Genomic DNA, 57671 nt, shown 5'->3' with positions numbered 1-57671 from the left:
TGGTGTATAAACACGGCCCGGACATTTGTTTCAATAAATGCCACGGGACGGTTATGGGCGTATACCTGCAGTGATGCGGCTGTGGCGGGCCCTATTCCGGGTAGAGAGCGAAGGTCTGAGTCCTCTGTTGGAAGAGCACCACCGAAGGTCGTCGTAATTCTCTGGGCGGCCCTGTGGAGAAAGAGGGCCCGCCGATTATACCCAAGCCCTTGCCAGAGCGTTACAATTTCTCCTTGTGGGGCGGCGGCAAGCTCTGCAAAGGAGGCAAAGCGGTTCCGAAAAAGATGAAATTTTTCACACACCCGGGGAACTTGCGTCTGTTGCAACATCACTTCTGAAAGAAATGCCGTAAAGGGAGAGCGTTCCACTCTCCAGGGAAGGTCGTGCCGGCCAAAGGTGTCGTAGTATGTATAAATTTTGCTTTGTAGTTCTTCTGGCGTCATGGGAGTGGCTCCAAGGGGGGATACGGATGTTCTGGGATGAGGCGCCAGCGATTATGGGGTACCCCTTTGAGGCGAATCGAGCCGTGCTGTGCGGTAGAGAATATATCTGCCCCTGTTGCATGGATGCGGCGAAGGGCTCTGGGGTGGGGATGACCATAGGGAGAGTTTTTGCCACATTGGATCAGGGCGATTCTCGGGGCTACTGCGGCAAGAAACTCATGGGTAGAAGAAGAGTTTGAACCGTGGTGCCCCACTTTAAGCACTGGTGCATACAAGGCATCAGGGGTGTGCTTGAGTAGTTCTTCTTCTACCTCCTTTTCAGCATCACCCGTGAGGAGCATGGTATGGGCTCCTATGCTGAGGCGTGCTACCACACTTCCATTGTTGAGCGATCCCCACAGGGTATCGGGGTGAAGGATTTCTATGTGTAGATTTTCACGGTGGTAGGAATCCCCTCTCCTGGCGGCAACACGGGGGATATGCGCATGTTTTGCTGCAGCTACGTAGTTTTCATAGGTCTGGGTTGTATGGGGATGGTATGCACAGAGAAGAGTATCGACGGATTTTTCTGCAAAAAGGGTTGACAAGCCACCAATGTGATCGGCATGAGGATGGGTTGCAATAACAAAATCAAGGTGGGAAACAGAGTGCCGCCGGAGATACCGTACAAGGGAGTCTCCCATGGTGGGTGGGCCAGCATCAACCAAGATGGCGTGATTGTTCGTTGTAACCAAAATAGCATCGCCCTGTCCAACGTCAATAAAGTGAACCGCGAAAAGGGGGGCATGCGGATCGCTGCTGCAGGAAAGCCACAGAGAAAAAAGAGTATCGCCCCCAAAGCAGAGAAGGGGACGGCTCGGAACTTAGCGTAAGCCTTGACTCTCTTCAAACTCTCGTCTCTGACGCATCATGGAGCGGTATGACGCTCTATTTCTATCACGGGTCTCCGCATCTCTTCTTCTGCGATTAATTATCTCATCCCGGTCCTGGTGCGCCTGCTTGGCAGGATCTACATCTGCTCCCAGATGCGTATGAAATGTCTGAAAGGGAGAGTAATACTGATTGACCGAGTCGGAAGCTCTTCGCAAAGAATCCTGCCGTGTTACGGCACGCATACGTGCCGCTTCGAGGGAATCACGGGATGGCTCACGGGCAACAGTATCAGCCTGTTCAGGCGCACGTTTTTCAGCACGTTCCGACTCGCTTCCCTGATCTGCACAGGCAACTAAGAAAAAAAACACACTTAAAATGATCGCATAATACTTCATTTGCAGTACCTCTTCCTTAAAGAGTACGGAGAAGAATCGTCACTTATTACTCCGTATTTTCAGTATAGGAGTGATCATCCTCAGAATCGTTTAGAGCCCCTTCTTTATAGGCGTCCTTATTTTCTATGCGGATTGTTTCATTATCCATGTATACTTCTATCTTGTCGTTTTCCCCGTAATAGCCCTTCAAGAACTCTTCTGCAAGGATATCTTCAATATTCCGCTGTATGGCTCGTTGAATAGGTCGAGCCCCCTGTTCACGATCAAAACCGCGATCGAGAATAAACTCTCGAACTGATTCTGTAAAGGAGACGTAGATATCGCGTTCTTCCAGCCGTTCTTCCACTTCAGCAAGTTTGTTTTCGACAATTTGTGAAAGAACTTCCCGCCCAAGGGGACGAAATACTATTGTTTCGTCAACACGGTTGAGGAATTCAGGCGTGAAGATTTTCTTCAGCTGATCCATCACCTTGGACTTCATAACCTCATACTCAGATTCATTCCCCCCAGAGGTAAATCCCAGCTGTCCCTTCGAAGCGCCGCGAGTTCCGGCGTTGGAGGTCATAATAATAATGGCGTTTTTAAAATTAATCGTTCTTCCGTATGAGTCTGTGGCAACACCATCATCAAGGATTTGCAAAAGAATGTTAAACACATCGGGGTGTGCCTTTTCAATCTCGTCAAAGAGAATCACAGAGTAGGGCTTTTTCCGAACCTTTTCCGTGAGTTGGCCCCCTTCCTCATATCCCACGTACCCCGGAGGTGCTCCAACAAGGCGTGATGCGGCAAACTTCTCCATGTATTCAGACATATCAATACGAATAAGGGCTTCTTCAGAATCGAACAACTCGAAGGCAAGCTGTTTTGCAAGCTCTGTTTTTCCCACCCCCGTGGGCCCAAGAAAGATAAAGGAGGCAATGGGGCGATTAATGTTGTGTAGTCCTGCCCGTGACCGTCGTATGGAGCGAGCCACGGCGTTCAAGGCCTCGCCTTGGCCAATAACGTGTTCTCCCAGATGTTCCTCAAGGTGCAGAAGGCGCTGTGACTCTTCTTCTTTGAGGCTGGATACGGGCACTCCCGTGATGGAGGCGATAACCTCGGCAATGACTTCCTCATCAACAGTAAAGCGGGTTTCAGCAACCTGCGATCGCCACTCTATTTTCTTTTGCTCTAACTGCTCTTTTAATTCATCCTGTCGGTCACGAAGGCGTGCAGCCTCCTCAAAATTCTGTTCCGACACAGATTTTTCTTTATCGCGAATTGTTGCATCAATATCAATCTCAATTTTTCTGATTTCCGGAGGAATTTCCATGCTGGAAAGACGCTTCCGAGCCCCCGATTCATCGATCATATCAATCGCCTTATCAGGCAGGAACCGGTCAGATATATAGCGGTCTGACATGCGTACCGCCGCGAGAATGGCCTTCTCGGTGTATGTTACCTTGTGATGCTCTTCATATTTCTTTTGGAGCCCCTTCAGTATATGGACGGTTTCTTCTGCCGAGGGAGGATCCACCATGATGGATTGAAAGCGACGATCCAAGGCGCCGTCAGACTCAATGGAGTTACGATATTCATCGAGGGTGGTTGCTCCAACACACTGTATTTCCCCCCGTGCCAAGGCCGGCTTAAAGATGTTTGATGCGTCAAGACTTCCCTCAGATCCCCCGGCTCCAACAATTGTGTGGATTTCGTCAATGAAGATAATCACATGGCTATTACGAGTCAATTCTGTTATGAGCGATTTTACCCGTTCTTCAAATTGTCCACGGTATTTGGTTCCTGCCACAATGGATGCCATATCAAGGCTAAAGACAATCTTTTCTTCCAGGGCTTCAGGAATGTCCTTGTCGATAATTTTTTGTGCCAGTCCTTCCACAATGGCAGTTTTCCCAATGCCGGGTTCACCAATGAGGAGAGGATTGTTCTTTTTTCGTCGCGAGAGTATTTGTATGATACGCTCGATCTCTTTTTTTCGCCCGATCACCGGATCAAGGCGTCCTTCCTTTGCTGCTTGATTTAAGTTTCGCCCAAACTTATCAAGGAAGGGGGTTTTGCTTTTCCGTGGGCTGCTGCTTTTAGCCCCGCCAGTACTTTGGGTATCCTTCAGTACTTCCGCAATTTCCATTTTTACCACATCATAGGTGACATTTTTTGCCGTAAGGGTTGCGGAAGCAGAAGATTCCGTATCTTTTATGAGGGCCAAGAGTAAATGCTCTGTACCGACATATTTATGAGACATGTTTCGTGCCTCAACGGCAGCATTCTCAAGGACTTTCTTTGCACGGGGGGTAAAGGGGAGCATCTGCCCGATGGTCATCATTCCGCCTGTAGATTTCAGACTTTCTTCAATATCCCGGGCGATATCAGCAATCTCCACTTTTAAGGATTTAAGGATTGCCACGGCAACGCCGTCTCCTTCCTTGATTACTCCCAGTAAAAGATGTTCCGTTCCAACATAATCATTTCCCAGACGCACAGATTCTTCCCGTGCAATCTGCATTACCTTTTTAACTCTATCTGTAAACATTCCATCCATCACAATTTCTGCTCCTCGTATACACGTCTGCCATGGTATGACAATTTTGTGTTTCTAATTATTCATGCTTCTATTGCTGAAATATATATCCTGTACGCTCCCAGTCACCATAGCCTTTCAGATACAAGAGGTATGACAGCCATTGGGAGAGGGCGGTATGGGTAAATCGAAATTGGTAATCGCTGTTGTTACAATCAAACTCAAGAATGTTTTTTCCCTGAAATACGGGGTGGAAAAGATCGGCCAAAGGAAAGGTTTGTACGCCGTCTTGGCCGGAAAACACCAGGGTGTTACCATAGAGATCAAGTTCCCCCGTATCAAGCATGATCACACGTCCCTTGTAGTCAACCTTTACCTGGGAAACGTGTGAGTCATGGATAAGGTGTCGATCCGGGGTTGACGAGATAGCTGAGAGATCTTGCTGAACCAGCTCTGTTTGTGCCTTATACCAATCATAAAAATCTCTGGGCTCTTTTGGAGCAGGAGCTTCTATCTGTAAATTTGGGGTAAATACCTTTTCCGTCCCACATGTGTCACATCGTACGGTGTTTTTATCCATCTTGAGGGTATTGCGGGAGTGGCAGTGGGGGCAATACCAGAGAACCATCTCCATACCTGCCGTGATGTCTGTACCGGAAAAGGAAACATCTGCACAGGCTTTTACATCGTTATGCTGTATGAAAGAGCATATTTCCTGACGCAATTCATCAGCGGTACGCTCCGTTACTTCCTGCGCTGAGATTACTTTTCGAAACACCGTAATCTCCCCTTTTCGTGCTGGTCCGGTGCTCCACCATGGTTTCGAAACAAAATTTCCCCGTAGTCGATAGAGAACAAGGGGGGCCTTAACTTTTTTCGTAATGCGTTCTATACCGGGATAGATTGGTTGGGTTTTTCCTGACCATGATGCCTGTCCTTCGGGAAATACCAGGAGGGTGTAGCCGGCACGAAGACTTTTCATGGCACGTTTTACCGACTGTGCGTCGGACTGGCCTTTCTTTTTACTAAAACAGCCAACGTTGCGCAGATACCATCGGGTCATGGCCGAAGCCTTAAACCCAAATTCATTCATCATGATTGCTATAGGTTCCGTGGTGTAATGGCCCACTATCCACGGATCAAAAAAATTAGCATGGTTTGAAATAACAACGTAGGGGGCTTTTGGCAAAGGGTCGGCAGACTCGTGAAGTCGCACATTAAACTTACGACGCAACACAAGCCGTACTCCCCAGCGGTTTATCTTCCAGAATAATTGTCTAAAGGTTTTCATAGGTTCTCAATTTCAAGCTATACATTAAAAAGAAACTCCATAATATCACCGTCTTGGACAGTGTACTCTTTGCCTTCCTGTCGTATTTTCCCTGCTTCTTTCAAGGCTGCTTCTGTCTTATATTGCCGTAAATCTTCCAGGGTGTACACTCGTGCCTTAATGAAGCCTTTTTGAAAATCTGTGTGAATAACTCCAGCTGCTTCAGGAGCGAGGGCCTTTGCAGGAATTGTCCACGCACGAACCTCTTTTTCCCCCGCTGTGAAGTAGGTGTGCAGCCCAAGGAGCGCATAAATTTCTCGTGCCAGTCGATGCAGCCCCGGCTCTGAAATGCCAAGGGATTGGAGAAACTCTTCCTGCTCTTCCTGTTCGAGTTCTGCCAACTCCTCTTCAATTTTTCCGCAGAGTGTAAGGCAGAGGGCCTCATCTGCATGGGCAATCTCACGGAGTTTTTGTACATGGGCGTTGTCTTCAAGGAGGGTTTCCTCATCGACATTTGCCACGTATAGCACCTGTTTTGCCGAGATGAGGTGAAGTTCCTGGAGCACGTCGCCGCGATCTTCAAGGGCTGCCCGTCTTAAGGGGGTTCCTTCTTCAAGGTGGCGTAAGGCGGCCCGGAGGGTTTCGGTTTGTTGTTTGGCCAGCTTATCACCGGATTTTACCCGTTTTTCCACGCGGGGCAGGGCTTTTTCCACGGTCTCCATATCTTTTAAGACAAGCTCCATATCAATAATTTCCACATCCCGCTGAGGATCTATGGAGCCGTCCACATGAGTAATATCTGTCGTATCAAAGCAGCGCACTACATGCACAATGGCATCAACACTTTTTATGTGGCCCAGAAATTGGTTCCCCAGTCCTTCACCCCGTGATGCCCCTTTTACCAAACCGGCAATGTCAACAAGTTCGAGGTAGGCCGGTATCACTTTTTGGGGAGCTACCAGATCTGCAATTTCGGTCAGGCGTGGATCCGGTACGGCGACAATCCCGGTGTTTGGATCAATGGTACAGAAGGGGTAGTTGGCCGCTTCTGCTTTTCCCGATGAAATAGCATTGAATATGGTGGATTTTCCGACATTGGGAAGTCCGACAATTCCGGCAGAAAGACTCATTACAACCAGCCTCTAGAAAAGTTATTGTTGTTTCCTGTATTTATTCGGGCTTACGCCCTCTTTTTCTTTAAATATCCTGTTAAAATGGCTCACATTACGATAGCCGACGCGAAAGGCTATATCGGTTACTTGTCGATCCGTTTCGCGGAGTAATCGCTTTGCCTCGTGAATACGAATCTTATTTAAATATTGCCGGAAGGTCATATCAAATTTCTTCCGTAAGACCGTTTGGATTTTTGCTTGGGTTACTCCTGTGGAGCTGCTTACATCCCGCACAAGGAGGTCTTGATTGGTGTAATTATTTGCAATAAAGGTTTCTACCTTTTGCAAATCCTCATCTTCATAGCTGCTAATTTCCAACTCTTGATAGGGTATAATGACCGGGGTTGTGCTAGAGGGGCGAAAAAAGAGTCTGCCCACCCAGGCACCGCAGATGAGAAGCAGGGCAGAAATGTGCAGGATTACCGTCAAGAGGGTATCCCGTACAAAGGTAATGCGCCGTATTTTTACCTTAGAGAACTCCTGTGAAAATTCTTCATAATGATTATTTTCAATGATAAAACTAAGGATGTTCCCATGGCTTTTATCGGGAAATCGATCTTTTGTTACCGCATTGAGGTTATACCACCACGAGGGGGTTGTAAATGAACGGAGGTCAATGGTGTAGGTTGTAAAGGTATCGGAGACGCCCAGGAGTGACTCATACACACGCCAGCTCATGGATGAGTCCATATGGGTAAAACCCTCTACATAGGAGGTGAAACCGAGAATGAGCATATCCACAGAGGCAGCAATTTCCAGTTCTACATAGTCATATGAGGAAAGGTCAAGACCATCGGGAGAAACAGCCGTGGTGTCGTAAAAATTAATCCCGATTCCTGCATAGGGGTAGGGGAGTTTGTCGCCTAAGCGAAAGGAGTAGGAAGTGAGAGAGTCTTCTACCTGCAGGTTTTTTACGACACTGTTTCCCGGTGACTCTTCACTGTTTTGGTCAACTTGAATATAGACGTGATTCTCATCACGGAGGGGGAGTACGGAGTATTCTCGGGTTCCGTACTGGTAGAACAGTGAGATACACGTAAAAATAAGGAGACTGATGAAACCGCAGGATTCCCAGCGTTTGTGTGTCATCTTTCCCGGTATACGGGAGGATGTAGATTCTCTCAGGGAATTCTTCGTCATTCCACGGTCCAATGCTGTATTTTATTCATATTTCGTATTCAAAATATAGAAAATATATATGATATCTGGTAGAAAAAACAGCATTGTACTTAAAAGAGTTGCCACAGTTACTTCCACAAATGAATATCTCAAGAACCATTTTAAGACTCTGCCCCACGGCTTTGCCCTCATGGCAGATTCTCAAAGTGCCGGGCGGGGACGGGCCGGCCGTTCCTGGATGAGTGAACCAGGGAAAGATCTCACCGCTTCTTTTCTATATCTTCTCCCCCGAAATATTTCTCAATATACGGCAAATATGACACAGATGCTCGCTCTCTCTGTGCATCGGGTGCTGGCGGGATATGGGGTGGATACAGAGATTAAATGGCCCAATGACGTTTTGTGTACGGGTAAAAAAATCTGTGGCATTCTTATTGAAGGCGTTTTTTCTCAAAATCAACAGTATTTAATCTGTGGTCTTGGGATAAATGTCGGTGGTTCGCCACGGGTGCTGGAGCGATGTACCACAACTTCTCTTGTTGCAGAAGGCGTGGATGGTGTATCCCGAGAAGCCCTTTTACGGGCTATTATGGGTGACTTTACACAGGAAGTGGAGCTCCTTGCTCAAGGAAAAGATCTTTCCTCTGTTATGAAACAGCTGAACAGGTGCTTGGCCTATGTTGGTACATATCAGTGGATTAGCCGGGGGGAAGATGTTCAAGAACGGGGGCTTATTGAAGGTCTTTCTCCTCACGGAGAGCTTCTGTATCGTACCAGTACGGGGACACAGCGTACTCTTTGTGCAGGGGAGATCCTTTTTTCCTAAAGCTCCAGGAGTATGGAAAAATCCCAGACATCACGCATGGTGCGACTTGTATTGAGCTCATAGGAAAAATCGCCGCGGATTGTTTTTTCTCGGATGGGGATATCTACCCCGATACCCATGGTCCAATGCCACGGGCTTTCCCCCGATTCCTGGATATTTCGATATGCGCCTAAACGTGTCATGACATATTGAAATATGCGTTGCTCTACCCCTCCGGACATACGCCAAGACTGATCATCATGGAGTGGCATTTGCCCCTCTGCAATAAACATTGTACCATATCGGACATCAAAAGTACCCCCTAGTTTCACAACGGGGGCCTGTGGTTCCCAATAGGTAACTCCCCCTCTGGTGGAGCTGTTGTAATTTGTCACATAGGGAACATTGTAAAAGACAAAGCCGAAGTCAATTCGGTCGGAGAGTTCCGCCATGCCCCCAATGTCAAGGCCCATACCAAAACCGCTTCCTTCTATGGCGTTGTTTCCGATTCCCCCCGTGGTTTCAAGAGAGGCAAGGTGGAGTTTTGCACCCAAGGATATGGGGCGGAGCAGGTCAAAGAGTTCGTTGAATTTGTAGGAAAAGAGTGTTCCAAAATAGATCTCACGCAGATAACTGTCCGGTGCACCGCTGTATTGCAAGGTATGCCCCCAGCCGATTTCCCGAGTTGCTTTCTGTACAAAAGCAGCGGATACATTGTGTACCGCCCCGAAGCGGGATTGATATGCCACGGCGGCTTCCGGACCAGAAATCCAAGATATTCCTGCGGGATTATAAAATGCTCCGTACGCATCTTTTGATGCAGCGACATAGCTATTCCCCAGCGCCTTTGCCCGGGCAGAGGTTGGAATATCCTTGGACAGCGCATTGAGTCCGCTGAGATCCTCCGAATCAACGAGGTCGTAGAGGTTTGTGCTGTGTCGATCGTTGGAAAGTATTCCCCAGAATGCTCCCAAAGCAGTATAGGAGGCAGAGGATATACCCATGGCAGCACGGTTATCCACGGCCTCTCCATAGTAGCGAGACGAGCGGAGAGAGAGGGGGGTGTCGTTTCGATGTGTCAATAGATGCAGGGCTTCCTCGATAACCTCTTCCAGGGACATATCCGGCTGTCCTTCGATGGCGCATTCAGCGGATATATACTCTTGGGTGACATCGATGGAAACCAGTTCTACGGCGTACCGGTCATCATTGCGATCAACCCGTCCGTATATGACCCGATTGAGACGAAACATGCGTCCCAAGGCGGCGGCACAGCGGGGATTTCGACAGTATGTTGGGAAATCACCGTCAATAACGGCATACTCGCGCCGCATTCGCGGCTCAAGAAACACGTCATATCCCGCCATCTCATGAAACACGTCACGCATAATATGCGCGGTGCTGTCACCAAAAGCGCCCTCTTCCACGTTGGTTGAGGGGGTTAATACACCGATTCGCGTGGCTGGAGCAGCATATATGTGTGCACCCAGTACGAGAATGAAAAAAATGTATGCTGTGTATTTGTAAGGGGTATTCACTCCTGCCTCCACGTCCTATTTAAAAAGGATTATTTCCTGTCGGTATCGTTTTATTTCACTGCCGTCATCCATGGTTACTACGAGAAAGTATCGTCCGTTTCTACAGAGAGAGTCTCCGCGTAAATAAAGGGTTTGTTCTTCATTTTGCGGGTTGAGGCTTTCCCGTTTGTTAATGCGAGTTCTTCCATCCCAAATGACCCGCAGGGGATCACCCGGTGAAACCCCATGGTATTCTGCCTCCCAGACCTTGTCACCAAGAACAGAAAATATTTCCATGGTGACGGTGATGCTTGATCTGGTTGAACTGTTCATGGGATGTACCGTGATGCTTGTACCTTCTATTTGTCGGTGTGCTCCCATGAGATCCCGATTTCCGTTCGGAACAAAGGGGGAAAAGGGATTGGGTAGAACGTCTACGGAAGCACTGATACTCTCTTGATTTTCATAGGCTACGGCGAAGCGCAAGGTGTCAACCCGGTTGAGTATTTTTCCCACGGGTACGGTGAGTTCTTGGGTATGAGGCGAGTATTCGATTCCCTCAGAGACAAAGTGATAACTTATGTTGTCATTGCCATCGGCATTGTCGCGCCACGGGTGAGCCCATCCCAAAGAGTCTTCGTCCCATACTGCAAGGGAGATGTTTTCACCATCCTCATCTATTTTGCTACGATATTTTTCGGGGACGCGTACCCTCAGATAGACTTCCTCTTCGGGTATGTACGTTCCATCATCTGTTTCTACGCTGTCTCGATTAAACCGATCGCCGCTACGTCGCAGGGTATATACGCCGGATGCCCGGGACACGCCCCGTTCGGGAATATCTGTTTTTATTTTGTTTCCTGAGGTAAAATGACTGATCGTTAATCGACTATTATCACCGCTGCGCAGACTCTGTGCTGGAATATCTACAAAGACGTTTCGGAAATCTGTAATGGTTTGTTTCTGCGGGCGGACGGAGTGGCGTACCAGAAGCGGTTGGTCATCATGGGTGTATGTGGCAACCTTATCCCCCGTAAGAGCGGCTGAAATATGTACGGGACCAGAGAAGTTTCGTGCCGGTGTAAAGATTCCCGAAACATCGATGGTTCCTGCTGAATCCGGAGATACTTCCCAGTTGGGGGTAATACGAACAGATTCGCCCTCTGGAGTATAGGCATGGCAGATAAACTGTGTTTGGCCACTATTTTCTATACGGTTATTACGAATCCGCGAAGCGGGGCGGACATCCAAGGAGTCAACGGCTACATCCAGTACTTCAAGGGGTATTGTCATGGTGTCTGCGACATCGGGACCGAGGGTAAGCCCCATGCCTTCACGAAAGGCTATCTCCAATGTATCTGCACCTGCACTGCGGGGGCTCATGGTAATGATTCTGTTCCCGTAGGCGTCTCGTCCCCGCCGAATACGGAATCGATCGTTTCGTGATGATATGGAGACATTCTCCGTGGAGAAATCATTGAGCGAGAGACGGGTAAAGTTATCCCCATAGAATCCGACTACGTCGAAACGAACTTCATAGCCTTGGGGAATGCGGTGATCATCCAAGGAAGGCCGTGTCTCAAAACGTGATACCACGGAAGGATTTGCCTCGATAAATGACGTGTAATATTGTTGGGGATGGCCGAAGATGGTTCCCTCACTGGTAAATACCTGAAAATAATACTCCAAGGCAACGCCGCTTTGGGGAGGGGTGAGGCGGAAGGTTGTACGAGCATTTTCTTCCGGGATCTGCTGCTTTTGGGAAAAACTGCTCCGCCCCTCAGCTCGATACCAAAGATATACCGAGTCTACGGTATGGTGTTCATATCCACGGTTGTTAAGAGAGAGGGATATGGCTCCTTCTGAGTCCACCTCCATGGTGTCTTGGGATGTATGGGTGAATGGAAGAGCTTGGGTCAGTCGAATGGTATCCTCAGTAAGGGCATCCTCAGGTGTTATGGTAAATTCGCCGTGCGTGCAGTCGATGATTGTGTCGATGGTCGTGGTGAGAGAATAGCTGTACGAATCAGGACCTATTTGTGTGAGTGTATCGCCACTTCGACGGGTTTTTGAAAAGGGTGAGTGGAATCGAAATCGTCCCGTTTCGCCCACATCAAGGGGGGTGTTTTCAGTGTCATAGATTTCCGCCCTGAGATGTAGGTCAAGTTCACCTTCCTTCATAAAAACTTTCGCATGTGCCACGGGAGTAGTGGCTGCAAGCAAACGCCCCTCTGAAACGGAGAGGGAATCAGAAGAAAGGATGGTTTCATCAAACCCGAAAACTTTAAGAGAGTCGAGGATGAACCCACCCCCTGAGGCACGAAGTGCTACGGTATCTGAGCTATCTGTATCGGGTATTGCCATGAGCAATACCATCCCTTCGGGATCTGCTTGATCTGCAGAAAGAGTCTGTGATCCCCGGGCAAGGCGAACCAAAACATCTTCTCGAGAGAGTCCATCAACAGAAACAACTTCCACAGGGAGGGTTGCGTAGGTGATCAAGGTGTCACGATACTCTGATTCTCCCGCCGTAAGTATCCCTTCCCCAGAGGGGTATCCTGTACGCTCATAGAAGAGCTCATAGGTATCATCCCCCTGAAGTGCGGGAAGACTGGCAGAAAACCGACCAAAGACATTGTCTGTTTGTACAATATCTATGGTGTCATCATCCTGTAAGATGTGTACATCCATATTGCGAATGGGGGCAAAAACCGTTTCTCCGCGACTGTTGTAGCTTTGCCCAAAGATACGCCCCTCCACAATTTCTGCTCCCGGTTTTAGGGTGAGGGTGGTTTCTCGCAGCCCCGTTACCTGTGAGAAGGTATCCCGTGCTGTGACAAAGCCGGATTTTCGTGCACGTACTATGTAGGTACCACTGTTTACCGTAAAGGAAAACTCTCCCGAACTGGGGGTAGCAGGTTCCCGCTCTATGCGTGTTCCCTCTTGGTCAAGAAGATCTACTTCTGTGCTAATTACCGGGGTACCTCGTGAGTTCACCACTGTTCCTCGAATGGTATATTCGTTAGGGTGCATACGAAGGTGGTCTTCAAGGCGTTTGCTCTCCCCTCCCGAAAGAGAAACTCGCCGTTCTCCAGAGAAACTATAGCCGGTGCGTCTGGCTGAAATATTCCAGCTGTCTTCATAGCAGCTGAGGGAGTAGTTGCCCCGTGAATCAGATTCGGTGGTTACCGTATCTCCCCGGTCTGAAATAGCTTGTACGGTTACCCCGCTTAGGTATGATCCGTCTGCATCCTCGACTTTCCCGTAGAGTGTTGCATTGGGTCGGGTGAGGTAGAGGGTGACATGGGAGGTGCTGTCTTCCACAATATCTACGGTACGAAATGGGCTGGGATCATATCCGTCCTTGTGAGCGCGCATCCGCATAGAACCCACGGGTCTGCTTCGGCCAAGCCAGCCGTCCTCATTGGTATAAAAGATCATTGTTTCCATGGATCCGCTCAGAATTTCTGTTTCTATTTCAGCCATGGCAATGGTGGCGGTGTCAAAATTACCCTGTGCTACCTCAATTACTTCCCGTGTGAGAACCACCAAGGAGCCTGCGGGCACGTCGTAGTAGAAATCTGAGTAGGGGCCCGATGTTCCACGACCTTGGTCATCCTTGGCAACCACGCTCCATGCGTAATCATCCTTAGAAAGGTTGTTGATAGCTGACATTTCCACCGTGGCAGTATCGTCAGAAAATCTGCTGGCGGAATATTCTTGATCCCACACGGGGGTCTTTCCGCTTAGGTCGCCTTCGTCCATCTGTTTATAAATATAGAGCTGATACGTATTTGCCAAGGGGTCAAGGTTGGTCCAGGAAAAGGATATTGTCTGTTCTGAAAGGGTATCAGGGCGTCCATGCTCATCTTCCATGGGTGAAATGTTTATAGGCACAGCAAGGGATTCCCCGTCAATAAAGAATTCACTCGGAAGGACCAGTGCAGCAGCTGTCATGACGGGATTATTTCCGTAGTTATTGAGCACCAGCCACGTATAGGTTTCCCCTGCGGACAGTGGTTTCGGACTGGCCGTAATGATTCCCGACGGATCGGGGGCGCCATAGGTAATCTCTGTTTCTTCTGTAACAGCCTGCCACATAATATTCAGATCATCCAGCTGTAAGTCGTCAAAATCGAGGGTGTCGCCCAGGTCCAGCTCGCCCTCAAGAACAATAACGTGATAGTAGGGCACATCGGTTCGTTCATGCCAGCGAAATCGCGGGGTTACATCGGAAAGAGTGTCGCCAATGGGGGCGATGGCCTCCGGGGGATAGCGGTGCCGGACAATAAACTGTATTTCGTTGGAGACAAAGGTGGTATCCCGTTGCCCAAAGGGCGTTTTCACGGTTGTGGGAAACCCAACGACAAGATAGTAAATACCCGCTTCGAGGTCTGACTGTTTTGACGGAACAAATTGGATACCTCGTTCGAGGACGGATTTATCATCAATTAGCACATTGTTGCGAAGCTCTCCATGGGGTGAATATTCAAACTCCTCTGGATCCAGACGAATTTCATAGTTCTCAAGGTCTCTTCCCCCCGGATCCCGGCTGAGATAGATATATCCCGAATCGGGATAGACCCGTCCATCCGCATGGATTTCTTCCTCGCCGGGGCGGGCGATGCCGGCCCATTTTATCCACACCGCGGTATCTTGCGGGAGTATTGCCAAGGGAAACTCCGTAAGGACGTATTCCGTTGATTCCCGTGGAGGAACATCATCCCCTGCCCAAAGGGAGTGAGAAAAAACAACAAAGAGAAACATAAGTATCAGCTGTATCATAAGTGAATCCTGCGGTTAAAAGTTATAGACCACGCCGGTTTTTATGGATGGTATGGGTAGGAGGTTGAGTTCTCCCATGAGTTGAAACTCCTGCCCCACCACAGCACCACCATTGAGCACGGGGATAAGCGTCCCGTCGCCGAAGGTGGGAAGCGAGGAGCGGCCTTCATCGATAATCGAACGAATAATGTATTCATCGTCATTATACGTAACATCAAAGGAAAATACCCCGAGGGTGAAATTAATTCCCCCAAAATCCCCTTTGAGATTAATCATGTGGTCTACATGGGCACTCACGCGAAAGTCAATCGTATCGTTTACAAAATCGTGGTCCCCAGAGTAGGTATCGTCAAAAAGAGAGAGGTGTACATCGTTTACCACTTTTGTGTAGGACAGACGCAGCTTTTCCGGTATAACCTCAAAGCCAAAGGTGAAGCCGTGCGGCATTTCCCACAACAGGTCGTTTGTGGTGCTGAGGCGAACATCCCGTGTGCGGCTTCGGTTAAAATCGTCACGATTGTTAAATACATAATCTGCCACTAAGTCAGGGTCTCCAAGAGAGTCGGAAAACTGAAAGGTTTCCTCATCGACAAAGAACGGTACAGAGTAGTCGGCATCTAAGTGCCCTTCTGCTTCATCGGAAAACCCGAAACGGGCAATGGTAAAGAAACGCCAAAATTGGGCCGCTAGGGTGGGGCTCCATCGGTCAAGGGAGTAGTATCCGTTGATATTATTGTTCAGTTGATAGTCGGGAGACAGGGTAATACCGCCTCCATCTTCTTCAATGGATATATTGCCGGCCACATTGATATTTACATTTCCCGTGACATCAAAGTAGGTATGGTGCCGAGTGAGATTCAGGGAGAGAAAGAGGTCTTGCGGAAGGTTTTCAACATGATACAGGTACCCGAAGGTGGTAGTCTCCCACCCGAGAGAGAAGCCCAGGGGTACTTCAAGGGATGAACGTAAGAGCATGGAAACATCCCCTTCGTCACCGCTGGCAAGGAGGGTGTCCGGGGGAGAGTATATCGATGACGGGAGCGAAAAGCGGTTGCCGTACTTAATATTAAGCATATCAATATTTGAGAACGAACAGACTCCGCCGAGCATGGGGACTTCAACCATGATGGATGTGTTGGCAAATTGGCGTACCACCACATCTGGCACAAAGAGTTCTCCGTCAGTAAAATATTTTGAAATGGGTGAGGTGAGATCTGACATCATTTCATCACTCATTTTGAGGGGAATGGGAATGTTAACACCCCAAAACCCGCGTGATCGCTCAAAGGAGTGGGCTAAGGGAGTACGAAGGAAGTCGTAATTGATTCCTATGGAAAATTCTGCGGAAACATCAGGAGTTGGAAGAAAGTCAAGTCCATCTATTTCCGTCTCATTACCATGAGAAATCAGCACTCCCGCAAAAAAGATAAACAGTAGTATGAGTTTCACAAAAACCTCACTCCGGTATATGCATAATTACCCTCATTATACGGTACCTGTTTTTTTTGTCAAATAAAATTATTAATTTTTACTAATCGCAGTAATATGTGTTATCTTATGAGAAACTGGTGTGATCGACTTTTTTTAAAGGAGCTTTTTCGCATGAAGCACGTATGGATCGTAGGGCTTTCTTTTTTTCTGTTTATTGGCTGTGGAGGTGGGCCGTCAATGTCTGATATAGACGAGGCGGCGGAGCAGATTCAGGGCTATAAAGACGCGGGTGTACCTGAGTCGCTTACGACTCCCGCTGAATCTGCCATTAATAATGCACGCAATGCTCGGCGCCAAGGGGCGCGTCAAAGTGCCCGTGAACATTATGACCGTGCCCGTGAATATATTGTGCAGGCAGAAGCAGCCATGGAAGCGGCTGCAGAAGAGATTCGTCCGGAACTTGAAGCCACGGTGACCCGGTTGAAGAATGAGGCTGAAGAGTCTTTGCAGGGGTTACACATGGCGGCGTTTGAAGATCGAGTGGCCGAGGTGGAAGATCTCCTTTCTCATGATCAGGTATATCGTGCGCAGCGACAAACCCGCATCCTTGGAGAAAAACTGGAGGATTTGCAAAAGCAGCAGCACCATGCCGACTCCATTCGTCCTAAGCTATACGGGCGCTGGGTGTATCGGGATACCATGTCAAATGTGGAGCATCCGGAAATTGATGCCGTAACCGAAAAGGTGGTTCGTTTTAATCGAAACGGTCGAGCCAGCTATCGTAACAAACGACAAGGGCAGACCAGTGAGCATGAAAGAATGTTTTATGAGTATCTTGATATGGGTAGTTTTGATGTGAAGGGTGATACAATTCATATTGCTGTAGACAATTTTGAAACAATTCAAGAACGGGTTGTTGTGAAACAGGATGGACAGTGGGTGACCCAGATAGACAAGACACCGGGGCGGGAAAAAATTACCGACGGTAGTCAAGATGTTACCATCACCTTTACCACCCTTGAATTGGATTATCGACGCCAATAGCGCGGCAATGAGTTACTCAATCTGAAAATTTGGCGATCGCTCTGTGCGGGGGTCGCCAAAATGCTCAAGAATTTTCTCTCGTCGAAAGTCTGATTTCCCATACATTTTTGTATATTGATCATAGCGCTCCATAATTTGTTGTACATACATCTTTGGCTCAATGCCTCGTGCGTAGCCGTGGCGTACTTCTTCCATATGGATGTACTGTTGCAGGGAGAGTTTCAGGATGGTTTTTTCTACATTGCCGAACCATGTATTGGGGTCATAGTCAAAGCGCTGGGCCAGTCGTTGTGCATCAAGAACATGCCCTGGCCCTGCGTTGTATGAGGCCAAGGTAAAGAGAAGTGCTTCGTCTTGAGGAAGGTGGCTCCAATGGGTTCGATAGAGATATTCCAGATATTTCACCCCCGCTAATATACTTCGTTCTGGAACTTTTAAATCAAAAATATCGAAGAGTTTTCCTGTCTCCGGGAGGACCTGCATAAGCCCTGTGGCATTAAACCGGGATACCGCATGAGGATTGAAGCCAGACTCTTGATAGGCAATAGCTGCAAGAAGCTTCCAGGGGAATCGCTCTGTTTCATGGGCTCTAAACAAGGAGTCGTATGGAGAGATTTGTCCCGTTTCAAGGAAAAAATGATCACTCCGTCGACGGCGGGAGTACTCTCGTACACTGCGATAATATTTATTATAAATAAGATTGTATGTGGGACTACCGCCAAATTTTATCTGACGCATCCACTGATCTGCTGCCTTTGTGAGGTTTGGGCTGGTGGTGCGAAATACCCAGCCGATCTGCTGTTCAAAGCTGAGGGGGGTTGCAATATCAATGTTTCGATAAAACCCCGCATTAATTCGGGCTACATGTTCCTTTGATACGGTGTAGTCAATAATGCCGTCATTGACCAATTGTATCAGTTGCTCCACCTCCATATCAGAGCTGACTCGGTGTATCTCTAAAGGAATCCCCGTTTCTTCAATAAGGTGTTTGAGCCGTTGTTCCTGCGGACTGTTGCGCGGGACTACCACGGTTTTTCCGGCAAGCTGAGGGAGGGATCGAATCATGCGTGACTCCATCTCGTGGCGACGTAATTGCCTCCATTGGAGTGGCTTACGCTGTATTAGTACTTGTCTGGTGGTGTTGTGGGGTATGGAGGTGGAAAACCGGCGTTGTATCTGCATGTTTAAAATGATGTTGTCGGCAATCACATCACCTTCCCCCTGTTCCAGAAGTGTCCAGAGAGAGTCCCGTGAAGGGGTTGTACGCATGCGTAGGTGTACGCCGAGGTGGTCTGCAAAGAGACGCAGGAGGTCGTACTCATATCCCATGGGAGAGCCGCGATAAATAAAGTAGTTGTGTGCGTTATACCGGGTGAGAGCAACCAAGGTATCCCGGGCAATAATTTCATCAAGGTCGCGTGTTGATTGGGTGAGTTCGTCCATGAGACGACTGCGGATTTCGTCTTGTACATCTGAACTGCTCGGCATATCGGCACAACCTGTGATTGCTATGGCACAGAAAAAAAGCAGAAGTAGGTTCATGGCAGAATCCCGTTTAATTTTGCAGCGCCCGTGTTCTAAGATAATGGTATATTAGGGGTTCCAATTTTTCAAGGAGTTTGCCAATCTTTGTATGGTTGCGTAAAAATGTGCCGCTGTGATCATGGTGCCGCAGCAGTTCCTGTATATCCGTAAGTTCTTTCTGTGAAAAAAGCCTGTCAAGATACCGACATCCCGTGGAATAGAAGTGTTGGGAAGCAAAAAAGTCCTGGAGGGTTGTGGTAAGATGTTCCTCTTGGGCAGGGGTGAGCTCTGTAAATTCTTGCTGAACCATGTCAATGAGAAATTGCCCTCGATCTTCTCGATAGGTGCGCTGAATTTCGTACATGAGCTCACGGGCGGTTTCGCTACATCCACCAGCCCGCACAGATGCGGGCCACAGAAACAGTGGAGTGAGCAGGAAGATATATCCACAAAGATCTTTCATGAACTCGTCCCTTTAGGGCAAATGAATTTGTCGCCGAAAGGAGTGGCCCTCTCCCAAGAGCTGGAGCACATATACCCCCGGTGCAAGCCCTTCAAGATTCAGGCGATCACCGCGCTGCGCATTCTGTAGTTTGGTGTGTTGTACGACGCGCCCTCGCGGGTCATAGAGGGAAAGGGTAAAGGAGCCGCTCTGCGCCAGATAGAGGCCGTGAGGAGTCTGTTCTATTGCCGGGGTAGCCCCCATACGGTGTGGTGAGTCTATCACGGGGGTGTCTCGTTCAATATAAACGGTGTCAACCCATTGGCTGTCTACTTCTCCCTGTACGTGTTTCTTCGTTGTTGTAATAAGGGTGTCCGTAGTACCCCCGTAATACTGAAGTTGTGCCGTAATGAGGGTGTCGGGTATTCCAGAATAGGTGCCGGCAAAGGTCCACGGAGGTGTCCCAAATTGATCTGTGAGGCTGTGACTGGGCTCCATATCGGCACCCCAGGTGCCGCCGTGTGGATCACCGGTATATTCCCAGAGAGAGTCATTGTGGTGTACCGTATCTCGGTATCCTGGGGTGATACTGCTGCTCCACGGCTCATAGTGTCCCACATCACCTCCTTTTGACTCTTCAAAAGAAGCCGTAATGGTATGAGATGCGTGGACATTGTAAAAGTACATTTCCGTGAGAGGTCCTCTCTCTTGGTCGTCGATTACCACAGAATTGACAATGTAGCCACTCTCCGGAGTGATTGTAAGGGAGGTATCCTCTCCATGGGCGAGGAGAAATTCCCCTGCCGGCGTGCTTGTGCCACCTTCTTTCGCAGTAATGGTGAAGCTGTGGAGTTCCGGCGCATCGGGATCGGGAGCAAAGCGAGCGGTAATACGTGTATCGCCAGAGATTTCTTCCAGGGTAACTTCTTCCTGTGCTCCCTGCGATTCGCCGTCGATGAGCACATCTGTAATAATGTGCCAAGGGTCAGGGGTAATGGTGAATGTTTGGCTGGTTCCTTCGCGTACAGAGACCTGTCCTGATGGCGTAATACTGCCGCCCGTTTCTGCTTTTGCCGTAACGGTGTAGGTGGTTCCTAGGGGGCCACGAATCTCTGATAGGGCTTTCCAAATGTCTCTGCGCTGCCACGCTTCATTGCGAAGCTGCATATCCCATAGGGCAACGCCCACACCGTTATCTTGTGCCCACTCTACTTGCTGGAGGGCGGAACTTCCTTGCCAACTATCGAGATGATCGGGCATTCCCAACATGAGCTTCTCAGGAGCGCCCGCCGCCATAGATTTTTGGCCGGCATAGGAGAGGTCTCCCGTTGCATTGATACCGGTTTCTTCATACCCCATGGATGTTATGCCGTCAACCAGGGGGAGCAGTTCGGGCCAATGTGATGCATCGGGGATATGATCCCATTCCCGTGATGCAAAGGTTGCTATGGTCAGATCTTTTCCCAGGGAGGAAAGGGTATCACTGAGTTTCTCCATGAAGAGAAGAAAGTTTTCCGTATCGGTGGGAGAGTCTGCGTTGGGACCTTCAAGATCTACCTCTACGCCATGAAGATTAAGACGTTTCATTTCCGTAACAATTGCATCTACAAAGGATTGACGATTTGCTGCGGATATTGAGGTGGATACAAGGCTCCAGTCCCATCCATGTTCCCCGTTGTAAATACAGAGCATGGTTTTTATACCGTACTGGTTTCCCCAATCCCGTATTACCTTCACGGAGTCATCGTTCATATAGTCCATACTGTAGTCATCGCGCGTTACATAGCTAATACCACCATTACCATCGGGAACCCAAAACTGCGGCGCAATATGTGAAAGCCCGTCGGCGGGGCCATATCCATCAAAACTTTTCTCAAGATTCTCAAAGCTGACCGGGACATTGTATGGCGGAATCCATGATATGACCGGTCGACCAGTGCCCAAGAGACATGCCGGAATAAGAAGAGTGCACAGTAGTACGCGTATCATTTACCAGGCTCCTGAATAAGATTGCATAATATAAAGGTATTCCAGAGGGCCTTGTTTTGCCATATTTTTTGCGAGTAGACAAAAAAGGAAACGGCTCCTTTTTGTAGTACTTTTTTTGTAAAGAGATCTGACAAATGATTCTTGGGAAATACTCCTTTTCTCTTATGTGCGCACAACACCTTCTTTTTGGTAGGCCTGCCACGTGGTTTTGATAAGGGTATCCACGTCGGAGTATTTTGCTGTCCATCCGAGAAGTTTTTGCGCCTGCTCTGCCGAAGCAAGTACCACCGAAGGGTCTCCCGGCCGTGGTGATACAACATCTGCCGGAATGGGTTGTCCCGTGACTTGTCGGGCAGAATGGAGCATTTCCTGTACGGTTATTCCTTCCTCGGAACCAAGGTTTACGGTGATGTCCTCTTTTTGCTGATGTAGGTAGTCTGCTGCCCGAAGATGGGCATCGGCAAGGTCGGATACATGAATATAGTCGCGGATACACGTGCCATCTCGTGTCTCGTAGGTGTCTCCGAAAACGGCCATTTTTTCCCGAATTCCCGCTGCTGTTTCCATTACGACGGGGAGAAGGTTTTCCGGCTGCTCTTCCAAGCCGTGGAGTGTCCCCGTGGGGTCATACCCTGCGGCATTGAAATAGCGCAGCGCCGCGTAGCGTATCCCCTTAAGACGGCTGAACCAGCCCAGGAGACGCTCTATTTCCAGCTTTGTGAACCCATAAAAATTCATTGGGTTTTGCGGATGGTTTTCGTCAATGGGAAGGTATGTCGGTTCGCCGTATACTGCGGCGGTTGAAGAAAAAACAATGGCGGAAACCCCCGTTCGTGCTGCGGCGTTGAGAATATTGAGGGAGCCGATTATATTATTTTCGGCATACCGTTCCGGCTCATTCATAGACTCCCCCGCCGCTTTTAGGGCGGCAAGATGAATAAGACCGTCAAACCCCTGGGAGAGGGTCTTTTCCAGAGTGGGGTAGTCGAGAATATCTGCTTCTACAAAGGCGGCTTCGGAAAAGAGGTTTTGTCGTTTTCCCGAGGAGAGATTGTCAAATACGGTAACTTCGTGCCCCGCTTGTAAGAACGCCTGCGTCACATGTGAGCCGATATATCCGGCGCCACCGATAATAAGATATTTCATTGGTTTGTCCTGTAAAGATGTTCAATAATTTCAAAATTATCCTTCTTAATCCATCCTTCATGGGTATCACTGAAGGAGATGCGATACCAGTGATTATGCTGATCTAATATACGAAAGGTACTTCCTTCATGGAGAACAAATCCTTCCGATGTCCCTTGGGGGGCAGGGCGAACAGAGGCTTTGGAAACGGTGACTACCCCCCGTTGGTGTGTGCGCAATCGATAGAGACTATACCACGTAGTGGAGCCAAAAAAGAGGGTGAGGAGAAGGGCCAGTCCAAGGCCGTAGAGGGGGGCTGTTTTATTTTTCAGCGGGATAAAAAGAATGCATATTGTACATATAAGAGCAATGAGTGCCAGCAGAATAAGGAGTTTGAGTTGGGATCGTGGAGGAAAAAAACCGTAATACATTTTGCGTAGTTCATCGAGGGCGCTGGTTTCTCTTTCATGCCTGTCCAAACGAAGGCTTCGTACATGGCGGAGGTTTTTTTCTATTCGTGTATCTCCCGGTGCGAGAATTTGAGCCCGTTCATAGGCGAGGATACTTTTGCCGATATTCCCCAGGTGAAACCAGGCATTACCCATGTTGAAATACATATTCGGCAGGGGGTATGGTTCTTTCATGAGTGCTTGGTGGTAATAGTCGATGGCGGTGCGATACTCTCCCTGTGCATAGGCGGAATTTCCCTGAGAAAAGGGATCCTGAGCTCCATGGAGGAGCGATGTAAGAAGAACCAGGATGATACCGAGGCGAAAAATCATGGGCACAACTCCCGTTCAATTTTTTTTATTTGTACGCAGAGGTCCTTGAGAGATTCCTCTGACGGTGCCTTTTGTCGTGCATATCGGTCCATTTCTATGGTATCAAGGAGAGAATAGATTGAGCGGATACCTTCGGATGATACACCGCGTTGTATAAGGGCTTTCTCCAACTCCGGACGAGACAACACCCCCGTGGAAAACCCCGCAGCAGATGCTAAATATTTTTCAGTAATTGCAGTGGGAGAGGAGCATTCTTTACCCCGTGCGCAGGCACGAAGTTGTCGTATTGTTTGGAAGTATCCGTGCTGCTTTTTCCGCGTGGGGTGTTTCCATAAGGGAAGAGCGAAAAACAGGCGCAGCAGTATCAGGAGAAACACGAGTCCCCAGAGAAGTACCAAGGGGCGAATATGTCTTCTTATGTGCTGGGGGGAGAGCAGGGTGTAGGTACCCGGGGTGGTTCTGATACTGGAGATACTCTCCTTGTTTTCACGAATCCCTCGTTGGGTACGTACGCGCTCACTGCTGCGCGAACGACCAGGAAGCACGGTGAATTCCATGGGGGCGGTTGTTTCGTGAATATACTCTTTGCGGTCTGTGTGAAACCACGTAAAGGAGAGTTCGGGAATTGTGACGGATCCTTCCTCTTCGGGGATGAGCACAAAGGTGTAATCTGCCCGGGAATAGGTGCGGCCGTTCAGGGTGTCTTGGCGCATTTCTCGTTCGGGGGCAAAGGTGGTGACGCCGGGAATATCTGGAAGTGTGTAGGAGCGCAGCACGTTTTTCGGTACTTTTCCCCGAAGGGTGACTGTGAGATCGGTACTTGCTCCAGCAGCAATACCATGTGTCACCACAGTGTCGGGGAGGGAGGCAGAAAGGCGCACCCGATTCATGGCGCCGGTAAAGTTTTCTGGTGGGCGGGGCGGGTCTTGTACGGAGAAATGTTGTGGGGTTGTTCTGCTGTGACGTCGCACATTTTGAGCGCGGTGCATAGATCCAAACAGACCGTGACGGCGGCGATCATCCGAGCGTACCATGCGGCGTTCGTAATAGGAAAACTCTAGGGCAGGAATGGAAAAATCTCCTGCAGAAAGCGGGGTGACTTCAAAGGGGATCTCCAGAGTACGATGGGGAACACCGTTTCGTATTTTTCGTTTGTCCCTGAGTGATTCCTGCAATACTATGTGGACGGTGTGGTCTTCAGGAAAGGCGTCGCGAAAGGTGTCTAACAGCGTGTGCAGATCTTGGTTTGAAAGTTGTACATCCTGCTTCTCCGGCCATGTAATGTGCACGGTGATTCCCATGGTTTCCCCGGTGTACAGGGTGTGCTTGTCGGGGCGAATTTCTACAAAAAGTTCTTCCGGGGCCTGCGAATCTTGGGGGGTATCATCAATCTGAAAGGTTATTTCATTGGAAACGTACTCTTTCTCATTGTGGGTAAAGCGCAAGGGTGGCAGGGTGATTTCCCCTGTTTCGTGAAATGTAACTTGATATAGAAGGGAGTATTGTACCGTGGTTACAGCGCGCTGTCTTCCCCCTGAAATTGCAACCTGTCGAGACGTGCCATGCCGTACATTTTCCAAGGTTGCCGTGTAGGCAGAATGTTCTTCAAAATGAGGGGGCGTATCCATGGATGAGGGGAGATTAATGTCTGCGCGAACAAGAGCAATATCACCAACAGAAAGCGAGGTTTGTTCGGTGGTAAGTTCTATGGTTCCAGCAGCCATGGAAAGGACGCATAACAGAAGAAGTAGAACGGGCTTCATGATCTACCAATCCTTTCCGTCGGGCGGTTCCTGCATGTCAAGGGTGTCACTGGGTTTGTTCATATGCATGAGGTCATCGCTATATTGATCTATAAGACGCTGAGCGTGCTCGCGACTCAGCTCTTCCTCGTCAAGGGTGTCTTCTTGGGTGGCATCGGCATCCTGCTCTGTTTCAGGATGCTCCTCTTCGTCCTTTTCATCTGCGGTGGGGTCATCATCTTCGTGCTGATCATCTTCGTCCCCCTCGTCTGAGGGGTGCTCTTCATCATCTTGGTCATCATCATCTTGGTCATCATCCCCCGGTTCTTTCTCGCCGTCACTATCACTTTCGGGAGGTTCTGGAAGATTGTGAAGTTTATACGCGGTAATTTCCATGTTATGCACAACGCGGCTACTGTCTGCACCATGATCAAGAGCCTCTGCATAGGCGTTCAATGCACCGATATACTGAGCTTTTACATCATCCAGGGAGAGCTCGTGCGTTTCTTCGGTAGGGTGCATAAGCAATTCTAAGGTGTGGTCCCCCAGTTTATCAAGGGATACGCCGCGAGAAAAATGATGTTGTCCCGCCAGTTGTTCCTGTCCAGGAAGAGAGCTAACCTTTTCTAAGAGCTCTGCTGCCGTGGCATGTTCTCCCAGTTGAGTATGGGCAAGGGCTTTATTATAGAGAATTCGGGGGTTTTCCGGATCTTTCTCCGCAGCTCGTCCGTAAATACGGGCTGCCTCAGCGTAGTTTCCTGTTTCATAGGCTTCCTGGCCGCGCTGGCTCAGGGTGTTGAGTTCCCGCACCCCGGCAAGGCAGAGAACAAACATGCTGATAACACAGAGCGTCTTATGCAATGTGACCCCTCCATTGTTTTTTCTTTCTTACGGCATGGGGCAGTAGATAGTACGAAAATAGCAGGAGTATACTTGCTCCGAGAAAGAGTTGATACTGCTCTGCAAGTCCTTCGTGATAGTGCTGCTCAAAAACGCCATCTTTCATATCTCGAATATCATCGTAAATTGCATGCAGATCCAAGTCGGTTTCAGCGTGGAAAAACTGCCCCCCCGTTTCCAGGGCGATATCTTCCAAGAGCTGGGGATTGAGGCGGGTAATAACTCTTTCGCCACGCTGGTCCCGTTTATACGAGCGTTCCCCATCCTTGCCTGGCATGGGGATGAGGGCTCCCTCCGATGAACCGACGCCTATGGTATAGATGTACACGCCTTCATCGGCGGCTCTCTGTGCTGCCGTAAGCGCGTCGCCTTGATGCTCCTCCCCATCTGAGATGAGAAGAATCATTCGGTCACGCTCATCATGGGAGAAACTTTCCACAGATTTCTCAATGGCACCGGCGATATCTGTTCCTTGAAAGGATATCCATGATGGATCTACCGCACGAATAAAGGTGCCGGCAACCCCGTAATCAGAGGTGAGCGGGAGTTGGACAACGCTTTGCCCTGCAAAAATAGTCAAGCCCACCCTTTCTCCCTTCAAAAGGGTAAGGAGCTCAGAGAGTTCATGTTGGGCCCGGCGTATCCTGTTTGGCGAGATCTCCTCTGCATACATGCTGTTGGAAATATCAAGGGCTATCATAATGTCTATGCCGCGCTGTTCCCGTCGTGTTTCTCGTTCTCCAAAGAGGGGGCGTGCTACGGCAATGACAAGAAGAATCCACGCTGTTATACACAGGCTAATACGGAGCGGTTCCAAGGGAAAGAGAACCGGTGGCGTGAGTTCTCGTACCAGGTTCTCATCTCCAAACCGTCTCAGGGCTCTGCGTCGGGCGCGGAAGGTGGCCCAAAAGAGGAGCAGAAGCAGCGGCGCCGAGATAAGAGCCCAGAGGGCGGTTGGTTCTGCAAAACGCATTATGGAAACCTCCTGAATCGGGTATGCCGTAAGAGTATCTCTAAAAAGATAAGGAGACTTCCCCAGAGAAGCCACCGGTAGAATTCTTCGCTCCAAGCGACCCACTTTTCAATCTCAACTTCCGTTGTTTCAAGCTCATCAATTGCTTTGTAGATCTCTTCAAGCTCCTGAGTACTCTCTGCAAGGAAGAATTCTCCTCCGCCGATACGGGCAATTTCCTGGAGCTCTTCAGCATCATAATCCGATTCTATCTCTCGGATAATTGTATCTTGTCCATGGATAAAGGGGTAGGGTACTCGTCCTTCTCGCCCGATGGCAATGGTATGAATACGGATTCCCTGCTCAGCCACTGCGCGGGCGGCCGTAAGGGGCTGTATATCACCACGATTATTTGCTCCATCTGTAAAGAGCAGAATTACCTTGTTTTCCGACTGTCCCGCTTGAAGATGTTTTGCAGCAGTTACCAAGGCGGTACCAATGGCAGTGCCATCCTCAATAGAGGGGCCGAAATCGAGATCTTCAATGAAGGAACTGAGGAGGTCATAATCACGGGTAAGGGGACATTTAAGATAACTGCGGCCGGCAAAAATAGTCAGGCCTATGTTATCCCCCGTGCGGTGTGTGAGAAACTCCTGTGTCTGTTCTTTGGCCACCTCAAGACGGTTTGATGGTTTAAAATCGAGGGCACGCATGGACGTGGAGAGATCTAAGGTGAGCATGATATCTATTCCGTCAGAGACGATATGCTCATGCTGATCTCCCCGTTGAGGGCGTGCCAGGGCAATAATAAGCAAGGCCATTCCCCCAAGGCGCAGGAGGATAAGAATGTGGCGGAGGTATACTGCCCAGCCCACGGGGATGCTTTCCAGGGGGGCGGAGTGAGAAAAGGTCAGGGCAGATCGGCCCCGTCGTTCTGTGTAGAAATAGCTGAGGACAAGGGGGATGAGCAGTAGCAAAAGCCAAAGGGCTTCGGGGGTGTAGAACCTCTTCACGTCTCTTCTCCATGGTCATTGGGGGAATGGGCGGCCTCTGCCACTTGCGCCTCCTTGGTTTCGATAAACCGTCGGCTTTGAGTAAAAAGATTTTCCATATCCTCATGGAGCGGTTCAAGATTGGCAAATTTTACGGGGTCTGTATCTCCGATTAGTTTTTTGAGGAACTGGCGATCTTCTCGGGAAAGATCCGTCGTTTCAATCCATCGCCGGAATTCACGGGAGGTATATTCAGCCACTCCGCATTGCCACCGGCGACCGATATAGCGTTTTATAAGAGCGGAGAGTTCAAAGCAGAATGGTTTATACTGTCTGAGGGAAAGATAGTCTTGCGCAGCAAGTCTTTGAAGAGATGCCAAGGCTTCCTCACCCGGTGGTGGGGGAGGAGGGGCGAGAGTGGGAGCGTTATTTTTCCGGTATCGCTGCCAGAGAAACAGCATGAGAAGAAAGACCGCACAGAGTACTCCTCCAAGAATCCATGGAAAGAGGTGTGGTCGTGTAAAGTCCAGGGGGGCTCCCGCATCGTAGGGACGGGCGGTGTCGGCAAGGGTGGAGAGTACCGTGAGCGTAGTTTCGCCCGTATGTGCCGTGATGTCTTCGCCACGGCGGGTATAGGAAAGGGTGAGCGACGGGATCGTACAGGTTTCTATTGTATAGGGGGTTATGACAAAGGAGATTTCCTCTGTGTTCAGGGTAATATCTCGAATTTGTACGGTTGGAGTGAGAAACCCCTCCGGATGAAGCAGGCGTGCAGATGTGGCATCCTCGGGAAGAGGAATAGATCCCGGTACGGACGCGCCGAAAGTGGTTGTATCTTGGGCAAGATGGAGGGAAACCTGTACGGTGTCAGGACGTGCCGCCAGAGATAGCGCAAAGAGGAGGGCGAAGAGGGCTTTCATGGGTGGTTACACTCCGAAAAAAAGAATGATTCCCACTTGAACAAGGCCCACCACACCGCCAAGAAGCGCACCGAAATACTCAATTGCTCGAAGTTCCCGCGCAGCAATGGCGTAAACAATCTCTTCCAGTTTGTGCATGTCAAAATCAAGAATTTTATGTTCCACAAGCTCTTTAAAATCAATCTCCTGCTCCATGCGCTCAAAGAGGGTTCCCAATAGTGCCGGTACTTTTTCCTCCAAACTATCTCGCAACATGGCCACAATGGCCTTCACCGTATCGGGAGTAATAAAGGCACCGAACATGGGGTGTTGAGCAAATTGTTTCTCAATCACCTCCTGTATACTCGCAAGTACGGTTTCAACAACATCATTATGAAAGGATTTTTTTGAAAGAACCTCTTGAATATCCCGGTGGGAAATCAGTTCTTTTTCAATGGTGTTGCCAATATGTCTTGCCAGCTCGGCTTTCCGTTTTGGCAAAAGGCCCTGAACGACAAGGCCCAGAATACGACGCTTTTTATAGGGGCGAAAGATCATCTTCACAGCAAGAAAGTTTGTAAACCACCCGATGAGGCACGAGATAAGAGGGATTGCTATCAGTACACTAAGGTTCACCATATGCTCCTTGAAAAATGAACTATAAAATAGTTTTTTGAGGAGCCCCGTGTCACATTTTCCACCCTTCTGAGGGAAGTTCTCCGTACAGGTTTTAAAAAACGTGGGCTTGCATGCCAAGGGTTAAAATAAGAAAATGGAGCCAGTTTTCTGTATACCCGTCACCAAACTGTCCCGGGTCGCTGGTTCCTTCTGCGCCCCCACCAAGATAGCGAAGGTTAAGATACACCGCTCCAGGCAACTGTTCCAAATCTCTTCCGGCTCGGAGTGAAGCATCAAGGATGGCTCCTTCTACGTCAGAGTCTGAACCATTGATATACCGTACCGGTGCATACATGCCGTCAGCTTCAAGGCCAATCCAGTAGGAGTCGTGTATGGAACGATGTAGACGAACCTTAAAAGCCGGTACGGGACCGATATCTTGCTCTTCACGGAGCAGGTCTCCCTTCCTGTCGGCAAAGGTTATTTGGGCGTTGCGTATTTGGAGAGAGAGGCCTATTTCAAAGCTGTGTGTGGGGCTGTGGCTCAGGCGGCGTAGCCAGCTAAAGCGGTAAAAGGGAAAGCTGTAGGTGAGATCAAGGGGGGTTCCCTGAGCAAACACTGCGTCATTAATCCGTATCTCTTCATTGGCGGTTGCTCGTGTTTCCAGGAGTAAGGGTTGGTAGAGAAGAATAAAGGAGTGGTTTTTTTGGGGACGGTATTCAAGGCTTAGGCGTTGAATGGGGTAGTGATTTTCCTGTCCCCCCTACTCTACATAATCAAAGAGGGTGCCCTCACGGGAAAATTGTATGGTGTGTCGTAACACCGAGAGAAAGCCTGTTTCCCACGTGGCGGTAAATTCAGCAAATGTTATGGATATACACAGAAACGGAAGAATGGCATATTTCATTTTAGTGCTCCTTGAGAGGCGAAATAGTTGGAGTGACTTCAATAGAAAGGGGTGTATGTAATATCTCTTCGAGGGAATTTTGTAAGTATGAAAGATCATCTGCGGTGGGAGGAGTGTGGTGTACCAGGCGAAAGGAGAGAGTAAGAGGAGTATTTGTTTCCACCTGTACGTTGCGAAGCATTCCTACGGAGAAGGTTTTCTTTTCCAGATTGCGTATCATACGTTGTGTAGAAACGGTGTGGTGAAAACTCATTGCCAGGGGAATAGAAAGAAGTGCCACCACTGTGAGGGAGACCGCCATACCTCGCAGTGATCTTTTTATGGGGCTGAAACCGAGAACAAGAAAGGTGAGGGCTGCTGCCAGGGTAATTCCTGCAAGGTTTGTCGTAAACAGCAGGGCTGCTCCACCGAAAATATCAAATCGTCCCCACCCAATTCCAATGCCGGTTACGGCCAAGGGAGGGATGAGTGCTACGGCAATGGCCACTCCTGCGAGGGTTTTGGCAAGATCTTCCCGGGCGTGGGCATAGGCTCCGGCGCATCCGGAGATTGCAGCGATGCCTAAATCAAGCAAGGTGGGATGCGTGCGGGAGAGTATTTCTGTTCCCGGTGTGGAGAGCGGCATGAAATAGGTAAGAAGGGTTGCTGCACCAAGGGACATGCAGACACTGCTTCCAATGGTGGTCACACTGGAAAGGGTGAGCTTTTTATCCTGTCGAAGTACTCCCATGCTCAGGGAGATGATTGGCCCCATGAGAGGGGCTAAAATCATGGCACCGATTACCACCGGAACTGAATTGGTGAAAAGCCCGAGGGTTGCCAACAAGGTGGATAAGACAATGAGTACAATGTAGGGGGTATGGAGGGTGGCATTATTTCGCAGTATTTGAAAAAGATCACGGAACTCATCCGTTGATGCCCGTCGAATCAAGGGAAGGCGGTGTGTACTAAGGGCTTGAGCCACCTCCGGTGAAGGAAGGTTTTGCACTTTGTACACATTGGTGCCTTCAGACTGTGCAAGCATGTTTCTATCAAAGCCGCTTCCCGGAATCATGCGTATGGCCTGTGCTTCTACCCGGAGGGAGAGGCTTTTTTCACGGTAACTCTCTTTGTCTAGGGTAAACTCCCGTTCTCCCTGTGGAAACGAGAGGGTTGCCTTCGTACTTTTTATTATGCCTCCAAAGGAGGGAAGCCTGTTTTTCTGTAAAAAAGAACGCAGTATTACACGACAGATATCTCCAATACTTCGTGGGGCGATGATAAATAAAAACATGCGGTCGTCATTTATGGTTGAATCTTCCAGAATCAGCCGTGAAAGAATGGTGCTTTTGCGATGTTGAGAGATTATCACACCCGTGGCAGCTGTGGTGAGTTCTTTGTCATCGGAGATGGCAATATTGACTTGAAAGGGAATGCTGTTAAAGAGACGAAAAAGGTGGCTTAGCTGGAGCTTTGTTTTCGAATTATTTGATGATGTGGGAAAGCCTCTTCCAATAATAAGGGCGTTGAAGACAGGGATATCATTACAGTAGAGTATGTCCATGGTTATTGGATCGGGGGCGTTTTGGATATGGTTAATCTCTTTTTCTAAAGAGGCATGCACGCCCAAGGAAAGTGCTGCTTCCCGTGCTTCGGGATGGGGGAGCACAGATACCACACAGTGTTGGTCTATAAGATGGGGAAGCAGTTTTTTTATATGTGCATCGGGAAGAAACAGAAGAACCCGGGATTCTTGTGGTAGCTGGATAGTTTCTTCAAAGACAAGGTACTGAAGTGAATAGGCTTCATGAAGAGAGCCTGTTTGTTCGCGGATATATTCATACTGTTCTTCTTCAGAAATAATATGCCACATGGGTACTCCTGTTTTTTTTCTAGTATAGCATTAATATATACGAAAGACATTCATTTTGTAGGAGCAGGATGTATTATTGAACTTGTTTGAGAGCGCAGAAAGTGGCCAGTATTCCTTTAAGCAGTACGGAGTAACTTCTTATGCAATTCTTCTTGCGGGTGTTCTTTTTGAGCGGTCTTTATCTTTGTCGTGTCTGCATACTTCCCGGGGCTTGATCCCCTCGATGATTTTTCTCCTGCCATGGCTGCAACAGAGCATCCTGTTCAGATGTATTATTATGCAGGGGGGATGGAAGATATGAGTGAGGCTGCGTTCTGGTTTTATGCAGGCCAGTTGCGATTTCGTATACATCGAACAGCTCAGGCAGAACAGATTTCAGAGTCTGAGGAAATACTTTTCGGGTTACTACATTCAGTTCTCGGTGGAGTAGTGAATGAATATATTGGGGGTGATCCGCAGGAGTGGGCCGACTGTATACGAGCAGTTCTTGCGTGGGATCTTGCTACCCCGAACGAATGGACTTGCAAAGAAAAATTTGCTGAAGCACATGAAACGGAGCGTGCGGGACTTGCGGAGCTACTTTCGTATATTGAAGCAAATCATGATACTATTCGTCAAGAGCGCAAAGGCCGCGGTTTGGAAAATAGATGAGCAGGTATGACGTGCCCGTCAGTGCCTATGGCACGTCATATCTGCCATACCAGATATTACTGTATCTGTAGTTCGTCGCCCCCGTCGTGTGGGTCGTCCATGTGCTGATCGTCCAGCTGTGGGGCATCCATGTGTTGGTCGTCCATGTGTGGATCACCATGAGGCTCATCCATGTGTGGATCACCGTGAGGGTCATCCATGTGCGGATCACCATGAGGGTCATCCATGTGTGGATCACCGTGAGGGTCATCCATGTGTGGATCACCGTGAGGGTCATCCATGTGCGGATCACCGTGAGGGTCATCCATGTGTGGATCACCATGAGGGTCATCCATGTGTGGATCACCATGAGGGTCATCCATGGGTGGTTCTTCTTCCCCGGTGTCTCCCGTGTATGGCTCTGTTGCTGCAGGCTCATCCATGTGTGGATCACCAATAACATCATGCTCGCGGGCGCAACCTGCCAAAAGGACAAAGGAAAAGAACGTGATACAAAAGACAAGAAACTTCATAAAGATGCTCCTTATGGAAAAAACAAAAAGGGACTCCCCCCGTGTTGCGAATATTCCCCTGTAATTATTAATAGCAACGTCAAAAAAGATACAAAGAGAGAATAAACATTCACTTTTTTATTGAACTTCTTAGTTTTTTGTATATATTGTTTGTAGTGCAAACTTGTTTGAAAAGGAGTCTTGTCTGTGAGTCAAAAGAAAGATCAGGCCCGGGAAAATCTCAGTATTATTCGTGACACCCTGGATATTTCAGAGGGTGCCCGCTATTTCCGCATTATATTACTTGCCTTTGGAACCTATTTTATGGTGTCCGCAGGCTCTATACTGGCCACAATTATTCTTTTGTTTCAGATGCATCAGGCAGATGTGGCCGTGTCAAACCTTCTCCTTGTCGGGGGTGCTGTCTTGTTTCTGCTTACGTTTTTAAAGGTGCGCTGTATACAAGCCGCAGCGGATAAAAACGGGGTTCCCCTGGGAACACTCATAGAAAACAGTATTCTCACCACACGATTTATTGCCTTTTATACCCCCCATATTATAACGGCCGTTACAGTGATAACCTATCTTATATACGCCGGTCATTCTGTGTATGTGATACCGGCCTTACTGTTTATTTTTGGGTACAGCACAAATAGTATGGGCGTGTTGTTCCATCTTTCCTGCTACACCCGCCTTGCCTATCTTTTTATTGGTGTTGCGGTGTTGGGTCTCTTTTTTCTTATGGGGCATCCATGGATATTTGCTGGTCTTGGTTTCGGGGTGGTACTTTTTGCCGGGGGAGTGGATATTGCGATGCAGCGAAAACGGGTGTTGCCATGAAACAGGGGGATTTAAAAAAGGTGGAGCGCCTCCTGTCGGCTCCGGTCAGGCTGCGTATTATGGCTTTGCTCATTGCAGCTCCCCGTCAGGATTTTCCCACGCTGCAGAAAAAACTGGATATTACCCGGGGCAATCTCAGTTCCCACGGAAAACAGTTGGATGATGCCGGATATATTCGTATTCATAAGAGCTTTAAAAATAATCGTCCCCGTACAACCTATGAAATAACCCCGCGGGGGCGCCGGGCCTTTTCGGAATATGTCTCTTTTTTAGAAAAAATAATAACAACACCAGATTCAGAGGAGTAGCGTATGTTGCGTATATTGACAGTGGTATCTATGATGATCGGTGCAGTGTATGCATCAGACACGGCGTTGGAGGAATTTGTATCCACCTTTGATGATTTGTATCGAAGCAGTTCATCCCGGGGGAGGATGCGCATGGAGATTACCACGCCCCACTGGGAGCGGGAAATGGAAATGCTCAGCTGGACCCACGGCCAGGAGAAAATGTTGATAAAGGTGATATCTCCGCGGAGGGAACGCAATATGGGCACCCTGAAGGTGGGTACGGAGCTGTGGAATTATATGCCCCGCACAGAACGTATTACAAAAATCCCGCCGTCCATGATGATGTCTGACTGGATGGGCTCTGATTTTACCAATGACGACCTGACCGGAGCCTATACCCTGAAGGATGATTATGAGGTATCACTTGTACAGGAAGACAGTGAGTATCGTTATTTTTCAGCTGTTCCCCAAAAAGATCGGGCAATTATCTGGGGAGAGCTCAGGATTCAGGTCCGACGGGAGGATAATCTTCCCGTGAAACAGGAGTTTTATGATGAACACGGCGAATTGGTACGGATAATGAACTTCAAAAATATTCAGACCTTCGGAGACAGAACAATTCCGGCAACACTGGAGCTTGTTCCTCAGGATGAAGAAAACAGAAAAACGGTGCTGCACTATCTTGATCTGGAATTTGATGTTACCCTTTCACAGGATCGTTTTTCCACAGCGGCTCTTCGGGAACCGGTACGGGAGGAATAATGGTATTGCTCAAAATAGCCTTTCGAAATATTTTCCGGCAGAAACGGCGTTCCGCCCTGACCCTTCTTACCATGACTGCGGGCTTTTTTATGGCATCCCTGGCTATTGCCTTTAATGTGGGATCGTACAATGTTATTATACGGGAATTAACGCGCAATGAAACGGGTCATGTAAAAATCGCCCACTCCACATACCGCTCCACCCCCGATATGTATTATACCATTGATAATTACCGGGATGTACTCGGCACAATGGAAGATCGGGAAGATGTGGCCTTTGCCACGGCAGAACTCTTTGGCAGCGGCCTTGCGGCAACAGATACTCGCAGTCTTCCCGTATCGGTACGGGCCGTTGATCCCCGACGTCATGATGAGGTTTTTTCCTATGGCGGCCGGGTGACTGAAGGGGAGTATATGCGGTCGCAAAAGGCGGAAGTCCTTTTGGGCAAGCACCTTGCCCGGCGTCTGCGTGTTGCCCCCGGAGATACCCTGTATCTGTTTTCCCAGACGGCCTATGGGCGGGTTGCGGAGGATATTTTTTCCGTACGGGGCATTGTTTCTCCGGATCAGCAGCGCATCAGTGAATCGCTTCTGCTGATGCCCCTTGATATTGCCCAGGAGTATTATGAATTGTGGGATCGGGTCCATGAAATATCCCTTGTGGGTACACATGAAAATGCCCGCAACCTTGCCGCAGAGGTACAAAAAAGCCTTTCTGATCCATATATAGCTGAGCCCTGGCAGGAGTTTAATCGTTCCCTCTACGAGGCGATGCAGGCAGATCAGAAAGGAGGGATTGTGGGGGTAACTGTCATATTGATCATTGTGGGATTTGGTATTCTCAATACGGTTTTAATGGCTGTTTTGGAGCGTCAGCGTGAATACGGGGTATTAAAGGCTGTGGGGACAACTCCCGGTCAGGTTTTTGGGCTCATTGTGGCGGAGATGATGATTCTTGCCATCCTTTCAATTCTTGTTGCCCTTCCCCTTTCATGGTCGGGGAGCTACTATTTTGCCACAGAGGGAATCCCCCTGAGTGACCCCTTTACCTTCGGGGGAGTTGTCTGGAGCCATATTTACGCCGATATTATACCCCTGAGCTTTACCCTTCCGGCAGTGGTTGTGGGGGTCGTAACCCTTTTTGTGAGTCTTTTTCCCGCCATGAAGGCCGCCCGGACAAATCCGGCGGATACCATGCGTATTGATTGAGGAGAGAGTATGAGTATTATATGTACAACAGCACGACGTAATCTTTTCCGAAATGCCCGCAGAACAGCAATAACAACCCTTGCAATAAGTGTGGGTATGGCAGGACTGATCTTTGCCGATGCCTTTATTACTGGGATGATTGATAATATGATCCGCAACGGAACGGCAAGTTTTACCGGTGATGCCCAGATACACTCCCGTGCCTATAAGGAAGACCCCGAGGCGCATCACACGATACCTGCCTATGAAGAGCTGGCCCGGTCTCTGCGTGAGGATGACAGGATCATCGCCTCTTCACCCCGCCTTGTTTCTCCGGGCCTTGTCAGTTCTGCCCGAAATTCAACGGGGGTTGAGGTCTGGGGGGTTCATCCGGAACGGGAAAAAAATATTACGCGAATTGCCCAGCGACTGTCACCGGAAAGCACATTTCTCCCCCAAAAAAATTCCCTTGTCCTGGGAAAAAAAACAGCACAGGATCTCAACGTATCCCTGGGGGACCATCTTATTGTGAGCGTGGCAGATTCCGAAACGGGGGAGCGGCGCCAGGAATACATGCGTCTGGACGGACTATACAGTTTTGGTTCCGATGATATGGACGGATTGGTGGCACTTATACATGCTGAAACGGCACAACATATGCTGGGTCGCTCTGAGGGGGGATATACACAGGTAGCCCTTTCCCTGAAACAGTCTCCCCGGAAGGCTGCGGAGGATACCCTTCTGGGAAAGACCTACTCTTCAGAGGAGATTCTCTTTGAGACCTGGGATAAACTCATGCCGCAGCTGTACAGCCTTATGGGTATGACACAGTGGAGTATGATGATTCTCGGGGGGATTCTCTTTGTCATTGTTGCCTTTACGGTTATCAATACCCTTTTTATGTCTATTTATGAGCGGTTTTTTGAGTTTGGTGTGTTAAAATCCCTGGGAACCACACGCCCGCAGATTATCCGCATGATTATCTATGAGGCGGGATGGCTTTCTCTCCTCAGCTGTGCAGGGGGAATACTCCTTGGCGGTGCGGCTGTTTTTGTGGTAAGTCGCACGGGAATTAACTGGAATGATATAGAGTTTGGTGGAATGACTATCTATGAGCATATTTATCCTGCGGCACGTCTCTATCAATTTGTGGTATACCCCCTTATCATATCGGCCCTTACTCTTATAATAAGTATATACCCGGCCCTGTATATCGGATATATGTCTCCGTCACAGGCCATGAAAAAAAGTATCTAAGGAGAATTTTATGAATACCGTTATTACTACAAAAAATATCACAAAAACCTATGGAAAAAAAGAGGTTGCCGTCCACGCCCTGCGTGGGGTTGATCTCACCATACAAAAGGGCGAATTTACCGCCGTTGTGGGTCCCTCCGGGTCGGGAAAAACAACACTCATGAACTGTATCACCGGTATTGACAGTCCCACCTCGGGAAAGGTCTGTATTCACGGCGTGGATGTGTCGGCCATGAGCAGCCGCGAGCTCTCCCTTTTCCGTCGTGACAATATTGGCTTTGTTTTTCAGGCGTACAACCTCATCCCCGTTCTTACCGTGGCGGAAAATGTGGAGTATATTATGCTGCTTCAGGGGGTTGACAAGGCTACCAGACAGGAACGGGTGGCGCGTATCCTGGCAGAGGTTGGCCTTGCGGGGTATGAAAAACGGGTTCCCGCAAAACTTTCGGGGGGACAACAGCAGCGTGTTGCCATTGCCCGGGCCATGGCATCACGACCGCAAATTATTATTGCCGATGAACCGACGGCAAACCTTGATTCAAAGACCGGTGCCGCCCTTCTTGATATGATGCAGTCCCTCAATGCCGAGGAGGATATGACCTTTCTTTTTTCCACCCATGATCCCCGGATTATGGAACGGGCCCGCCGTACCGTGGTTATTCGAGATGGAATGATCGACTCTGACACGGAGGAGGGGGGCTCCCGTGCTGTTGGGTAGTATTATCGTATTTGTGTGTATACAGTGGCTTGGTGCCGTGGAGGTGGATTGGCATGGCTCCCTTCGTGCATGGCCCATGGGTGTTGTCCGGGATGATCAGTCATGGTCGGTTCTTCGTACGGGGATTCGTGGCGAGGGGGAGTTCTTTTTCCCCCGGGGGATACGTGGTGGAGCTGTGTATGAGTTGGCTCCCCGATTATACAGCGAAAATACACCGTCTGACCTTCGGGGATACAATGAAATCCCCCACGAGGGGTATCGGGTTGGAGATTTTTCTGCGGTCCTTCTGCCCGATTCCCCCGGAGATGATGCTGCTTCTGTCATATATCACGATCTGGATCGTCTCTATATCAGTGTCCCCGCCGGTGCGGGGCGTCTTACCCTGGGGCGGCAGTCCCTTGGATGGGGAAGCTCCTTTTTTGTAAGTCCCACGGATATTATTGCCCCCTTCACCTTTACTGCCGTAGACAGTGAATTTCGGCGGGGTGTGGATGGCCTTGTCTTTCGTTTGCCCTGGGGGGCCATGAATGAGCTTGAAGCGGGGTATGTGGGGGGAGATTCCTTTGCATGGGAAAAGAGTGCCGCCTTCATGCGGACACGGCTTGTCCATTCCACCCTGGGGGATATTTCTCCCATATGTATTGTATTTCAGGAAAATGTCCTTGCCGGGATAGACTACGAAAAAAGCATTCTCGATGCGGGATTTTCCCTGGAGATGGCCCATGTTTTTTCAATAAATTCGGAAAAAGAGGACCATGAGGATGATGACTACTTCCGTCTCACCACGGGGCTGCTGTATCGTTTTACCCCGCGGCTGACCCTGCGCGGGGAGTATCACTATAACGGTGCCTCCCTATCGGCAGAAGACTATATCACCGCGCGTACACAGGGCCAGATATATCTGAAAAACACCCACTACGGCGGTGTGCAGAAAAGCTTTGAAATTACCCCCCTTACTTTGCTGTCTACGCATGTGCTGGCAGCAGTGGAAGATCCCTCCGTATCTGTGGGTGCCATGGTGGAAACCAGTTTGCGGCGGCGGGACAATATTGTCCTTTCAGCAGCTTTTCAGGGTGGTATCGGCGGAGATTCTGCAGAGTTTTCCTCGGCTCATCGTATGGTATACGGGGGAATCCGGTGGTATTTATGAAGGGAGAGTCTTCCGCAGAAAATAGAGAGGTGATTTGGTGTCTAGGTAGATCGTATCAAACCAAATGAATCCGAGAGACTCATACATCTTCCTATTCTGTTCTGTTGCTGTTTCAACATAGAGAGGATGGGTACGGGAGTCTTCGGTCATGGGGCTAATGAGTGAGCGAGCCCACCCGTGCCGACGGTATTGGGGGAGCACGGCGATCATGAATAGGTGTGTGTATGGTCCTTCAGGGAGTCGTTTTGCCGTTTCTGTACTGGCTGTATAGGCACGGATGAACCGTTGTGGTCCAAGGTGGAGTATGAGGCGTAGGTAGGCAGGGAGTGTCTGAACAGAGAAGAGTGAGCTTGCTTCTGTATCCCAAAGAGCAACCCCCTCTCTGCCCGGTGTGACATATATATCTCCAACGCGAAAGAGTATGTCGGCAATGCAGCGCATCAGATGGTGTATGGGAAGGGACTCTTTTTTTTCTGTCATAAGAAGCCACCGGATGTAGGGGTCATGGTAAAAACAGGTGGATAGGATGTGTACAATAAGTGAAAGATCGGCACGGGTTGCTCGTTCCATGGTGGTACTCCTGAAAATAGGATATGCAGAGAGTAGATCGATGTTATATATTGTACTGTCTGATCAGAAAAAGTACAAGGAGAATACATGGCACCCTTGCCCATAATGTCCGTATCGGGAATTCGGGGACTCTACCCGGAAGTGTTGACAGAAGAGTTTGTTTCCGCCATCGCCTATATCCAGACGATGCATGCGGGGGGGGCAAAGAGAATGATTGTCGGTCGTGATACACGTCCCTCCGGTCCGGCCATAGAAAAGGCGATCTGTCGAGGGATTCGTGCTGCTGGGGGAACCCCCGTATCCATTGGTATCGCCCCAACTCCCACCACATGCTTTGCCGTTGCCCACGGTGCAGCCGATGGGGGTGTTATTATTACGGCAAGCCATAACCCTTTGCCATATAACGGATATAAAATGGTGCACCGTCATGGCCGGCTTTTTTCGGGTGCGGAGTGTGATGCTGTCTACGAGGCCTTTGAGCAAGGAGACTATCCTTCGGCTCCCGAGTTTCTTCGCTATGATGGTTCCCCCGCAGAGAAGGTGGATGCGGTTACGCCTCATATAGACGCTATTTGTGACGCCGTTGATACAGCCGCCATAGCGGCGGCAGATCTTCATGTTGCCGTGGATGCTATAAACGGTGCTGCAGGGGTGATTTTTCCTGCTCTGCTTACTCGTCTCAACGTATCCTGGGAAGGGGTGCATACCAAGTTGGATGGCGACTTTGTGCACAATCCAGAGCCACGTCCTGAGCATTTGGGAGATTTGGCGGCACTTCTCGGGTCAAAGGACGGGTTTTGTGGCGGATTTGTCTATGACCCCGATGCAGACCGGCTTGCTCTCATGGGAGAAAAGGGAGAGGCGGTCAGTGAAGAGATGACCTTGGTTCTTGCCCTTGAAAATGTTTTGGAGCGGACCCCGGGAAACATTGCTACAAATCTTTCTACTTCCATGGTAATAGATGATGTGGCAGATGCCTATGGAGTATCGGTGTACCGCACAAAAATTGGTGAAGCGAATGTTGTTGAGGCAATCCAGAGAGAGGAGTGCCGTATTGGTGGAGAGGGAAATGGAGGCGTAATTTTTCCGGAAATCAGTACAGTGCGTGATGGCTTAGGGGCAACGGCTCTCATTCTTGAACTGTTGGCAAAACGGGCAACTACGGTAATGGGGCTTACAGGAAAATGGACGGAATACCCCTTGGTGAAAGAAAAGGTTGCTGTTTCTTCTCGCAGCGAAGCAGAGGAGCTCCTTGGTGCGGCGGAGCGATATTTTGCCCAAAAGGGTGCTAAGATAGACACACAGGATGGTGTTAAAATTACCTATCCCGATGGATGGGTCCATGTGCGAGCATCAAATACAGAACCTATTTTACGGTGTTATGCCGAAGGAAAAGATTACACACGGGCTGAGCAGTATGCGCAGGAAGTGTTGCATTTTTTGAAAAAATAGGGGAGGTCCCCTGTTTTTTAATTCCAGTCTATGATATACTACGGCTGGCATGAGCGAAGGAGCTATAATGACAAAAATTAACTTTATCGACTATCAACTAAAAAAGATGTGGAAACCCATCTGGATATTTTGCGTGATGCGAGCCAAGAGGCAGAGGAGATTTTGGGAATCACCGAACGTTTTGTTGCCAATGGGTTAGATGGTATCCAGATTACCCCGAAGGCCTCTGCGGCTGATGTGGAGAAAATAAAAGGAGAAATTACCAAAATTGTCAAGCAACGTGTGCAGTCTGTGCGACATAAGACAGAGAGATATCGCAAGATGCTGGATGAGGCTGCGGTTGTCGTGGCAAAGCTTGAAGAAAAGCGTTTTCATAACCATCGAGACCAGCTTAAGGGTGAGCTGGAACATCTTGCGAGTTTTTTCACTGCCCTTGAAGCTGCTCCTGACAAAATAAAAGCAGCGGGAAAAGCAAAACTCCTTGATATCAAAAAAAATCTCCATGAGATGGAGCGGCGTAAAATGTATAGCAAAATAAAGAAAAATATCTTTAATCTGCCGTAGGAAAGGTATATTCTTCTCCTTCTTTGTAAAGGTGTTGTAATGAATACGGGCTATAAACGACTGTTCTCTTTCTTGGCGCCCCATAAACTGCTTTTCTTCGCTGTAATTAGCACAACTCTCATTTTCGTGTTTCTCGAAGGTGTAACGCTCTGGTTTGCCAGCTCTCTTCTTGATATCATTTTTTCTGAAACCATAGAGCAGGTTCCTGCGGTTGAGTTTTCTTTTCAGAATATCAATCAGTGGCTGAAATATCATACGTGGCGTGTTCTTACCATGAATGGAGCACGAACAAATGTGGAGGCTCTCCGTACAATCTGTATCATGATCCCCGTGCTCTTTGCGATGAAAAATACCGTTCTCTATATTAAATCTATTCTTATATCTTTTCTGAATCTCAGGGTGGTTGAATCTATTCGCAACCGTTTTTACGATCATCTTCTCTCGCTTCCCATGGCCTATTTTAATAGTCGTCAAAGCGGAGCAATTGTATCTACGGTGGTACGAGATATTACGGATATTCAGGAATCCTTGAAAAAGTCAATTAATCAGCTCTTGACAGAGCCCTTGAAACTTCTGCTTTTTACAACACTTCTCTTTATCATCAACCCCCTGCTCACCTTGGTTATCTTTCTTATTTATCCGGTGGTAATGCTGGTGTTATTTAAGGGCGGTGGAGCCATTCGTCGGCGTGCCCGACGCATGTTGCGCTCCTTTTCTTCTATGGTAGAAACAACCAACGAGACAATCTTTGGCATAAAGGTCGTAAAGATGTTTCGCGGAGAGGGGTATGAATCTCAAAAATTCCATGGGGCAAATGCCCGCTATACGCGGGATGCCTTTCGAGAAAGCAGCATATCTGCCGCCTTATCTCCCTTTAATGAATTTATCTCCCTGCTCATGACAAGCATTTTACTCTGGTTTGCCGGACGGGGAATTATTGACGGTTCATCGAATTTTTCCTCCGAAGACTTTCTGCGGTTTCTTCTCATTATTTTTTCTACCTTTAGCCCCATAAAGAGTCTGACAAAAATTCATGGCTACTTGCAGAAGGGTCGCTCCGCCGCTGACCGGGTTTTTGCCGTGATGGATATCCCCTCTGAGGATGATCGTGGCTGTCAGAAGATAGACACATTGCAAAATGACATTGTCTTTGATCAGGTCTCTTTTTCCTACCCCGGCTATGATGCGCAGGTTCTTCGGGATATTTCTTTTACCGTACAAAAGGGGCAGATGGTTGCCTTAGTTGGCTCAAGCGGTTCGGGTAAATCAACAATACTCGACCTGCTTCCGCTCTATTATGCAGCCACAGAGGGCGAAATACGGATAGATGGAACCCCTGTGGAAGAATACACACTGGGATCGTTGCGGAGTTTATTTGGAACGGTCTCCCAGGATCCTCTCCTATTTAATGATACGGTGGCGCGAAATGTGGCCTATGGTGCTCCTCATATTGACAGAGATCGCCTCGTACAGGTTCTTGCAGCGGCTAATGCCACAGAGTTTATAGAGGCGTTGCCCCAGGGGGAAGAGACCCATATCGGTGAAAACGGAGTAAGCCTTTCCGGAGGGCAGCGACAACGTTTGGCCATTGCCCGCGCGTTGTACCGCGATCCGTCGGTGTTGATTCTCGATGAAGCGACATCGGCCCTCGATACCGAGTCTGAGCGTCTGGTGCAGGAGGCTATTGATCGACTGATTCAAAATAGAACCACCCTGGTCGTTGCCCATCGTCTTTCTACGGTTATCGGCGCAGATGCAATCATCGTCCTTGATGCGGGGCGGATTGTGGAATCGGGCACCCATGAGGAACTGCTTCGACGCGGAGGACGATATAAGGAACTCTACGATATTCAGTTTTCCTAAGTTAGAGTAGACGTCCCCGTTGTAGGGGCGGTATTCCCTTTTTTTGCAATACCATATCCGTGAGGTAATCACCGGTGTTCCACTGAGTTTTTTGCTCCGATGGAGCTTCTGGGGGAAGAAAACATTGCTGCATCTCCACGGAGAAATCTGAGAGGGTGACTCCCACAAGACGGAATGGGGTGATACTCATCCAGTGGGTGGTAAGGAGTTGCATGAGGGGGGTGAAAATATCGTAGGTGGTACAGGCACCATCATGGCGAATGCTTTTGCGGCATCGCCGCCCCTTCCCGGTACGATACACTAAGCTGATACTGCGTCCGCGCAGATTTTTTTTCCTTGCTCTACGAGCCACTTCCTCAGAAAATCGCAGCAGTGTTTTGCGTATTTCCTCATAGTCACCGCAATCTGTTTGGAAGGTCGTTTCTCGTCCAATACTTTGTGTTTCTTCCGTGGGGGTGACGGGACGTTCGTCAATGCCACGACAGCGCCAAAACAAATCCATGCCGGCTTTTCCCAAAAGGGATACGAGCTCCCTCTGACTACATTTCTGGAGTTCTCCCACAGTGGTGATATTTTTATCAGCCAGGATACGAGCAGTTTGCCGGCCAACCCCCCAGAGTATTTCTACGGGATGCGGTGCAAGCCACGAAACTATTTCGTGCGGGGTAAAGGGCATACGGGTAATGCCACGGGGTTTTTGTTGATTTGATCCAATTTTAGCCATGAGTTTGTTTGGCCCGATACCGATGGAGCAGGTAAGTTCCAAGGTCTCTTCCATGGCCTGTGAGATGTGGCGAGCAACCTCTTCAGGAGGCCCCAAAAGTCGTTCTGTACCGCTCATGTCTAGAAACGCTTCGTCAATGGAGAGTGGCTCACAGAGCGGGGAGTATGAGCCGAGAAGCTTCATGAGTGAAGATGATACGGCGTGGTAGGCATCTTTTCGGGGCGGAACGAAAAAGGCGTGGGGGCATTTCTGAACCGCCATGTGTATGGGCATGGCAGAGTGTACCCCGTATGCTCGTGCTTCATAACTTGCCGCGCAGACCACTCCGCGGGATCCTGGGGCTGCTCCGACAATGACGGGCGCACCGCGATAGCGTGGTGTATCGCGTTGCTCTATGGCTGCAAAGAAGGCATCCATATCAACATGGAAAATAACCCGTTCCATCTTAGATATGCCGTGTGAGGTCCTTGTTATAACGATAGAGGATAACCGTATGACCAATGATGCCGACCACTTCAGCATTGAGCCGCTGCGCTAATTGTGCAGGATCATTTTTCTTGTCGAAATCAGCGGTTTCAAGAAATTTTATTTTGATTAATTCCCGTGCGGTAAGAGCCTCTTCAACAGCAGCTGTTAGGGCTTCACTCATGCCTTCTTTACCCACGCGTCCAACGGGCTTTATACTATGAGCAAGCCCTTTCAATCTTTTGATTTCCTTCTTTTCCAGTGCCATTATTATAGCCTCCTTGAGCGGTAGTACAATATGTATATTCTATCCCAAATAGGAGAAAATATGGAAGAATATATATCCAAAGACGAGATTGAGAAAGTCCTCCACCGTATAAATGACCTGAAACGGCTTTTAGAGATTGATACGAAGTGTGATGTGGTAGCACAACTTACTACGGAGTCGCAGGATCCTGCCTTTTGGAATGATACCGAACGGGCCCAGGGAGTTCTTCAGAAAATGAAGGGCTTAAAAGATGTGGTCGAGGCATGGGAAAAGGCGGCCGCTGAGGGAGATGATATTTCAGAACTCTATGATATGACAGTAATAGAAGAGCCGGAGGCACTCTCTGAGCTTACCCCGGCATACGCGTCTTTACTCCGGGATATCCAAAATCTTGAATTTTTTCTAAAAATGAGTGGCGAGGATGATAACTCTAATGCCATACTTACCATACATAGCGGTGCTGGTGGAACAGAGTCGTGTGATTGGGCGGGAATGCTCCACCGTATGTATGAACGATGGTTTGAGAAGAAAGGGTTTTCCGTAGAGATGGTAGAGTATCAGGCGGGTGATGGTGCGGGAATAAAATCAGTTACCCTTGAGGTTCGTGGAGAGTATGCCTATGGGCATCTGAAGGCAGAAAACGGGGTGCACCGGCTGGTACGTATTTCTCCCTTTGACTCTAATGCACGGCGGCACACATCCTTTGCGTCTGTGTATTCCTATCCGGTAATAGAAGGAGATATAGACCTTGATATCAATAAGGGCGATTTACGTATTGATACGTATCGTGCCAGTGGTGCCGGCGGGCAGCATGTGAACAAAACCGATTCAGCGGTGCGTATTACCCATACGGAAACCGGCATAGTGGTGCAGTGTCAAAGTCAGCGGTCACAGATAAAAAACCGTGAGACCGCCATGAAAATGCTGAAGGCTCGTTTGCGTCATCACTATAAAGAGCTTGAAAAAGCTGAACTTCAGGATAAAATGTGCGAAAAGAAAAAAATTGAATGGGGGAGTCAGATTCGATCATACGTTATGCACCCCTACAACATGGTGAAGGATCACCGGACAAGTTATGAAACCTCTAACGTTGAAGCTGTTCTCGACGGGAGCATTGACGATTTTATAGAAAAATATCTTTTGGAATGTAGTTAGTATGGAACATGGGGAGTATCAGGCCATAATTGATGAGCTGCAGCATGAAAACGCACGACTGCAACAAGATCTTATGGCAAGTACAATTATTACACGTTTTACTGAGCTCTTATACGGCGTAACCACCATCGATGAGGTGCTTGGTATTCTCCTGTATTCTATTAGTGATGTTGTGTCCCTGGATAAAATTGCCTATTTTGCCTTAGACGCACAGCGATATGGTCTTCGCCTTGATCGATCCATGGGGTTCTCTCCCCAGGAGGAGCACGCCCTGTCTCGCGTATTTTTCTCCATAGAAGAGTGTGATTCGGACCTGCGAAAATCCCTTTTTGAAGGAACTCCGCTGCATGTAGAGCAGGTGCAGGAGGAGGATAACGTTCTGGCACGTGTTTTTCACGCCAATTCCTTCCTTGTTTTTCCCTTGTTACGGGATCTTTCTCAAAAAGATCAGCTGAAAGCCCGTCTTACCGCGTGTTCATCCCAAATGGAGCGAGAACGATGTGAGCGGCGACTTTTACAACGGGGCACTGTGCCAACTCTTGGTTTTTTCTGGCTTGATACGTCCGGTGCAGAGGGAGAACATCTCGATCAAGACATTGCCAACCTTTCTGTATATGTGCAGACCGCCAGTATTATCATAGACAATATCCTTATGATTAATCAACTGCGGGATATAAATCGGCGAAACAAGGAGGAACAGGAGCAGGCCCGTCGGGTGCAACAGGCGTTATTGCCTTCGAACGTTCCCTGTGAAGAGGGTTTTCAGGCTGCTGCTCGCTATATTCCGCAAGAGGAAATCGGGGGCGACTATTACGATATCTTTGAGGTTGCCCCAGGAGTATACGATGTGATTATCGCGGATGTTTCCGGCCATGGCACATCTTCCGCTCTTGTTATGGGTATGGTAAAGGTTCTGCTTCGTCAATATGCAGACCCGAATCTCGGCCCCGCAGAGGTCTTTCGGCGTATTAATAATGTATTGGTGTCACACGTGCCGTCAGGCAAGTTTGTTACCGCCTTCTATGGACGAATCTATGTTCACACCCGTGAAATTGTATTTACCTCCGCTGGACACTGCCCTGTGTATTTGCTTGATACACGGAGAAATACTGTGTCTGAACTTTCTTCCTGCGGAACCTTTCTGGGAATGTTCCCCGATCTCGGTATACGCGATGTATCTCTTTCCTACGCCTATGGAGAGAGTCGCCTTTTCCTCTATACGGATGGTATGAGCGAGGCTTTTAACCGCGAGAAAATCCCCTTTGGTATCGAACGCATTGTGAGTACCTTAAAAAAATATCGTCATGAAGCACCGGGCGATTCCCTTGAACATATGCTCAAGGAGATGGAGCTCTTTGTTGGTGCTGTTCCCCTTACGGATGATGTAACTCTTTGTATGATTGATCTTTAAAAAGGACCTGCCATGTCGTCTCCTGAATTTCCCAAACCACGGATTGTTGTCAGCAAGTGTCTCGGTTTTGCTGCGTGTCGCTATAATGGTGAAAACCTTCATGATAAGATTGTTTCTGCCTTGGCCCCCTATGTCGAATATCTCCCTGTATGCCCTGAGGTTGAAGCAGGATATGGGATTCCCCGTGACCCCATACGAATTGTAGAGGAGGAGGGGCGGCGATTTCTGTTTCAGCCGGCGGTTGAAAAAGATGTTACGCAGGCCATGGACAAATTTCTATCCACGTACTTTTCAGATCCTCCTGAAGCGGAGGGGTTTCTCTTAAAAAATCGGTCTCCCTCCTGTGGGTTTCAGGATGTCAAGGTCTATCAGGGGAGATCACGGGGTGCATCGACTCGTCGTGGTCCCGGTTTCTTCGGTGGGGCTGTGCTGAATACCTATGAGAACTGTGCCGTAGAAGATGAGGGAAGATTAAAAAACTTTACTATCCGTGAACATTTCTTTACTCAGATATTTGCCTATGCAGGCCTCCGAGTGGTGCAGCAGAAGAAAACTATGCGAGCTCTCTCGGATTTTCATGCGTCCCAGAAATATCTGCTCATGGCGTGCGATCAAAAGCGCCTTCGTCTGTTGGGAAAACTCGTGGCAAACCACGAAAACCGTCCCATACAGGAGGTGTTTTCTCTGTATGAGCAGTCCTTTTTGCCTGCTTTGAAAAAGATACCAACCCCTGGACAGTGGATAAATGTAATTGAACATGCCATGGGGGGATTTTCAAAAAAATTGACAGAGCAGGAGCGACACTATTTTGTTCGTACCATTGAGGAGTATCGCGATGAGCGGATTCCCCTCAGCGTGCTTCTTCATTTAGTTGAGTCGGCGGCCATTCGTTTTGAGCAAACCTATTTGCTGGAGCAGTCTTTCTTACATCCCTACCCACCGCAGCTGGTTGAAATTACGGATTCCGGTAAGGGGCGTTCACGATAAGGAGAAAACGAGACAACGGAGTTTCTTTGAGAAAGCACTCTTGTAGTAGGATAGAAGCCCCTGAGAGAGAAAAAAATAAAGAAAAATGTATATTTTTGTTTACAAAGGAAAAAAATTTATATATTGTATCCGAGTGGGAAACTCCCCCCACTCTATGTGAATGTGTGTGATGATGAGATATCAACCGACCGCAACGGTTGGTTGAGGAAGAGGCGGCTATATGCCGCCTCTTTTCGTATATGGGGCGAGTTTTGATCTTCCGAAATATCTCCTGAGCCTGTGCATAACATATTTTACCCTATGATTTGAATTCAGTCGGGGGCACTGTGGAACTCTTTATTTCTCTTCGATATCTGCGAGGCCGGAAGATGGGGTTTATTACCCTCATCACCAATATCTCCATTCTTGGAGTACTCCTTGGCACCATGGTACTTATTGTTGCCCTTTCCATATCAAATGGATTTCAAACGGAAGTACGTGATCAGATAACCGGTGCTCTTCCGCATGGACAGCTTCGTCGCTACTTTTATCGCCCCCTTGAAAATTATGACTCCCTTGCTGCCTTAGTGCAGGAGCATCCTTCTGTGGTTGCGGTATCCCCCTCCATTGAAGCAAAATCGGTTATTGAGTATACGAATCCGGTGCATGATGTTCCTCCCATACAGGATGGAGTAAAGGTTTTTGGTGTTGTGGATAGTTTAGAGTCACGTATTACCACGGTGGCACAACAGATGGTGCGGGGAGAGTGGGGCCTTGATAGTGCCTATTCGCAACGGGATCGGAAGAATCCTGCTATTATTATCGGAGAAGAATTGGCTCGCGGTTTTGGGGTGGATGTGGGCAGTGAGGTGGTTCTCATGAGTACTGCCGGCGAAGGCGACTTGACCACCATGACACCTCGAATGAGTCGGTTTACCGTGGCGGGTATTTTTAAAACAGGCATGTATGAATATGACCGCCTTTTTACCTATATCAACTTAGATGAAGCCCAACGTTTATACAATGTCGCAGGGGTTCAGTTTCTGAATTTTCGATGTGAAGATATTTTTACGGCGGCCGCTGTAGCTAAAGAGCTTAATGAGGTTGTGGGACATGAATTTAAACGAACGGATTGGGAAAGCAGGAACCAGTCTCTTTTTCAGTGGATGGAAGTGGAAAAACGGGTGATTCTTATTGTTATCTCCTTGATTATGTTGGTTGCCGCCTTTAATATTGCCTCGTCCCTTGTTATGATGGTTATGGAAAAACGCCGTGAAATCGGGATTTTGCGCAGCATTGGGGCTCGACGCAGTTCCATCGTGAAAATATTTCTTCTTCATGGAGGAATTATTGGCTTGATTGGATCTTTGGGAGGAACCATTGCAGGTATCACCCTGTGTGTGGTACAAGACACCTATCAGCTGATTGACATTCCCGGTGATGTGTATTTTATTAGCTCCCTTCCAGTGCTGCTTATGCCTCGTGATGTCATTTCCGTATTTGTTGCTGCAAATATTCTGTGCCTGCTTGCAGCTCTCTATCCGGCGTGGCGGGCCTCAAAACTTATTCCGGCAGAAGCCGTAAGGATTGATTAAATGATTGTCCTGCGAAATATTCATAAAACCTTCTCAGACACCACTGCTCCGGTACATGTATTACGGGGGATCTCTCTTTCCATAGGTGCAGGGGATATGGTGGCTGTCATGGGGGCGTCCGGTTCAGGAAAAACAACGCTTATGCAGATTATGGGTGGGCTGGATATTCCCTCATCAGGCGAGGTATCTATCGGCGGCCACCGCATTGACCTCTTGCAGGAGCATGAGATTACGCGGGTGCGAAATCGGGAAATTGGCTTTGTTTTTCAGTTTCATCATTTACTCAATGATTTTACTGCCTGTGAAAACATCTTTCTTCCGGGATTGATTGCACACACGCCGCTGAAGAAGGCACGGCGCCGTGCCAAAGAGCTTCTAAAAACTCTTGGAGTGGTTGGGCGTGATAACCACTACCCATCGGAATTGTCCGGCGGAGAGAAGCAGCGTATCGCCCTGGGTCGTGCGCTCTTCAATGAGCCAACGGTTGTTATTGCCGATGAGCCTACGGGCAATCTGGATCGAGAGAATACCGAAAAATTTCTTCACCTGCTCCGTGAGTTAAACAAAAATACCGGTCAAACCGTTGTTATCGCCACGCATGATTATGAAGTAGCCCGTGCTATGGACTATTGTCTGGTCTTGCAAAACGGCATATTGGAAAAAAAGGATGTACCCTATGAAAATGTGTGAGTCGTGCGGGGAGAACCCCGCCACAATTATGCTTACGCAAGTGGAAGGACGCGATACGCACAGTCGGCATATCTGCACGGAGTGTGCAGAGAAGATGGGTATTAACGTGCCCGACCCTTTGCGTGAAGAGCTTGATTCCTTTGAGGAGTATGAAGAGTTTGATGAGGAGCAAGAAGAATTTTCCTCTGTCGACGAGCAGGAGGTTGATGAGTTTGTCCCTCCTGAGAAACGTTGTTACCGCTGTGGAAAAAAAGAGAGCGCCTTTCAGAAAGATCTTCAAGCAGGATGCCGTAGTTGTTATGACACCTTTGATGGTGTTGTCCGTGAGAAATTACGGGCAAACCGGCGGAGTAGATATTATCACGGGAAACCCTATCACTACGCGAAAACAAAGGGGTTTCACTCTGAGATAGAGTATTTGCGCTATGAGCTTGATCGGGCCGTTAAAAAACAGAAATATGAGCTTGCCGCAGTATTGCGCGACAAAATACATAGAATGGAGACTGGTTTATAAATGAATATGGAAGCTCTTGTACGGGAAAAACCCCTCTGGTTACGCAAAACGGATGCGTCTGCCCTATTGGCAGTGCGGTTGAAATTGTCACGAAATCTTGAGAAATATCCCTTTCCTTCCCAAGCCTCTCTCATGGAGAAAAGCATGGTGTTTCAGGAAGTTACAACGGCATCGCAACGGCTCTCCCCGCAGTACGAGGTGTTGAATATTAGCTCTTTGCACGATGTTGAGAAGACTCTTCTTTTTGAACGCGACTACATCTCCCTGGCGGTGACAAAGGAGGATGGTGATCGCGGGGTGGCCTTACACCAGTCAGAGCCGATAATGACCGTGAACGGAGAAAATCATCTTGCCCTGTTTGCCGATGTGTCTCCCGCCTGTATGGCAGAGGGGTGGAAGCGGGTGAATGATGCGGATACCGTATTAGGTGAATATCTTCCCTATGCCTACACTGATAAAAATGGGTTTCTTCTCTCGCGGGTGAAAGATTGCGGTACGGGGCTCTCCGTGGAAGGAACCATGCATTTGCCAGCCCTTGTTCTCACGGATACAATTACCGATGTATTGAGCGGTATCAGTCAGTTGGGCTGTGCTGCAGAGGGGAAGTTTCGCGCGGGGTCGGATGCGTGGGGTGCTCTTTTTACAGTAACTGCAGGAGCCTATGCGGGTGACACGGAGGAAGAGATTATGGCGCAAGCGGAGGACGTCTTTGCCTCCGTGGCTGAAAAGGAGAAAGAGGCGCGGAGGATTCTTATGGAAGAAGCTCCGCTTGAATTGGAAGATAAGGTCTTTCGCTCCCTGGGATATTTAAAATATGCCCGACTTCTCTCCATTTCACAAATGCTCAATCTGACGTCCAATATTCGTCTCGGCATAGCGTGTGGCATCGTTGATTTTTGCTCTGTGGACACCATAAACAGTATTACCGCAGAGCTTATGCAGAGCAGCATTGCTCTCTCTTCAGAGATAGACAGCCCCACGTCGGATACTCTGGATCGTCTTCGTGCAGATCGGGCCCGACGTTTTCTGGAGTTGGAACATGGGCTCTCTTAGGTGGCTTGTTGTCACCTTTCTCTGTGTTACGGGGTGTGCCTATTATAGTTTTCACGGCACCTCCATTCCACCCCATATTCGACGGGTGGAAATCCCCCTTGCCGATGATGCGGCTTTGGTATACGGTCTCGATGAAGAGCTGACCGACAGCCTTCGTGCTCTCTTTGGGCGACGTGGCCTTTCTGTGGTTGGTTCTGATGGAGATGCTCATTTGCAGGCAACCATTCGTCAGTATCGAGAAGAGGCGGAAGAGTATCGCGGGGCGCGGCACGACACGGAAATTTCCTCCTACTCCATTTATGTACAGGTGGAGGTCCTGTTTATTGATGCGGTAGAGCGGGATACTCTCTTTTCAGGCATGCTTCATGAACGCGGCGTGTATGATGCGCACAGTGAGAGTGAACAAATTGGGCGGAGCAGGGCTGTAGAACTAATAAGTCAAAATATCTTAGATGCATCTTTTCCCGGATGGTAGTATGAATATCTCTTTTACGAAAATGAGCGGTTTAGGTAATACCTTTCTTCTTATTGATGATGATGACACGAAAATAAAATCCTTTGTCCCCGCCCTATGCGACCCTGACTTTGGCGTTGGTGCCGATGGAGTAATTTTTCTCCTTCCCCCTGAGGGGGCGGGAGACTTCCGCATGCGTATATATAATAGTGACGGGAGTGAAGCTGAAATGTGCGGTAACGGCATTCGCTGTTTTGCAGCCTTTGTGCAGGAAAAGCGCGGGTGGACTCAAGCGAGTATGGCCGTTGAGACTGCAGCCGGTATAAAGGAAGTCACTGCTGATCCGAAGGGGTTTCGGGTTGATATGGGGGTTCCCATTCTTACTACGGAGAATATCCCCCTTGTCTGGGAGAGTGATACCTGTGTGAACGCCCCTTTATCTCTGGGCGATCGGACATACACCATGACGGCTGTGTCCATGGGAAACCCCCATGTTGTACTACATGTTCCCCAGATAACCACGAAGATGGTACAGGAGGATGGCCCTCGTATTGAGCAGATGGATATCTTTCCCCATAAAGCCAATGTTGAGTTTATTCGATGTATTTCTCCTACTGAGGTTGAGATGCGTGTGTGGGAACGCGGTTGCGGTGAAACCATGGCGTGCGGAACGGGAGCATGCGCCGCGGTGGTTGCCGGGGTTTTGACCAATCGTCATGGTACAAGTGTAACGGTTCATCTTGCGGGGGGGGATTTACACATTCAGTGGGGCGGAGCGGTGGACGATTCTGTGTATATGACAGGTCCGGCAAAGAAAATCTTTGATGGCTCTCTTTTTCTTGATGATCTAAAAAAGACTGGCACAATGTAGAATTGCGTAGTATACTACTCATAACTTAAACACAATCATGGTGATATATGGAATATCGCGAGCTTACTTCAGGGGAAATCGAGGCGCTTGAAAAAAATGGCTGTTCAGCGGAGGATTGGAGTTGCGTTCATGTTCAACCGCCCTTTGATCAGAGCCGTGTGCGAAACACTCGTTTTTCCGGCGAAGTACGCTTGGGGTGTTTTCGGCGCAGTTTTACGAATGCTGCAGGAATAAAAACCCCTTCCGGGGTATATGATGTTCGTATTCACAACTGTGAAATTGGCAGTGACACCCTTATTCATCGGGTTCATAACTATATTGCAAATTACACCATTGGCAATAATGTTCTTATTGAAAATGTCGATGCCCTCTATGTAAAAGGAGAGAGCACCTTCGGCAATGGTGTTTCCGTACGGGTTCTCAATGAAAAAGGGGGGCGTGCCGTCCCCATGTTTGATTCTCTCAGTGCGCAATTTGCCTACTTCTATGTGTTTTATCGCCATCGACCTCGTATGATGGAAAAGCTTCGTTGCTTTGCACAGCACTGTATTGATAAAAAACGGGGAACACGAGGGTGGGTAGGAGATTATACACGCATTGTGAGCTCCAGAAACATTGTGAATGTTGCTATTGGAGAAAATGCCCGTATTACTGGGGCAGAACGCCTGCGAAATGGTTCCATAAATAGTACCATGGAGGGTGCTGTGCGTATTGGCACGGGGGTTATTGCGGATAATTTCATTATTAATGAAAATGCTGTGTTACTCGATGCCTCTATTGTGTCAAACTGCTTCATTGGCGAAGGAGCCGAGTTGGCAAAACAGTATTCGGCGGAGCACTCCCTCTTTTTTGCGAATTTTATTGGGCATCATGGAGAAGCCTTTGCGGTATTTGCAGCTCCTTTCACGGCAACCCATCACCGTTCGACCCTCCTTATTTCAGCGTATCTTTCTTTTATGAATGCGGGAAGTGGTTCAAATCAGAGTAATCATGCCTATAAGTTAGGTCCCATACATCAAGGGGTTATGGGACGGGGGTCAAAAACGGCCAGTGATTCCTATATCTTATGGCCAGCGCGGGTAGGCGATTTTACCCTCCTTATGGGGCGGCACACCTCTCATTGTGATACAAAGGATTTACCCTACTCCTATCTTCTCGAAGGAAAAAATTCCCTGTCAATCTTAGTGCCTGGGGTAAACCTGAAATCTGTGGGAACAATTCGTGATGCCGATAAATGGCCCACTCGGGACGGACGAACCGGTCATTGCCGAGATCTTATTAATTTTGATTTGCTGACCCCAAACAGTGTCGATGCCATTATACGTGGCCGTGATATTTTACTTCGGCTTCATGAAGAAAAGGGGTTTAACCGCGAATTTTGCCAATATAAAGGGGTTGACATCCCGCTCTATTCCCTCGAAAAGGGGCTCGTTTATTACAGTATGGGCATTAAGAAGTATTGCGGTAATGTCTTTTGTAACCGCTTGCAATGGAGAACCTTTTCCACTGTGGAGGAGTTGCGCACAGTCCTTTCCCCTTCCTCGGAAACAGGAATGGGGGAGTGGGTTGATGTGGCTGGATGTATTGTGCCCAAGGTGTGTGTGGAGGCCCTTTTAGAAGAGGTTGAACGGGGAGAGGTTGATACTCCTGATGCACTTCTTGAGCGCATGGCTGTATTCCATGATTCCTATCATGAATATGCCTGGAACTGGGTCTGTGCCCGAGTGAAGACCTTTTGTGGTCAGTATCCCCATGAGATGCCTGTGGAAAAGTTACAAAAGTACCTTGCGGAGTGGCTTGAGATAACCATGCGTTTGGACGACTACTTTATTGAAGATGCATCAAAGGAGTTTGATTCACGTTCCATGGTGGGCTTTGGTATCGACGGTGATGGCGAATGCTGCAACAGCGATTTCAATGCCGTTCGGGGGTGTTTTGAAACCAACTCCTTTGTGAGCCGTATTAATGCGCATAAACAGAGTAAGAAACAGCTGTATGATTTTATTGATGCCAAACTTGCCTCTGTGCAATAACTAGTGCGGGAGTGTTCTCCCGCACGTTTGTTAAGCCGGCGGTAGAGAGTGTTCGTTTTGAACAATCTGCTCAAGGCGTTGCCGACTGCGTATGCAGTGGCACTCTCCACGTTCCGTAAGAAGATATTCACTAATTTGCTCGTGAGAGTTGTAGTTAAAGGGCGTCATGCTTGAGCAATACGCCCCTACTCCTCCCACGATACAGGTGTCGCCAACCCGCGGACGAATCATACTGCGCGGCACAATGGCATGGTCGTCCTGTAGTGTGTAGGAATCTCCACTTTCGCAACAGCGCCCCACGACAATAAGATCTTCACGTTCCTCACAGTGTTGATCAGTATGGAACTCATCAAAGCGAACAGTGCCATGTTCGTCAAGGATGTAGAAGGGGTGCTGTGCTCCATAGAGGAGCGGGCGGAGATTTACCTCCATACCTCCATCGAGAAGAATAAAGGTGAACCCCTGATCCCCGGTTTGCTTGATATCTGCTACACGGGTCACAAGATACCCACTATTGGCCACAAGAAAATTTCCCGGTTCTACCTCTGTAGTAAGCTTTCTGCCTGTCTTCTCGTAAAATTCTTCTACCTTCTTTTTGGCAGTCTGGCCGAGTTTGTACACATCTGCTGCTGTTTCATGAGGCATGCGAGCCTCTTTAAATCCGCCACCGAAGTTTACCCGTGTTGCCTGGGGAAAATAGGTTTCCACAAAGCCAAGTTCACGATCGATATTTTCTTCCCACACGGCAGGATCACCGCCGGAACCGATATGGACATGGACTTGATCAAAGACAACACCCAATTCATGGGCGCGTGACAGCAGCGCCGGGAGATCACTGAGATGCACCCCAAAGCAGGAGTATTTATCTCCTGTATTACGTGTGACAGATTCTCCTGAACCGACACCGGGGTGGACGCGTATGGAAAAGCGGCGCTTTTCCGGTGCAAGGCGCACAGCAATATTTTCGAGTTGGGTCTGAGAGCAAATATTGTAGCGCAAGCCTTGTTCAATAGAGGTTACGAGCGTATCAAGATCTTCTCCAAAAGGAGCTTCCTGGGTGGTAAGGAGCATGTTCTCAAGAGGGATGCCAGCCATTTCTGCACGACGTACTTCATTAAAGGAGCTGGCGTCAATGCCCACGCCCGCAGCATGGATTTCTTGCAGAATAGCCCGAGTTGAGTTTGCCTTCATGGCGTAGCGGGGAAATACACCAAAGGCGTTGGGCATCTCCTGAAGCAGGCGGCATCGTTTCCGAATAAGTCCTTGATCGTACAGGTAGAATGGGGTTTTCCCACGACGGAGACAATTTTGCACCGCTTCTACGGGGAGCCTATTTGGGCCAATTGTGGTAGTTTTCACAGCTCCTCCCTAGAGAAATTCTGCGAGAAGTTCGTCGTGGCTTTTTGGGGAAAAATAGGCTGGAGGAATATCAACAATCGTATACGCACCAAATTTTTCCTCTTCCCGCAGGCGATGCGCGGCTCGTGCGTGGGCCACGAGAATATTTGCCGTGGCAGCGGGGTTGCTGTCCCACGTATTGTGATATTCAATTGTACCGCGATTCGTGCCGCCCAGAGATCC

53 protein-coding genes (2 of these 53 cut by a window edge) are annotated in these 57671 nt (G+C 48.7%); 23 read left to right on the top strand and 30 right to left on the bottom strand.

Going from position 1 to position 57671, the window contains the following annotated elements; genetic code table 11:
- From CALK_RS03645 to CALK_RS03615, 7 genes are all read right to left on the bottom strand, one after another.
- A protein-coding gene (locus tag CALK_RS03645) for an HhH-GPD family protein (protein ID WP_022636304.1) crosses the window boundary here: on the bottom strand, positions 1–443 show its 5' portion. 367 nt of this gene lie to the left of the window's left edge; only the first 443 of its 810 coding nucleotides appear in the window; it begins with the start codon at positions 441–443; its stop codon lies off the left edge, out of view.
- A complete protein-coding gene (locus CALK_RS03640; protein ID WP_275574364.1) occupies positions 440–1204 on the bottom strand; it encodes a ComEC/Rec2 family competence protein in 765 nt (254 codons plus the stop codon). Before CALK_RS03640 ends, CALK_RS03645 begins: the two co-directional genes overlap by 4 nt.
- A 102-nt stretch (positions 1205–1306) precedes the next feature.
- Positions 1307–1711, bottom strand: coding sequence for a hypothetical protein (locus CALK_RS03635; protein ID WP_022636302.1), 405 nt, complete (start codon positions 1709–1711; stop codon positions 1307–1309).
- A gap of 46 nt (positions 1712–1757) precedes the next feature.
- Positions 1758–4250: an ATP-dependent Clp protease ATP-binding subunit gene (locus CALK_RS03630; RefSeq protein ID WP_022636301.1), complete on the bottom strand. Its 2493-nt coding sequence runs from the start codon at positions 4248–4250 to the stop codon at positions 1758–1760.
- A gap of 70 nt (positions 4251–4320) precedes the next feature.
- Complete coding sequence (locus CALK_RS03625) at positions 4321–5520, bottom strand: lysophospholipid acyltransferase family protein (RefSeq protein ID WP_081697975.1); 1200 nt, start codon at positions 5518–5520, stop codon at positions 4321–4323.
- Between the two features lie 17 nt (positions 5521–5537).
- On the bottom strand, positions 5538–6629 hold the full coding sequence (ychF, locus tag CALK_RS03620; protein ID WP_022636299.1) for a redox-regulated ATPase YchF: 1092 nt from the start codon (positions 6627–6629) through the stop codon (positions 5538–5540).
- 21 nt (positions 6630–6650) lie between these two features.
- Positions 6651–7760, bottom strand: coding sequence for a helix-turn-helix domain-containing protein (locus CALK_RS03615; protein WP_034636596.1), 1110 nt, complete (start codon positions 7758–7760; stop codon positions 6651–6653).
- 109 nt (positions 7761–7869) lie between these two features.
- On the opposite strand from CALK_RS03615, the gene CALK_RS03610 reads away from it, so the two are divergent.
- Positions 7870–8616: a biotin--[acetyl-CoA-carboxylase] ligase gene (locus tag CALK_RS03610; protein WP_022636297.1), complete on the top strand. Its 747-nt coding sequence runs from the start codon at positions 7870–7872 to the stop codon at positions 8614–8616.
- Here CALK_RS03610 and CALK_RS03605 read toward each other — a convergent pair.
- Genes CALK_RS03605 through CALK_RS03595 form a run of 3 tightly spaced genes read right to left on the bottom strand, consistent with a single transcriptional unit; the run spans position 8613 to position 16346 of the window.
- Positions 8613–10133, bottom strand: coding sequence for a PorV/PorQ family protein (locus CALK_RS03605; RefSeq protein WP_022636296.1), 1521 nt, complete (start codon positions 10131–10133; stop codon positions 8613–8615). The genes CALK_RS03610 and CALK_RS03605 overlap by 4 nt on opposite strands.
- A gap of 15 nt (positions 10134–10148) precedes the next feature.
- A complete protein-coding gene (locus CALK_RS03600) occupies positions 10149–14897 on the bottom strand; it encodes a carboxypeptidase-like regulatory domain-containing protein (protein WP_022636295.1) in 4749 nt (1582 codons plus the stop codon).
- A 15-nt stretch (positions 14898–14912) separates the two neighbouring features.
- On the bottom strand, positions 14913–16346 hold the full coding sequence (locus CALK_RS03595; RefSeq protein ID WP_022636294.1) for a TonB-dependent receptor: 1434 nt from the start codon (positions 16344–16346) through the stop codon (positions 14913–14915).
- 153 nt (positions 16347–16499) lie between these two features.
- Here CALK_RS03595 and CALK_RS03590 point away from each other — a divergent pair, with 153 nt between their 5' ends.
- Complete coding sequence (locus CALK_RS03590; RefSeq protein WP_022636293.1) at positions 16500–17372, top strand: hypothetical protein; 873 nt, start codon at positions 16500–16502, stop codon at positions 17370–17372.
- Between the two features lie 12 nt (positions 17373–17384).
- Here the strand turns inward: CALK_RS03590 and CALK_RS03585 are convergent, their stop codons facing one another.
- The 14 genes from CALK_RS03585 to CALK_RS03525 form a co-directional block, all read right to left on the bottom strand.
- Positions 17385–18914, bottom strand: coding sequence for an MltF family protein (locus tag CALK_RS03585; protein ID WP_022636292.1), 1530 nt, complete (start codon positions 18912–18914; stop codon positions 17385–17387).
- A 13-nt stretch (positions 18915–18927) separates the two neighbouring features.
- Complete coding sequence (locus CALK_RS03580) at positions 18928–19359, bottom strand: hypothetical protein (RefSeq protein WP_022636291.1); 432 nt, start codon at positions 19357–19359, stop codon at positions 18928–18930.
- A gap of 12 nt (positions 19360–19371) precedes the next feature.
- Positions 19372–21327, bottom strand: coding sequence for a glycosyl hydrolase family 18 protein (locus tag CALK_RS03575; protein ID WP_022636290.1), 1956 nt, complete (start codon positions 21325–21327; stop codon positions 19372–19374).
- Between the two features lie 162 nt (positions 21328–21489).
- Complete coding sequence (galE, locus tag CALK_RS03570) at positions 21490–22473, bottom strand: UDP-glucose 4-epimerase GalE (RefSeq protein ID WP_022636288.1); 984 nt, start codon at positions 22471–22473, stop codon at positions 21490–21492.
- The gene (locus CALK_RS03565; protein WP_022636287.1) at positions 22470–23234 is read right to left on the bottom strand and encodes a tetratricopeptide repeat protein; all 765 of its coding nucleotides are present in this window, start codon (positions 23232–23234) and stop codon (positions 22470–22472) included. The genes galE and CALK_RS03565 overlap by 4 nt, the downstream gene beginning before the upstream one ends.
- Positions 23231–24997, bottom strand: coding sequence for a BatD family protein (locus CALK_RS03560; protein WP_022636286.1), 1767 nt, complete (start codon positions 24995–24997; stop codon positions 23231–23233). Before CALK_RS03560 ends, CALK_RS03565 begins: the two co-directional genes overlap by 4 nt.
- Positions 24998–25000: 3 nt before the next feature.
- Positions 25001–25837, bottom strand: coding sequence for a tetratricopeptide repeat protein (locus CALK_RS12020; protein ID WP_022636285.1), 837 nt, complete (start codon positions 25835–25837; stop codon positions 25001–25003).
- Entirely contained in the window at positions 25830–26849 is a 1020-nt protein-coding gene (locus tag CALK_RS03550; protein ID WP_022636284.1) for a vWA domain-containing protein, read from the bottom strand. The genes CALK_RS12020 and CALK_RS03550 overlap by 8 nt, the downstream gene beginning before the upstream one ends.
- Positions 26849–27841, bottom strand: coding sequence for a VWA domain-containing protein (locus CALK_RS03545; RefSeq protein ID WP_022636283.1), 993 nt, complete (start codon positions 27839–27841; stop codon positions 26849–26851). Before CALK_RS03545 ends, CALK_RS03550 begins: the two co-directional genes overlap by 1 nt.
- Positions 27838–28740: a hypothetical protein gene (locus CALK_RS03540; RefSeq protein WP_022636282.1), complete on the bottom strand. Its 903-nt coding sequence runs from the start codon at positions 28738–28740 to the stop codon at positions 27838–27840. The genes CALK_RS03545 and CALK_RS03540 overlap by 4 nt, the downstream gene beginning before the upstream one ends.
- 6 nt (positions 28741–28746) lie before the next feature.
- Positions 28747–29358: a DUF445 domain-containing protein gene (locus tag CALK_RS03535; protein ID WP_022636281.1), complete on the bottom strand. Its 612-nt coding sequence runs from the start codon at positions 29356–29358 to the stop codon at positions 28747–28749.
- A gap of 91 nt (positions 29359–29449) precedes the next feature.
- Positions 29450–29956 carry a hypothetical protein gene (locus CALK_RS03530; protein WP_022636280.1) on the bottom strand — a complete coding sequence of 169 codons (507 nt, stop codon included), beginning with the start codon at positions 29954–29956 and terminating at the stop codon, positions 29450–29452.
- Between the two features lie 144 nt (positions 29957–30100).
- Positions 30101–30244 carry a hypothetical protein gene (locus tag CALK_RS12775; RefSeq protein WP_022636279.1) on the bottom strand — a complete coding sequence of 48 codons (144 nt, stop codon included), beginning with the start codon at positions 30242–30244 and terminating at the stop codon, positions 30101–30103.
- A gap of 1 nt (position 30245) precedes the next feature.
- Positions 30246–32096: a TIGR00341 family protein gene (locus CALK_RS03525; RefSeq protein WP_022636278.1), complete on the bottom strand. Its 1851-nt coding sequence runs from the start codon at positions 32094–32096 to the stop codon at positions 30246–30248.
- A 189-nt stretch (positions 32097–32285) separates the two neighbouring features.
- On the opposite strand from CALK_RS03525, the gene CALK_RS03520 reads away from it, so the two are divergent.
- A complete protein-coding gene (locus CALK_RS03520) occupies positions 32286–32747 on the top strand; it encodes a hypothetical protein (RefSeq protein ID WP_022636277.1) in 462 nt (153 codons plus the stop codon).
- Positions 32748–32803: 56 nt separating this feature from the next.
- On the opposite strand, the gene CALK_RS12770 is transcribed toward CALK_RS03520, so the two are convergent.
- Positions 32804–33259, bottom strand: coding sequence for a hypothetical protein (locus CALK_RS12770; protein ID WP_022636276.1), 456 nt, complete (start codon positions 33257–33259; stop codon positions 32804–32806).
- 186 nt (positions 33260–33445) lie between these two features.
- On the opposite strand from CALK_RS12770, the gene CALK_RS03510 reads away from it, so the two are divergent.
- From CALK_RS03510 to CALK_RS03480, 7 genes are read left to right on the top strand one after another with little or no spacing between them, the layout of a single operon-like run.
- Positions 33446–34078: a hypothetical protein gene (locus CALK_RS03510; protein ID WP_022636275.1), complete on the top strand. Its 633-nt coding sequence runs from the start codon at positions 33446–33448 to the stop codon at positions 34076–34078.
- The gene (locus CALK_RS03505) at positions 34075–34386 is read left to right on the top strand and encodes a winged helix-turn-helix domain-containing protein (protein WP_022636274.1); all 312 of its coding nucleotides are present in this window, start codon (positions 34075–34077) and stop codon (positions 34384–34386) included. The genes CALK_RS03510 and CALK_RS03505 overlap by 4 nt, the downstream gene beginning before the upstream one ends.
- Positions 34387–34389: 3 nt before the next feature.
- A complete protein-coding gene (locus CALK_RS03500; protein ID WP_022636273.1) occupies positions 34390–35130 on the top strand; it encodes an outer membrane lipoprotein-sorting protein in 741 nt (246 codons plus the stop codon).
- A complete protein-coding gene (locus tag CALK_RS03495) occupies positions 35130–36338 on the top strand; it encodes an ABC transporter permease (RefSeq protein WP_022636272.1) in 1209 nt (402 codons plus the stop codon). The genes CALK_RS03500 and CALK_RS03495 overlap by 1 nt, the downstream gene beginning before the upstream one ends.
- 9 nt (positions 36339–36347) lie before the next feature.
- Positions 36348–37574 carry an ABC transporter permease gene (locus tag CALK_RS03490; protein ID WP_022636271.1) on the top strand — a complete coding sequence of 409 codons (1227 nt, stop codon included), beginning with the start codon at positions 36348–36350 and terminating at the stop codon, positions 37572–37574.
- A gap of 10 nt (positions 37575–37584) precedes the next feature.
- A complete protein-coding gene (locus CALK_RS03485) occupies positions 37585–38292 on the top strand; it encodes an ABC transporter ATP-binding protein (RefSeq protein ID WP_022636270.1) in 708 nt (235 codons plus the stop codon).
- Entirely contained in the window at positions 38279–39442 is a 1164-nt protein-coding gene (locus CALK_RS03480; protein WP_022636269.1) for a hypothetical protein, read from the top strand. Before CALK_RS03485 ends, CALK_RS03480 begins: the two co-directional genes overlap by 14 nt.
- On the opposite strand, the gene CALK_RS03475 is transcribed toward CALK_RS03480, so the two are convergent.
- Positions 39437–40012, bottom strand: coding sequence for a GNAT family N-acetyltransferase (locus tag CALK_RS03475; RefSeq protein WP_022636268.1), 576 nt, complete (start codon positions 40010–40012; stop codon positions 39437–39439). The genes CALK_RS03480 and CALK_RS03475 overlap by 6 nt on opposite strands.
- Positions 40013–40099: 87 nt before the next feature.
- Here CALK_RS03475 and CALK_RS03470 point away from each other — a divergent pair, with 87 nt between their 5' ends.
- The 3 genes from CALK_RS03470 (at position 40100) to CALK_RS03460 (ending at position 43891) form a co-directional block, all read left to right on the top strand.
- Complete coding sequence (locus CALK_RS03470; protein WP_022636267.1) at positions 40100–41464, top strand: phosphoglucosamine mutase; 1365 nt, start codon at positions 40100–40102, stop codon at positions 41462–41464.
- A 108-nt stretch (positions 41465–41572) separates the two neighbouring features.
- Entirely contained in the window at positions 41573–42028 is a 456-nt protein-coding gene (locus tag CALK_RS03465) for a hypothetical protein (RefSeq protein ID WP_022636266.1), read from the top strand.
- 39 nt (positions 42029–42067) lie between these two features.
- Positions 42068–43891 (top strand): ABC transporter ATP-binding protein, encoded by a 1824-nt coding sequence (locus CALK_RS03460; RefSeq protein ID WP_022636265.1) that lies wholly within the window; start codon positions 42068–42070, stop codon positions 43889–43891.
- Between the two features lies 1 nt (position 43892).
- Here CALK_RS03460 and dinB read toward each other — a convergent pair whose 3' ends face one another.
- Together dinB and CALK_RS03450 are read right to left on the bottom strand one after the other, a co-directional pair.
- Entirely contained in the window at positions 43893–45059 is a 1167-nt protein-coding gene (gene dinB, locus CALK_RS03455; RefSeq protein WP_022636264.1) for a DNA polymerase IV, read from the bottom strand.
- Position 45060: 1 nt separating this feature from the next.
- Positions 45061–45348 carry a YhbY family RNA-binding protein gene (locus CALK_RS03450; RefSeq protein ID WP_022636263.1) on the bottom strand — a complete coding sequence of 96 codons (288 nt, stop codon included), beginning with the start codon at positions 45346–45348 and terminating at the stop codon, positions 45061–45063.
- Between the two features lie 60 nt (positions 45349–45408).
- Here CALK_RS03450 and prfB point away from each other — a divergent pair, with 60 nt between their 5' ends.
- The 10 genes from prfB to CALK_RS03400 all read left to right on the top strand — a co-directional run bounded on the left by prfB (position 45409) and on the right by CALK_RS03400 (position 56090).
- Entirely contained in the window at positions 45409–46503 is a 1095-nt protein-coding gene (prfB, locus tag CALK_RS03445; protein WP_022636262.1) for a peptide chain release factor 2, read from the top strand.
- Between the two features lies 1 nt (position 46504).
- A complete protein-coding gene (locus tag CALK_RS03440) occupies positions 46505–47914 on the top strand; it encodes a PP2C family protein-serine/threonine phosphatase (protein ID WP_022636261.1) in 1410 nt (469 codons plus the stop codon).
- 12 nt (positions 47915–47926) lie between these two features.
- Positions 47927–48901: a YbgA family protein gene (locus CALK_RS03435; protein WP_022636260.1), complete on the top strand. Its 975-nt coding sequence runs from the start codon at positions 47927–47929 to the stop codon at positions 48899–48901.
- 326 nt (positions 48902–49227) lie between these two features.
- The gene (locus CALK_RS03430; protein ID WP_022636259.1) at positions 49228–50475 is read left to right on the top strand and encodes an ABC transporter permease; all 1248 of its coding nucleotides are present in this window, start codon (positions 49228–49230) and stop codon (positions 50473–50475) included.
- Positions 50476–51165 (top strand): ABC transporter ATP-binding protein, encoded by a 690-nt coding sequence (locus CALK_RS03425; protein WP_022636258.1) that lies wholly within the window; start codon positions 50476–50478, stop codon positions 51163–51165.
- Complete coding sequence (locus CALK_RS03420; protein WP_022636257.1) at positions 51152–51679, top strand: UvrB/UvrC motif-containing protein; 528 nt, start codon at positions 51152–51154, stop codon at positions 51677–51679. Before CALK_RS03425 ends, CALK_RS03420 begins: the two co-directional genes overlap by 14 nt.
- The gene (locus tag CALK_RS03415) at positions 51680–52732 is read left to right on the top strand and encodes an ATP--guanido phosphotransferase (protein ID WP_022636256.1); all 1053 of its coding nucleotides are present in this window, start codon (positions 51680–51682) and stop codon (positions 52730–52732) included.
- Positions 52719–53207: an LPS assembly lipoprotein LptE gene (lptE, locus tag CALK_RS03410; protein ID WP_022636255.1), complete on the top strand. Its 489-nt coding sequence runs from the start codon at positions 52719–52721 to the stop codon at positions 53205–53207. Before CALK_RS03415 ends, lptE begins: the two co-directional genes overlap by 14 nt.
- A 1-nt stretch (position 53208) precedes the next feature.
- Complete coding sequence (gene dapF, locus CALK_RS03405) at positions 53209–54057, top strand: diaminopimelate epimerase (protein ID WP_022636254.1); 849 nt, start codon at positions 53209–53211, stop codon at positions 54055–54057.
- 47 nt (positions 54058–54104) lie between these two features.
- Positions 54105–56090 carry a DUF4954 family protein gene (locus CALK_RS03400; protein WP_022636253.1) on the top strand — a complete coding sequence of 662 codons (1986 nt, stop codon included), beginning with the start codon at positions 54105–54107 and terminating at the stop codon, positions 56088–56090.
- Between the two features lie 30 nt (positions 56091–56120).
- Here the strand turns inward: CALK_RS03400 and CALK_RS03395 are convergent, their stop codons facing one another.
- Together CALK_RS03395 and CALK_RS03390 are read right to left on the bottom strand one after the other, a co-directional pair.
- Positions 56121–57449: a diaminopimelate decarboxylase gene (locus CALK_RS03395; protein WP_022636252.1), complete on the bottom strand. Its 1329-nt coding sequence runs from the start codon at positions 57447–57449 to the stop codon at positions 56121–56123.
- A 9-nt stretch (positions 57450–57458) separates the two neighbouring features.
- Positions 57459–57671, bottom strand: partial view of a diaminopimelate dehydrogenase gene (locus CALK_RS03390; RefSeq protein WP_022636251.1) — the 3' portion only. The gene runs 780 nt beyond the window's last position; only the last 213 of its 993 coding nucleotides appear in the window; the start codon falls outside the window, past its right edge; it ends in the stop codon at positions 57459–57461.

The organism is Chitinivibrio alkaliphilus ACht1 (assembly GCF_000474745.1).
GTDB lineage: Bacteria > Fibrobacterota > Chitinivibrionia > Chitinivibrionales > Chitinivibrionaceae > Chitinivibrio > Chitinivibrio alkaliphilus.
This window is presented reverse-complemented; position numbering and strand designations above follow the sequence as displayed.

Coding starts and splice junctions, on each gene's coding strand:
- CALK_RS03635 (WP_022636302.1), bottom strand. CDS start 1,711: ATGAAGTATTATGCGATCATTTTAAGTGTGTTTTTTTTCTTAGTTGCC.
- CALK_RS03630 (WP_022636301.1), bottom strand. CDS start 4,250: ATGGATGGAATGTTTACAGATAGAGTTAAAAAGGTAATGCAGATTGCA.
- CALK_RS03625 (WP_081697975.1), bottom strand. CDS start 5,520: ATGAAAACCTTTAGACAATTATTCTGGAAGATAAACCGCTGGGGAGTA.
- ychF (WP_022636299.1), bottom strand. CDS start 6,629: ATGAGTCTTTCTGCCGGAATTGTCGGACTTCCCAATGTCGGAAAATCC.
- CALK_RS03615 (WP_034636596.1), bottom strand. CDS start 7,760: ATGACACACAAACGCTGGGAATCCTGCGGTTTCATCAGTCTCCTTATT.
- CALK_RS03610 (WP_022636297.1), top strand. CDS start 7,870: ATGATATCTGGTAGAAAAAACAGCATTGTACTTAAAAGAGTTGCCACA.
- CALK_RS03600 (WP_022636295.1), bottom strand. CDS start 14,897: ATGATACAGCTGATACTTATGTTTCTCTTTGTTGTTTTTTCTCACTCC.
- CALK_RS03590 (WP_022636293.1), top strand. CDS start 16,500: ATGAAGCACGTATGGATCGTAGGGCTTTCTTTTTTTCTGTTTATTGGC.
- CALK_RS03585 (WP_022636292.1), bottom strand. CDS start 18,914: ATGAACCTACTTCTGCTTTTTTTCTGTGCCATAGCAATCACAGGTTGT.
- CALK_RS03580 (WP_022636291.1), bottom strand. CDS start 19,359: ATGAAAGATCTTTGTGGATATATCTTCCTGCTCACTCCACTGTTTCTG.
- CALK_RS03575 (WP_022636290.1), bottom strand. CDS start 21,327: ATGATACGCGTACTACTGTGCACTCTTCTTATTCCGGCATGTCTCTTG.
- galE (WP_022636288.1), bottom strand. CDS start 22,473: ATGAAATATCTTATTATCGGTGGCGCCGGATATATCGGCTCACATGTG.
- CALK_RS03565 (WP_022636287.1), bottom strand. CDS start 23,234: ATGATTTTTCGCCTCGGTATCATCCTGGTTCTTCTTACATCGCTCCTC.
- CALK_RS03560 (WP_022636286.1), bottom strand. CDS start 24,997: ATGAAGCCCGTTCTACTTCTTCTGTTATGCGTCCTTTCCATGGCTGCT.
- CALK_RS03550 (WP_022636284.1), bottom strand. CDS start 26,849: ATGCGTTTTGCAGAACCAACCGCCCTCTGGGCTCTTATCTCGGCGCCG.
- CALK_RS03540 (WP_022636282.1), bottom strand. CDS start 28,740: ATGAAAGCCCTCTTCGCCCTCCTCTTTGCGCTATCTCTGGCGGCACGT.
- CALK_RS03535 (WP_022636281.1), bottom strand. CDS start 29,358: ATGGTGAACCTTAGTGTACTGATAGCAATCCCTCTTATCTCGTGCCTC.
- CALK_RS12775 (WP_022636279.1), bottom strand. CDS start 30,244: ATGAAATATGCCATTCTTCCGTTTCTGTGTATATCCATAACATTTGCT.
- CALK_RS03525 (WP_022636278.1), bottom strand. CDS start 32,096: ATGTGGCATATTATTTCTGAAGAAGAACAGTATGAATATATCCGCGAA.
- CALK_RS12770 (WP_022636276.1), bottom strand. CDS start 33,259: ATGAAGTTTCTTGTCTTTTGTATCACGTTCTTTTCCTTTGTCCTTTTG.
- CALK_RS03505 (WP_022636274.1), top strand. CDS start 34,075: ATGAAACAGGGGGATTTAAAAAAGGTGGAGCGCCTCCTGTCGGCTCCG.
- CALK_RS03500 (WP_022636273.1), top strand. CDS start 34,390: ATGTTGCGTATATTGACAGTGGTATCTATGATGATCGGTGCAGTGTAT.
- CALK_RS03495 (WP_022636272.1), top strand. CDS start 35,130: ATGGTATTGCTCAAAATAGCCTTTCGAAATATTTTCCGGCAGAAACGG.
- CALK_RS03490 (WP_022636271.1), top strand. CDS start 36,348: ATGAGTATTATATGTACAACAGCACGACGTAATCTTTTCCGAAATGCC.
- CALK_RS03485 (WP_022636270.1), top strand. CDS start 37,585: ATGAATACCGTTATTACTACAAAAAATATCACAAAAACCTATGGAAAA.
- CALK_RS03475 (WP_022636268.1), bottom strand. CDS start 40,012: ATGGAACGAGCAACCCGTGCCGATCTTTCACTTATTGTACACATCCTA.
- CALK_RS03470 (WP_022636267.1), top strand. CDS start 40,100: ATGGCACCCTTGCCCATAATGTCCGTATCGGGAATTCGGGGACTCTAC.
- CALK_RS03460 (WP_022636265.1), top strand. CDS start 42,068: ATGAATACGGGCTATAAACGACTGTTCTCTTTCTTGGCGCCCCATAAA.
- dinB (WP_022636264.1), bottom strand. CDS start 45,059: ATGGAACGGGTTATTTTCCATGTTGATATGGATGCCTTCTTTGCAGCC.
- CALK_RS03450 (WP_022636263.1), bottom strand. CDS start 45,348: ATGGCACTGGAAAAGAAGGAAATCAAAAGATTGAAAGGGCTTGCTCAT.
- prfB (WP_022636262.1), top strand. CDS start 45,409: ATGGAAGAATATATATCCAAAGACGAGATTGAGAAAGTCCTCCACCGT.
- CALK_RS03440 (WP_022636261.1), top strand. CDS start 46,505: ATGGAACATGGGGAGTATCAGGCCATAATTGATGAGCTGCAGCATGAA.
- CALK_RS03435 (WP_022636260.1), top strand. CDS start 47,927: ATGTCGTCTCCTGAATTTCCCAAACCACGGATTGTTGTCAGCAAGTGT.
- CALK_RS03425 (WP_022636258.1), top strand. CDS start 50,476: ATGATTGTCCTGCGAAATATTCATAAAACCTTCTCAGACACCACTGCT.
- CALK_RS03420 (WP_022636257.1), top strand. CDS start 51,152: ATGAAAATGTGTGAGTCGTGCGGGGAGAACCCCGCCACAATTATGCTT.
- CALK_RS03415 (WP_022636256.1), top strand. CDS start 51,680: ATGAATATGGAAGCTCTTGTACGGGAAAAACCCCTCTGGTTACGCAAA.
- lptE (WP_022636255.1), top strand. CDS start 52,719: ATGGGCTCTCTTAGGTGGCTTGTTGTCACCTTTCTCTGTGTTACGGGG.
- dapF (WP_022636254.1), top strand. CDS start 53,209: ATGAATATCTCTTTTACGAAAATGAGCGGTTTAGGTAATACCTTTCTT.
- CALK_RS03400 (WP_022636253.1), top strand. CDS start 54,105: ATGGAATATCGCGAGCTTACTTCAGGGGAAATCGAGGCGCTTGAAAAA.